General features: G+C 35.6%; 68 protein-coding genes and 1 other annotated feature (2 of these 69 cut by a window edge). Of the genes, 2 read left to right on the top strand and 66 right to left on the bottom strand.

What is annotated here, in order from left to right; genetic code table 11:
• Together AT726_RS06925 and gap are read right to left on the bottom strand one after the other, a co-directional pair.
• A protein-coding gene (locus tag AT726_RS06925; protein WP_068759279.1) for a competence/damage-inducible protein A crosses the window boundary here: on the bottom strand, positions 1 to 128 show its start. The gene continues 1,096 nt to the left of window position 1, outside the view; 128 of the gene's 1,224 nt are visible here — the first part of the coding sequence; the start codon lies at positions 126 to 128; its stop codon lies beyond the left edge, outside the window.
• A gap of 143 nt (positions 129 to 271) precedes the next feature.
• Entirely contained in the window at positions 272 to 1,279 is a 1,008-nt protein-coding gene (gene gap, locus AT726_RS06920) for a type I glyceraldehyde-3-phosphate dehydrogenase (protein WP_055243360.1), read from the bottom strand.
• A gap of 312 nt (positions 1,280 to 1,591) precedes the next feature.
• On the opposite strand from gap, the gene clpP reads away from it, so the two are divergent.
• Complete coding sequence (gene clpP, locus AT726_RS06915; protein WP_055243359.1) at positions 1,592 to 2,203, top strand: ATP-dependent Clp endopeptidase proteolytic subunit ClpP; 612 nt, start codon at positions 1,592 to 1,594, stop codon at positions 2,201 to 2,203.
• A gap of 187 nt (positions 2,204 to 2,390) precedes the next feature.
• Here the strand turns inward: clpP and AT726_RS13595 are convergent, their stop codons facing one another.
• From AT726_RS13595 to AT726_RS06885, 7 genes are all read right to left on the bottom strand, one after another.
• Complete coding sequence (locus tag AT726_RS13595) at positions 2,391 to 2,495, bottom strand: hypothetical protein (protein WP_370456864.1); 105 nt, start codon at positions 2,493 to 2,495, stop codon at positions 2,391 to 2,393.
• Positions 2,496 to 2,921: 426 nt separating this feature from the next.
• Positions 2,922 to 4,133 carry a D-alanine--D-alanine ligase family protein gene (locus tag AT726_RS06910; RefSeq protein WP_068759278.1) on the bottom strand — a complete coding sequence of 404 codons (1,212 nt, stop codon included), beginning with the start codon at positions 4,131 to 4,133 and terminating at the stop codon, positions 2,922 to 2,924.
• Between the two features lie 119 nt (positions 4,134 to 4,252).
• Positions 4,253 to 4,855: an NUDIX hydrolase gene (locus AT726_RS06905; RefSeq protein ID WP_068759277.1), complete on the bottom strand. Its 603-nt coding sequence runs from the start codon at positions 4,853 to 4,855 to the stop codon at positions 4,253 to 4,255.
• A gap of 42 nt (positions 4,856 to 4,897) precedes the next feature.
• A complete protein-coding gene (locus AT726_RS06900; RefSeq protein ID WP_068759276.1) occupies positions 4,898 to 6,532 on the bottom strand; it encodes a UDP-N-acetylmuramoyl-tripeptide--D-alanyl-D-alanine ligase in 1,635 nt (544 codons plus the stop codon).
• Position 6,533: 1 nt separating this feature from the next.
• On the bottom strand, positions 6,534 to 7,292 hold the full coding sequence (locus AT726_RS06895) for an alpha/beta fold hydrolase (RefSeq protein WP_055243355.1): 759 nt from the start codon (positions 7,290 to 7,292) through the stop codon (positions 6,534 to 6,536).
• 209 nt (positions 7,293 to 7,501) lie between these two features.
• Complete coding sequence (locus AT726_RS06890; RefSeq protein ID WP_055243354.1) at positions 7,502 to 8,158, bottom strand: hypothetical protein; 657 nt, start codon at positions 8,156 to 8,158, stop codon at positions 7,502 to 7,504.
• Positions 8,159 to 8,224: 66 nt separating this feature from the next.
• Positions 8,225 to 10,603: a YfhO family protein gene (locus AT726_RS06885; protein WP_237297012.1), complete on the bottom strand. Its 2,379-nt coding sequence runs from the start codon at positions 10,601 to 10,603 to the stop codon at positions 8,225 to 8,227.
• Between the two features lie 134 nt (positions 10,604 to 10,737).
• Between AT726_RS06885 and AT726_RS06880 the strand changes: the two genes are divergently transcribed.
• Entirely contained in the window at positions 10,738 to 11,427 is a 690-nt protein-coding gene (locus tag AT726_RS06880; RefSeq protein WP_055243351.1) for a hypothetical protein, read from the top strand.
• Positions 11,428 to 12,052: 625 nt separating this feature from the next.
• Here the strand turns inward: AT726_RS06880 and AT726_RS06875 are convergent.
• The 57 genes from AT726_RS06875 to cysS form a co-directional block, all read right to left on the bottom strand.
• Positions 12,053 to 12,634, bottom strand: a complete 582-nt coding sequence (locus tag AT726_RS06875) for a DUF2087 domain-containing protein (protein ID WP_068759274.1) — start codon at positions 12,632 to 12,634, stop codon at positions 12,053 to 12,055.
• A 65-nt stretch (positions 12,635 to 12,699) separates the two neighbouring features.
• Entirely contained in the window at positions 12,700 to 13,386 is a 687-nt protein-coding gene (locus tag AT726_RS06870) for a queuosine precursor transporter (protein ID WP_055275591.1), read from the bottom strand.
• 755 nt (positions 13,387 to 14,141) lie between these two features.
• Positions 14,142 to 14,351 carry a heavy-metal-associated domain-containing protein gene (locus AT726_RS06865; protein ID WP_055275545.1) on the bottom strand — a complete coding sequence of 70 codons (210 nt, stop codon included), beginning with the start codon at positions 14,349 to 14,351 and terminating at the stop codon, positions 14,142 to 14,144.
• Between the two features lie 40 nt (positions 14,352 to 14,391).
• On the bottom strand, positions 14,392 to 15,801 hold the full coding sequence (locus AT726_RS06860) for an MATE family efflux transporter (RefSeq protein WP_068759273.1): 1,410 nt from the start codon (positions 15,799 to 15,801) through the stop codon (positions 14,392 to 14,394).
• A gap of 70 nt (positions 15,802 to 15,871) precedes the next feature.
• On the bottom strand, positions 15,872 to 16,315 hold the full coding sequence (locus AT726_RS06855; protein ID WP_055305355.1) for a MarR family winged helix-turn-helix transcriptional regulator: 444 nt from the start codon (positions 16,313 to 16,315) through the stop codon (positions 15,872 to 15,874).
• Between the two features lie 116 nt (positions 16,316 to 16,431).
• Positions 16,432 to 18,240 carry a glutamine--fructose-6-phosphate transaminase (isomerizing) gene (gene glmS, locus AT726_RS06850; protein ID WP_237297009.1) on the bottom strand — a complete coding sequence of 603 codons (1,809 nt, stop codon included), beginning with the start codon at positions 18,238 to 18,240 and terminating at the stop codon, positions 16,432 to 16,434.
• A gap of 351 nt (positions 18,241 to 18,591) precedes the next feature.
• Positions 18,592 to 19,929, bottom strand: coding sequence for a phosphoglucosamine mutase (gene glmM / locus AT726_RS06845; RefSeq protein WP_055242979.1), 1,338 nt, complete (start codon positions 19,927 to 19,929; stop codon positions 18,592 to 18,594).
• Between the two features lie 17 nt (positions 19,930 to 19,946).
• Entirely contained in the window at positions 19,947 to 21,308 is a 1,362-nt protein-coding gene (locus AT726_RS06840) for a CdaR family protein (protein ID WP_237297007.1), read from the bottom strand.
• Positions 21,309 to 21,384: 76 nt separating this feature from the next.
• Positions 21,385 to 22,164: a diadenylate cyclase CdaA gene (cdaA, locus tag AT726_RS06835; RefSeq protein WP_237252509.1), complete on the bottom strand. Its 780-nt coding sequence runs from the start codon at positions 22,162 to 22,164 to the stop codon at positions 21,385 to 21,387.
• A gap of 486 nt (positions 22,165 to 22,650) precedes the next feature.
• Positions 22,651 to 22,968: a 50S ribosomal protein L17 gene (gene rplQ, locus AT726_RS06830; protein ID WP_237252517.1), complete on the bottom strand. Its 318-nt coding sequence runs from the start codon at positions 22,966 to 22,968 to the stop codon at positions 22,651 to 22,653.
• A 99-nt stretch (positions 22,969 to 23,067) separates the two neighbouring features.
• Positions 23,068 to 24,012, bottom strand: coding sequence for a DNA-directed RNA polymerase subunit alpha (locus AT726_RS06825; RefSeq protein ID WP_055242984.1), 945 nt, complete (start codon positions 24,010 to 24,012; stop codon positions 23,068 to 23,070).
• A gap of 58 nt (positions 24,013 to 24,070) precedes the next feature.
• The gene (gene rpsK / locus AT726_RS06820; RefSeq protein ID WP_055242986.1) at positions 24,071 to 24,460 is read right to left on the bottom strand and encodes a 30S ribosomal protein S11; all 390 of its coding nucleotides are present in this window, start codon (positions 24,458 to 24,460) and stop codon (positions 24,071 to 24,073) included.
• Between the two features lie 16 nt (positions 24,461 to 24,476).
• On the bottom strand, positions 24,477 to 24,842 hold the full coding sequence (gene rpsM, locus AT726_RS06815) for a 30S ribosomal protein S13 (protein ID WP_055242988.1): 366 nt from the start codon (positions 24,840 to 24,842) through the stop codon (positions 24,477 to 24,479).
• 19 nt (positions 24,843 to 24,861) lie between these two features.
• Positions 24,862 to 24,975 carry a 50S ribosomal protein L36 gene (gene rpmJ / locus AT726_RS06810; RefSeq protein WP_006784454.1) on the bottom strand — a complete coding sequence of 38 codons (114 nt, stop codon included), beginning with the start codon at positions 24,973 to 24,975 and terminating at the stop codon, positions 24,862 to 24,864.
• Positions 24,976 to 25,011: 36 nt separating this feature from the next.
• Positions 25,012 to 25,230 (bottom strand): translation initiation factor IF-1, encoded by a 219-nt coding sequence (gene infA, locus AT726_RS06805; RefSeq protein WP_006784453.1) that lies wholly within the window; start codon positions 25,228 to 25,230, stop codon positions 25,012 to 25,014.
• A 19-nt stretch (positions 25,231 to 25,249) separates the two neighbouring features.
• Positions 25,250 to 25,996: a type I methionyl aminopeptidase gene (gene map / locus AT726_RS06800; RefSeq protein ID WP_055242990.1), complete on the bottom strand. Its 747-nt coding sequence runs from the start codon at positions 25,994 to 25,996 to the stop codon at positions 25,250 to 25,252.
• Positions 25,996 to 26,646: an adenylate kinase gene (locus AT726_RS06795; protein WP_055242991.1), complete on the bottom strand. Its 651-nt coding sequence runs from the start codon at positions 26,644 to 26,646 to the stop codon at positions 25,996 to 25,998. The genes map and AT726_RS06795 overlap by 1 nt, the downstream gene beginning before the upstream one ends.
• A 13-nt stretch (positions 26,647 to 26,659) precedes the next feature.
• Positions 26,660 to 27,940, bottom strand: coding sequence for a preprotein translocase subunit SecY (secY, locus tag AT726_RS06790; protein WP_055275540.1), 1,281 nt, complete (start codon positions 27,938 to 27,940; stop codon positions 26,660 to 26,662).
• Positions 27,940 to 28,380, bottom strand: coding sequence for a 50S ribosomal protein L15 (rplO, locus tag AT726_RS06785; protein WP_055242995.1), 441 nt, complete (start codon positions 28,378 to 28,380; stop codon positions 27,940 to 27,942). Before rplO ends, secY begins: the two co-directional genes overlap by 1 nt.
• A 21-nt stretch (positions 28,381 to 28,401) precedes the next feature.
• Positions 28,402 to 28,584: a 50S ribosomal protein L30 gene (rpmD, locus tag AT726_RS06780; RefSeq protein WP_055242997.1), complete on the bottom strand. Its 183-nt coding sequence runs from the start codon at positions 28,582 to 28,584 to the stop codon at positions 28,402 to 28,404.
• Positions 28,585 to 28,597: 13 nt separating this feature from the next.
• Positions 28,598 to 29,101, bottom strand: coding sequence for a 30S ribosomal protein S5 (gene rpsE / locus AT726_RS06775; protein ID WP_055242999.1), 504 nt, complete (start codon positions 29,099 to 29,101; stop codon positions 28,598 to 28,600).
• Between the two features lie 20 nt (positions 29,102 to 29,121).
• Positions 29,122 to 29,484, bottom strand: coding sequence for a 50S ribosomal protein L18 (rplR, locus tag AT726_RS06770; protein WP_055243001.1), 363 nt, complete (start codon positions 29,482 to 29,484; stop codon positions 29,122 to 29,124).
• Positions 29,485 to 29,503: 19 nt separating this feature from the next.
• Complete coding sequence (gene rplF / locus AT726_RS06765) at positions 29,504 to 30,046, bottom strand: 50S ribosomal protein L6 (protein WP_055243003.1); 543 nt, start codon at positions 30,044 to 30,046, stop codon at positions 29,504 to 29,506.
• 27 nt (positions 30,047 to 30,073) lie between these two features.
• Entirely contained in the window at positions 30,074 to 30,472 is a 399-nt protein-coding gene (gene rpsH / locus AT726_RS06760; RefSeq protein WP_055243004.1) for a 30S ribosomal protein S8, read from the bottom strand.
• A gap of 39 nt (positions 30,473 to 30,511) precedes the next feature.
• Complete coding sequence (locus AT726_RS06755) at positions 30,512 to 30,697, bottom strand: type Z 30S ribosomal protein S14 (protein WP_055243006.1); 186 nt, start codon at positions 30,695 to 30,697, stop codon at positions 30,512 to 30,514.
• Positions 30,698 to 30,719: 22 nt separating this feature from the next.
• Positions 30,720 to 31,259, bottom strand: a complete 540-nt coding sequence (rplE, locus tag AT726_RS06750) for a 50S ribosomal protein L5 (RefSeq protein ID WP_055243008.1) — start codon at positions 31,257 to 31,259, stop codon at positions 30,720 to 30,722.
• 32 nt (positions 31,260 to 31,291) lie between these two features.
• The gene (gene rplX / locus AT726_RS06745; RefSeq protein ID WP_055243010.1) at positions 31,292 to 31,597 is read right to left on the bottom strand and encodes a 50S ribosomal protein L24; all 306 of its coding nucleotides are present in this window, start codon (positions 31,595 to 31,597) and stop codon (positions 31,292 to 31,294) included.
• Positions 31,598 to 31,633: 36 nt separating this feature from the next.
• Positions 31,634 to 32,002 (bottom strand): 50S ribosomal protein L14, encoded by a 369-nt coding sequence (gene rplN, locus AT726_RS06740; RefSeq protein WP_055243011.1) that lies wholly within the window; start codon positions 32,000 to 32,002, stop codon positions 31,634 to 31,636.
• Between the two features lie 43 nt (positions 32,003 to 32,045).
• A complete protein-coding gene (rpsQ, locus tag AT726_RS06735; protein WP_068759272.1) occupies positions 32,046 to 32,303 on the bottom strand; it encodes a 30S ribosomal protein S17 in 258 nt (85 codons plus the stop codon).
• 23 nt (positions 32,304 to 32,326) lie between these two features.
• On the bottom strand, positions 32,327 to 32,521 hold the full coding sequence (gene rpmC, locus AT726_RS06730) for a 50S ribosomal protein L29 (protein ID WP_055243015.1): 195 nt from the start codon (positions 32,519 to 32,521) through the stop codon (positions 32,327 to 32,329).
• Positions 32,511 to 32,942 (bottom strand): 50S ribosomal protein L16, encoded by a 432-nt coding sequence (gene rplP, locus AT726_RS06725; RefSeq protein ID WP_055243016.1) that lies wholly within the window; start codon positions 32,940 to 32,942, stop codon positions 32,511 to 32,513. Before rplP ends, rpmC begins: the two co-directional genes overlap by 11 nt.
• Position 32,943: 1 nt before the next feature.
• Positions 32,944 to 33,606 carry a 30S ribosomal protein S3 gene (gene rpsC, locus AT726_RS06720; RefSeq protein ID WP_055243018.1) on the bottom strand — a complete coding sequence of 221 codons (663 nt, stop codon included), beginning with the start codon at positions 33,604 to 33,606 and terminating at the stop codon, positions 32,944 to 32,946.
• A gap of 18 nt (positions 33,607 to 33,624) precedes the next feature.
• Positions 33,625 to 33,960 carry a 50S ribosomal protein L22 gene (rplV, locus tag AT726_RS06715; RefSeq protein ID WP_055243020.1) on the bottom strand — a complete coding sequence of 112 codons (336 nt, stop codon included), beginning with the start codon at positions 33,958 to 33,960 and terminating at the stop codon, positions 33,625 to 33,627.
• Between the two features lie 21 nt (positions 33,961 to 33,981).
• Positions 33,982 to 34,260: a 30S ribosomal protein S19 gene (rpsS, locus tag AT726_RS06710; protein WP_055243022.1), complete on the bottom strand. Its 279-nt coding sequence runs from the start codon at positions 34,258 to 34,260 to the stop codon at positions 33,982 to 33,984.
• Between the two features lie 46 nt (positions 34,261 to 34,306).
• Entirely contained in the window at positions 34,307 to 35,137 is an 831-nt protein-coding gene (rplB, locus tag AT726_RS06705; RefSeq protein WP_055275534.1) for a 50S ribosomal protein L2, read from the bottom strand.
• 28 nt (positions 35,138 to 35,165) lie between these two features.
• The gene (gene rplW, locus AT726_RS06700; protein ID WP_006784432.1) at positions 35,166 to 35,450 is read right to left on the bottom strand and encodes a 50S ribosomal protein L23; all 285 of its coding nucleotides are present in this window, start codon (positions 35,448 to 35,450) and stop codon (positions 35,166 to 35,168) included.
• A complete protein-coding gene (gene rplD, locus AT726_RS06695) occupies positions 35,450 to 36,073 on the bottom strand; it encodes a 50S ribosomal protein L4 (RefSeq protein ID WP_055243025.1) in 624 nt (207 codons plus the stop codon). Before rplD ends, rplW begins: the two co-directional genes overlap by 1 nt.
• 29 nt (positions 36,074 to 36,102) lie before the next feature.
• Complete coding sequence (gene rplC, locus AT726_RS06690; protein WP_055243027.1) at positions 36,103 to 36,732, bottom strand: 50S ribosomal protein L3; 630 nt, start codon at positions 36,730 to 36,732, stop codon at positions 36,103 to 36,105.
• Positions 36,733 to 36,758: 26 nt separating this feature from the next.
• Positions 36,759 to 37,067, bottom strand: a complete 309-nt coding sequence (gene rpsJ / locus AT726_RS06685; RefSeq protein ID WP_055243029.1) for a 30S ribosomal protein S10 — start codon at positions 37,065 to 37,067, stop codon at positions 36,759 to 36,761.
• Between the two features lie 1,353 nt (positions 37,068 to 38,420).
• A complete protein-coding gene (tuf, locus tag AT726_RS06680; protein WP_055275531.1) occupies positions 38,421 to 39,605 on the bottom strand; it encodes an elongation factor Tu in 1,185 nt (394 codons plus the stop codon).
• A 125-nt stretch (positions 39,606 to 39,730) separates the two neighbouring features.
• The gene (gene fusA / locus AT726_RS06675) at positions 39,731 to 41,803 is read right to left on the bottom strand and encodes an elongation factor G (RefSeq protein WP_068759271.1); all 2,073 of its coding nucleotides are present in this window, start codon (positions 41,801 to 41,803) and stop codon (positions 39,731 to 39,733) included.
• Between the two features lie 80 nt (positions 41,804 to 41,883).
• Positions 41,884 to 42,354 carry a 30S ribosomal protein S7 gene (gene rpsG / locus AT726_RS06670; RefSeq protein ID WP_006784426.1) on the bottom strand — a complete coding sequence of 157 codons (471 nt, stop codon included), beginning with the start codon at positions 42,352 to 42,354 and terminating at the stop codon, positions 41,884 to 41,886.
• 38 nt (positions 42,355 to 42,392) lie between these two features.
• Positions 42,393 to 42,815, bottom strand: a complete 423-nt coding sequence (gene rpsL / locus AT726_RS06665; protein ID WP_055243034.1) for a 30S ribosomal protein S12 — start codon at positions 42,813 to 42,815, stop codon at positions 42,393 to 42,395.
• Between the two features lie 198 nt (positions 42,816 to 43,013).
• Positions 43,014 to 46,739 carry a DNA-directed RNA polymerase subunit beta' gene (rpoC, locus tag AT726_RS06660; protein ID WP_055243036.1) on the bottom strand — a complete coding sequence of 1,242 codons (3,726 nt, stop codon included), beginning with the start codon at positions 46,737 to 46,739 and terminating at the stop codon, positions 43,014 to 43,016.
• A gap of 23 nt (positions 46,740 to 46,762) precedes the next feature.
• On the bottom strand, positions 46,763 to 50,296 hold the full coding sequence (gene rpoB / locus AT726_RS06655; protein WP_055275528.1) for a DNA-directed RNA polymerase subunit beta: 3,534 nt from the start codon (positions 50,294 to 50,296) through the stop codon (positions 46,763 to 46,765).
• 135 nt (positions 50,297 to 50,431) lie between these two features.
• Positions 50,432 to 51,025 (bottom strand): class I SAM-dependent methyltransferase, encoded by a 594-nt coding sequence (locus tag AT726_RS06650; RefSeq protein ID WP_055275527.1) that lies wholly within the window; start codon positions 51,023 to 51,025, stop codon positions 50,432 to 50,434.
• A 176-nt stretch (positions 51,026 to 51,201) separates the two neighbouring features.
• A complete protein-coding gene (rplL, locus tag AT726_RS06645) occupies positions 51,202 to 51,567 on the bottom strand; it encodes a 50S ribosomal protein L7/L12 (RefSeq protein WP_055243042.1) in 366 nt (121 codons plus the stop codon).
• A gap of 63 nt (positions 51,568 to 51,630) precedes the next feature.
• Positions 51,631 to 52,194 (bottom strand): 50S ribosomal protein L10, encoded by a 564-nt coding sequence (gene rplJ, locus AT726_RS06640; protein WP_055305253.1) that lies wholly within the window; start codon positions 52,192 to 52,194, stop codon positions 51,631 to 51,633.
• 24 nt (positions 52,195 to 52,218) lie between these two features.
• Positions 52,219 to 52,370, bottom strand: a sequence feature (ribosomal protein L10 leader region).
• An 11-nt stretch (positions 52,371 to 52,381) separates the two neighbouring features.
• Positions 52,382 to 53,077: a 50S ribosomal protein L1 gene (rplA, locus tag AT726_RS06635; protein ID WP_055243046.1), complete on the bottom strand. Its 696-nt coding sequence runs from the start codon at positions 53,075 to 53,077 to the stop codon at positions 52,382 to 52,384.
• Between the two features lie 79 nt (positions 53,078 to 53,156).
• Positions 53,157 to 53,582, bottom strand: coding sequence for a 50S ribosomal protein L11 (rplK, locus tag AT726_RS06630; protein ID WP_055243048.1), 426 nt, complete (start codon positions 53,580 to 53,582; stop codon positions 53,157 to 53,159).
• Positions 53,583 to 53,704: 122 nt separating this feature from the next.
• Complete coding sequence (nusG, locus tag AT726_RS06625) at positions 53,705 to 54,241, bottom strand: transcription termination/antitermination protein NusG (RefSeq protein WP_055243049.1); 537 nt, start codon at positions 54,239 to 54,241, stop codon at positions 53,705 to 53,707.
• A gap of 12 nt (positions 54,242 to 54,253) precedes the next feature.
• Positions 54,254 to 54,433 carry a preprotein translocase subunit SecE gene (gene secE, locus AT726_RS06620; RefSeq protein WP_055243051.1) on the bottom strand — a complete coding sequence of 60 codons (180 nt, stop codon included), beginning with the start codon at positions 54,431 to 54,433 and terminating at the stop codon, positions 54,254 to 54,256.
• 22 nt (positions 54,434 to 54,455) lie between these two features.
• Positions 54,456 to 54,605, bottom strand: coding sequence for a 50S ribosomal protein L33 (gene rpmG, locus AT726_RS12560; protein ID WP_081448230.1), 150 nt, complete (start codon positions 54,603 to 54,605; stop codon positions 54,456 to 54,458).
• A 71-nt stretch (positions 54,606 to 54,676) separates the two neighbouring features.
• Entirely contained in the window at positions 54,677 to 55,279 is a 603-nt protein-coding gene (locus AT726_RS06615; RefSeq protein ID WP_055243052.1) for a sigma-70 family RNA polymerase sigma factor, read from the bottom strand.
• 18 nt (positions 55,280 to 55,297) lie between these two features.
• Positions 55,298 to 56,152: a 23S rRNA (guanosine(2251)-2'-O)-methyltransferase RlmB gene (gene rlmB / locus AT726_RS06610; protein ID WP_082417956.1), complete on the bottom strand. Its 855-nt coding sequence runs from the start codon at positions 56,150 to 56,152 to the stop codon at positions 55,298 to 55,300.
• Complete coding sequence (locus tag AT726_RS06605) at positions 56,152 to 56,574, bottom strand: Mini-ribonuclease 3 (protein WP_237297005.1); 423 nt, start codon at positions 56,572 to 56,574, stop codon at positions 56,152 to 56,154. Before AT726_RS06605 ends, rlmB begins: the two co-directional genes overlap by 1 nt.
• Positions 56,575 to 56,765: 191 nt before the next feature.
• Positions 56,766 to 57,671 carry the 3' portion of a cysteine--tRNA ligase gene (gene cysS, locus AT726_RS06600; RefSeq protein WP_055275524.1) on the bottom strand. Its footprint extends 435 nt past the window's final position, so 906 of the gene's 1,341 nt are visible here — the last part of the coding sequence; its start codon lies beyond the right edge, outside the window; it ends in the stop codon at positions 56,766 to 56,768.

Below are 57,671 nucleotides of genomic sequence, written 5' to 3'. Positions count from 1 at the left end.
GGAACTACTTGTTGATGAGTTACTTTTCCACCTAACTGTTCTACTTGTTTTGCAATAAAAGCACTATTCGTATTAATCGTTTTACCAGACAGCACTTCATTACCAATCGCTAAAATCGCAACATTCACACCGCTCACCTCTTGTTTAACATGACCTATTTCAGTTTTTTTATTCTAACTTAGAAAAATCCATCTAACTCTATTCTAATGAAAATAATAAAAAAAGCTATCCCGAAATGGGATAGCTTTCCAAAAATATCGCTTAACTAAAATTATTTAATTAAAGAAGCGAAGTATCCTAAAGTACGGATTAATTGGTTAGTGTAAGACATTTCGTTGTCATACCAAGCAGCAACTTTAACTAATTGCTCTCCGTTAACTTCCATAACTTTAGTTTGAGTAGCATCGAATAATGATCCGTAAGAAATTCCGATTACGTCAGCTGAAACGATTTCATCTTCAGTGTATCCGAATGATTCGTTAGCAGCAGCTTTCATTGCTTCGTTGATTTCAGCAGCAGTTACTTTAGTGTTTAAAGTACATACTAACTCAGTTAATGAACCAGTGATTACTGGAACACGTTGAGCTCCACCGTCTAATTTTCCGTTTAATTCAGGAATTACTAAACCGATAGCTTTAGCAGCTCCTGTTGAGTTTGGAACGATTGATGCAGCAGCTGCACGTCCACGACGTAAGTCACCTTTTCCGTGAGGAGCATCTAATGTATTTTGGTCATTAGTGTAAGCATGGATTGTAGTCATGAATCCTTTTTGTACACCATATTTGTCGTTTAATACTTTAGCCATTGGAGCTAAACAGTTAGTTGTACAAGAAGCTCCTGAGATAACTGTTTCAGTTCCGTCTAAGATATCTTGGTTTACATTGTAAACTACAGTTTTGATATCTCCTGTAGCTGGTGCAGAGATAACTACTTTTTTAGCTCCTGCTTCTAAGTGTAATCCAGCTTTTTCTTGAGAAGTGAAGAATCCAGTACATTCTAATACTACGTCTACTCCTAATTCTCCCCAAGGTAAGTCTGCAGGGTTACGCTCAGCAGTTACTTTGATTTCTTTACCGTTAACAACGAAAGCACCTTCTTTAACTTCGATTTCTCCGTTGAAACGTCCTTGAGCTGAATCATATTTGAATAAATGAGCTAATGTTTTAGCATCAGTTAAGTCGTTGATTGCAACTACTTCGAAGTCATTGTTTTCGATCATTAAACGTAAAGCTAAGCGTCCGATACGCCCGAATCCATTAATCGCTACTTTAACAGCCATGTGAAGATTCCTCCTAAGATATTATAAAATTGGTCATTTTTCACATTACGTGTATTTTAACACACATAATATATTGTGAAAAATTACTACATTTTTATTCTAACAATTTGTACCATGATAATCAAGTTATAAACTAATGTAAGCGTTTATAATAACAAATGCTTAACAAAAATGTTTAAGAATTTTTACTTAAAAATGAATATATTACCACTCACAACATTAAAATAGAGTATGGCCGACGCAATGCTATATTTTTTTGTCCAGTTGTGGTAAAATGTGCTATAGAAATTTTTATAAAAAGAGGGGTGCCTTATGAGTAGTTATTTAGTACCGACAGTCATTGAACAAACAGCTCACGGTGAGCGTGCATATGATATTTATTCTCGCTTATTAAAAGATCGTATCATCATGTTAAGTGGTGAAATTAACGATTATACAGCAAACATCGTTGTTGCTCAACTTTTATTCTTAGCTGCAGAAGATCCAGATAAAGATATCAACCTTTATATTAATAGTCCTGGTGGATCAGTTACAGCAGGATTTGCTATCTTTGATACAATGAACTACATCAAATGTGATGTATCAACAATCTGCGTTGGGATGGCAGCGTCAATGGGTGCTTTCTTACTTTCAGCGGGTGCTAAAGGTAAACGCTATGCTTTACCTAACAGCGAAGTCATGATTCATCAACCACTTGGTGGAGCACAAGGACAAGCCACTGAAATTGCCATTGCTGCAAAACACATTTTAAAAACTCGTGATAAATTAAATAACATCTTATCTGCTCAAACAGGTCAACCACTTGAAAAAATCGAGCAAGATACTGAACGAGATAACTTCATGTCAGCTGAAGAAGCTGTAGCTTACGGTTTAGTTGACCAAGTTGTTGTTCGTCCAGTGGACATTTCAGCAGATAATAAATAATTCAAAAAGTAGAGATTAAATTCTCTACTTTTTTTGCTAGAAAGCTAAAATATAGACTCTAAACAAGATAAAATAAATCTAAGTAATAATAACCCAATCATAACATCAAAAAATATACTAAACATATCTATTTTCTTCAATTTTTTCATTCTATCTCTTAACTGATTAAAGTTGACTTTAAGCAATTTTAAAGATGAGATATTACAATTTGTTCTCCTTTCATGAATCCATCTAATGAAACATTAAAGAAATCACTGAAAAGAATTAAACGATGAAAATCAGGATAAGAAATGCTATTTTCCCACTTAGAAATAGTTTGTCTCGATGTATTTAAAAGTTCCCCTAATTCATCCTACGATAATCCTCTTCACTTCGTTAAATCCAATAACCTATCATTAAACTTCAATAGGAATCCCTCATTTCTAAAAATTGTTGATACAGCAATAACATTCATCTTAGCTCCCCCTCCATCAATAGTTATTTACAATCTTTCAATTTTTTAACCATTATATATTTTCCATCTAAAAAAAGAGATTTCATAAGTGAAATCTCTTTTTTCATGGCTATATTTTAAGAAGTATTGTCATTAAACAAGGAAATCCAAACGTTAACTAGCGTAAGGATTTCTTAATCTATTAAGTTGTTTAAACAACCTCTGTCTCCAAATCAACATTTGTCTAAAACATAGCTTTTTCATTTTTAATAGTTAAGTTACCGCTTAGGCTTTTGTTCCTTTCGCTCCTTTTGTTCCTGCACCCTGTAAAGCAAGAACGTTAGATTCGAATGAGAATGTTAAGCTTTCACGTTCACGTTGACGTTTTAATGCTAATTCCACTAAGCTAGTCATTAATTCTGTGAAGTTACGGTCTGTTTTTTCCCATAAGTAGAATGATAATGATCCTGGAATTGTATTAATTTCGTTAACATATACTTCATTATTTTCAGCATTGATTAAGAAGTCGATACGAGCAACCCCTGCACTTCCTAACACGCGGAATGTTTGTACCGCAAGATCTTGAACGTATTTTGTTCCTTCATCCGTTAAACGAGCAGGGATAATACGATTTGTACTTGCCATCCCTTGAGATTTAGTTCCTCCAGTTTTAGCACCTTTAGAACCTCCTCCCCCCTCATATTTATCACGGAAGCTTAAAAATTCATCAGAACCCATAACTTCTTCTAAAACAGAAGGTTTAGCAGAAGAGAAATCTCCGATAACCGAACAGTTAACCTCAACTAATTGAGTAACCATTTCTTCAACGATGAATTTTTTATCATAGCTAATTGCTTCTGTAATTCCTTCTTCTAATGACGCACGGTCATTTGCTTTAGAAATTCCAACACTTGAACCTAAGCTAGCAGGTTTAATCATAACTGGATATGTTAATTTTTCTTCAATAGCATCTAAACAAGCTTCTTGGTCAGCAAACCAATCTGATGAATAATACCACACATAGTTTGTAATCGGTAATCCTGAATCACGTAAAATGTTTTTCATAAACACTTTATCTTGACCAACAGCAGCGGCAGCTACCTCACATCCCGAATAAGGAATTCCGTTTAATTCAAAGAATCCTTGTAAGGCTCCATCCTCACCATTTGTTCCGTGAATAACTGGAATCGCAACATCGATTGTATTTACAACATTGCTTCCGAATTTTTTAGCAGGATAACGTTCAATTTGAATTTTACCATTATTAGGAACAATGACAATACGTTGACATTTTTTTAATAATGCATCCAAATTTTTATATTCTTTCACATCAAATAATGCTTCACCTGTGTACCATTCGCGTTTTTTAGATAAATAAACTGGTACGACATCATATTTTGTTTTATCGATGGCATGCATTGCTTGGTTAGCAGAAATAATTGAAATTTCGTGCTCTACCGATTCACCACCGAAAAATACACCAACTTTTAACTTCATGAGGAAGCCCCCTTTAATCTAAGTTTAGTATCTTCTTCAAGTATACCGTATCTGAACGCAAATACATACGTCTATTTTATCAAGAAATCACTGTCATAAGAAACAATTTTTTGCTTTAATTACTCAAAATATGTTTCTAAATCTTCCGTATAAACTTTATACGCCTTTTCAATCTCTTCGATTGAATTCTTTCGAGACAATGGCGGTAGTTCTGAAATATCAAACCATCCAATATCCTCCGTCTCATGATTACATTTTGCCTCTCCCGCTACGACATTCCCCAGGAAATATAGACAATATACATCATATAATGATTTTTTAATATAATGTCGTCTGTCAAACACCGCTAACAGTTTCGTACAATCAATTACATAACCAGATTCCTCGAACGTTTCCTTAATAGCTGTTTCCTTCGGTGTGCAATCAATATCACACCATCCACCTGGTAGTGACCAAAGACCACTATCTTTCTCTTTAACGAGTAATAGCTGATGATTTTTAATAACCATTGAACGAACGGCAGGTTGTGGGGTTGGATATATGAAATCTTTATATAAGTCGCATTCATTCATTGGTAATGATGTATAATCGTGTAACATCTTCACACTAATCTTCTTTAACTCTTCATAATTATCCACTGCATACGGATCTGTTGAAAATGATAATCCAATTTGTGCAATTGACTGAACTTTTTTAATAAACTCTAAAAATTGATTATCCATCCCGCTTCCCTACTTTCTATATGAAAATAAATAACGAACTGACTATTCAGCGAATAATTCAGGCAAATCATTTTCAATTAAGACAAACGCTCCTGGTTCAACGACTTCATACATTACTTTGAATGCTTCTGTTAAATTCTCAGCTACTGTTACACGCTCTTCTGGGAATCCAACTTCTTTTAAACCTTCTTGAATTGGTTCTGTTTGTTTTTTACCAACTAGAATAACATGATCACATGTATCTTTCATATATGTTCCAAAAGCTTTATTTAACTCATATTGTGCTGTTCCTAAATCGACCATCCCTGGTGTTAGCACAATGCGTTTACCATTCATTTGTCCTAACACTTCAAGTGCCATCTTAGATCCAACTGGATTTGAATTAAAAGCATCATCAATAATCGTAAAGTTCCCATTACGACGTAACTCTAAACGATGAGTCACAGGTTTCATTTTACGAACAGCGACTTTCATTTTTTCAACTGGAATTCCCAACTCATTCCCTAAAGCAATACTCGCTACCGTATTATAAATATTATGACGACCTAATAATTTCGTTTGGAACTGATGAACACTTCCATCACGGAATGTCACATTAAACGTGGTTCCTTTTTCACTAACAACAATATCACCTGCTCGATAATCTGCTTCACGTTCGATTCCATAAGTGTAGACCGTACATTTTCCCGAAAACTTATTCTCATAGTAATCACGGATATTTTCATCATCAATATTAATAAATCCAATTCCGTCCTCAGGTAAGTACTCAATTAACTCAAACTTAGTTTGTTTCACATTATCAATTGTTTTAAATGTTTCTAAGTGTTGTGGACCTACTGATGTTAAAACTCCATACTTAGGATATGCGATTTCACATAACTCGTTAATCTCTCCGACTTTGTAAGCACCCATTTCGGCAATGAACTTACTATGAATTGGTTTTAAATAATTACGAATTGTAATCGTAATTCCCATTGGAGTATTATAACTTTCAGGCGTCATTAACGTATTAAATTGCTCTGATAAAATCGCATTTAATGCATGTTTTGTACTTGTTTTACCATAGCTTCCTGTTACACCAATCACATCTAATGAAGGAGACTCTTTCACAATACGACGCGCATCATTAATAAATCCTAAACGGATACTATTCTCCATTGGCTTATTAATCTCATTCGCAAGTAGCATTACTACATAAGCGAATAAATTAAACGTTAATAACCAGCCAGCGATTTGTGAAAGTAGCATTAAGCCATTCGCTCCAAGGAAGAATGAACCTAAGCCAGCGATTAATAACATTAAAATAGATCCCGTTGCAATAATACGCCAAACACGAGCTGTAATTTTCAACGGTTTTTTTGATTCTTTTGAAACACCACTACTAATCTTAATAATTCCAAGACCTAAGACTCCAATCACAACTGTGCCAATTGTTAAAATAGAACCTGGCATTGGGAATAAAAAGCTCACCACTACTAAAACCCAATATGCAATAACTAACACAGATAACGGGACAGGTAACGCCACTAAACGATGCCCGGCAATCCAAGTTGTAAAGCGATCATTCATATAATGACATTGTTGTAACATCTGAAGGGCATGAGCCATACGCCCCCATAACGTCCAAAGTAAAAATAAACTTAAAACTCCTAATAAAACTGCCATAATAATACCCATCTTATTCACCTCTCTCTTTCTCTAAGAAGACATCAATCACACGTAAAAATTGTCCTAAACAATCTAAATAAGAGTAGTGTCCCGCTCCAGGGAAAACAACAAGTCCCGCTCCAGGAATCTTTTTCTCCATAATCTTCGCATCACTTAATGGCGTTGCATCGTCTAAATCGCCCCAAACAAGTAATGTTTCTACTTGGATTGAAGGCATTAAATGTTGTAAATCTTCATTAACTACCTTACTCATGATTTGACGCATCATAGGGGTTGCATTCTTATAATCCGATGATCCCGCATTCTCCATCATTTTCTCTTTATAAGCACGTAATCCCGGTAAGCTTAAAACCTTTTTACCTAACTTATACGTATAAACACGAGCATAATAGTCGAATCCACGCTTTGGTTTAATTCCAGCACTATCAACTAAAACTAACTTATTTAAATCATTTTGGCGCCCAGCATAAATAATCCCAACACGTCCACCAAAAGAATGTCCGAAAATTGTTGGACTCTTAATCTCAAGCTGTTTTATAAATTTCTCTACCATATCGGCATAATCATAGACAGACCATACAGTTTTTGGTTCATCACTTTGACCAAAACCAGGAAAATCTAAACTATATACCTGAAAATTTTGTTTCAAATAATCAAATACTGGCTTAAATGCAGCAACACTTTGCCCCCATCCATGTAATAACAAAATCGGGTGGCCTTGCCCCTCTACTTCATAATAAATATTTAAATCATCTATCTTAATGAACATGGTTCATCACTCCTCAACTATAGTCTTTACTATTATATGACAATCGTCCATAAAATTTAAGGGTATATCAAAAAAACTAAGATTTACATTTATTAATAAGATCTTACAAGATTTGTGCTAATACTAGACACTTTTTTTGCTAAATTTAACTTAATTTCCTCAAAGTTATCATACGCAATTAAAAAGGAAGAATCGTACCATTCTTCCTTTTATTCAGTATCTTTATCTGATTCATTAATTGAATTCAAAATAACGGTTAAAAACAATGTCTGCTCAACGGGTAAAACATTTGGATTATAAACCGTAATTTCATAAGTTGTTCTAAATAATGAGAACTTTTTCTTTACCTTATACAACTTTTCACCCGTCAAATCCTCAATCACATACTCAGGGAAAATATGAAAAATTTTCTGCTTTGATACTGCAATCTCTCCACGATTAACATCATAAAAATGAAACGTCTTTCCAAAGCGAAAGAAGTCACGAACAACCTGTTCCCCTATAAAGCCAACCGTTTCATCCGCTCCATTATAGACTTGCGCCAAGCGATTCAACCTGACATTCCACCGCTTAATCTGTTGTTCTGACGCATACACCTCACCATCAAGGTCTTTAAGTATGAGTCGCTCACCTAAAATATTGAAATAAAGCCCCTGAATTTCGCCTACTTTTTCACCATCGATATAAACCTGATAATTTTTATTAAATGAAAACCAACTCTTTTTCACCATAATGGTTGATGCCTCGTTTAACTGGACGAGTAAATCTGTAGAGATATCACTACTTTCGGCTCGACAGTTTAAAATACTTCCACAAAACAGAAGTACCATGATTAAACAACTAATCCACTTACGACTTAATTTCATAATATTCACCCTTATTTTTCAAACTACTTTTAGTATACACACTCTTTTATAAAAAATTGCCTCAAATTACTTTGAGGCAACTTTGCGACGAACTTCATAACTACGATAAAAACTTGATACAATAATTAAACTTGTAATAGCTGAAACCGAGAATCCAAGATCAAAGCCTGGCGAACGATACGTTAATTCAATCTCATACTTACCAGCTGTTTCAATCCCCACACCAATAAAACCATCATTCACTTCATAAATTGGAACTTCTTTGCCATTAGCATAGGCCCTCCACCCTTTATTATAAGGAATGGCATACGTAATCAATTGTGGTGAGCTAGTCACGTATTGGTGTGTAATCGTATTCTGAGCATATTCAACCGCTTCAACACCAAAACTTTGACGTAACTGAGCGGCTTCAAAATATTGAATTTCACCCGGTTGCTCAGGAAGCTCTGTTGTATTAAACGGCTGCAGATGATAAATATCCGCCAAACTTTCGTTCTCTAAAACAATACATTTTAAAAACACGTAATGTTGCTGTGCTCGATTAAGTTTTTTAAAATCTGACTCAAGTATATAATACGGACTACTCGTTCCAACAGGAACAAAATAATTATTCTTAAAAATCGTGATTCCCTCAATTCGATCATAATATTGATAGCCTGGAAGCGGCACCTCATAATCCGGTGTAAAATAATACTTTGCAGATAATGCTGTCGTTAACATATAATCAGTGGTTGCAATAGATAAACTATTCTCAACCTGTTCATTCAGCATCCATGATACATCTTGCGAAGATAAAACGAGATATGGATTCGCAATTGAGAATCCATTATAACCTTGATACAATGGCTCATTGTATTGAATTTCATAACTATTAATAATTCGATAAAACTCTGGATCCATCGTTTGCAAATAATCCGCCACTGCACCAGTGTTATTACTAATCGATTCTTGATCTATCATATAGTTTTCCACTAAGATAGAGCGTTCACTATTCGTTGCAAAATAGATGTAAGACACTATCATGCACTCTAACATTAAGATGAAAAAAATTGTCTTTGAACTAAGTGATTCATCTTCTTTAGCTATTCGAATTAAAAGAAAGCGATAAAAAGATATCGTCAAAATCATTATTAAATAAAGCATCAAATAAGGCGATAAGATAATCAGCTCATCCACTACTTTCGCTACGGTCCATTGCGAAATTTCCCCATATTTCATATGTAACTCAAAAAGTAATACGAAGCCTAATACCGAAAATAATAAACATTTAAACGTGATACAAGTTTGTTTTAATAACTTCGTATCCATTAAGCGGACATCATTTAAGGAATAAGCCGTCATTAACGCATTAAATAAAATTAATAAGATGGAAATAACATTCGTATTTAATGGTGCTAGTGAGGTAATATTGACAAGTTCAAGTGACTGAGTGATAAACACAGTAAACAGGATGACACTATAAGAAAAAATGATTAATTTTCTTTCCCTCTTACCTATCAATTTCACAAACTGTGGAAGCATTAATACAACTAGTACTGATTGATAAAGCGCCACAACATTCACATTCTTTGGAAATAACTGTAGTGATCCTAGAAAATTTTCATGAAGAGGTGGGAATAATCCTTTAAGACAAAGGGCTAATAAAGAGGATAGCGTCATTCCCTCCTGCAGTTCAATCGACATAGCATTTGACGCGAATAAAAGCGGTAAAATGAAGACCATATTAATGCCGATAATCAATACAATTGAAACTAAAAACTTCTTTGTATCATCGATAAAGCACGCTCGATTCTCCTGTCGAACTCTATAAAGTCGAATCATAATATAAGCCACCAAAAAGCCTAAGAATAACACGGTAAACGTAAAATGCGAAATAAGCAGCAATGAAAAAGTTGCTACAAAGTATCGTTTCCGTCCTGATGAAAGAAGCTTCTCGACGCCATAAAGTACAAGAGGAACAAAAAATAGAAGCTCAATCGTGACAAACTCACTGAGGTTACTCAGATACCATCCATTAAAGAGATATAAAATACTTGCGATAATAAGAGTATGAGATTTAAACCACTTCGTCTCTTTCATATAGAGATAGAGTGCCCCAGTCGCTAACATTGTCTTTAAAAATAGGAGGGGAAAGTATAATTTAGGAAGCAAACTACTTGGAAACAATAACGTTAATAAAAAAAATGGATTATATAAAGAGTAAGCATTTTGTGCTCCTAAAAAGTTGCCTCCTAAGAAGAAGTTAAAAGACCACATGGGGATTTCTTTTTGTAACAACAAATCATGAGCATTTGCATAAATGGACAAATAATTCTCAAAGTACTGCCCTGTCACAGAATAAATAAAGTTACCTGAAAAAATAAAGCCAAAGAACACAATGATAAAAATTAAAGCTATATATTGAAACGTTTTCCGTCTATATTCTGAATGATTTAACACTAACATCCCACCTCACTATCAATGAATAGTTTCATTTTACCATAAAAATAAATAGTACTTGCCAAAAAATAACTATAAAATTAAGACACATTACAAGCCAGTATTCCCTATATTTGATATACTAAGGACAGGTGATAGTAATGGAAAGATATAATATTATAACAGAAAAATTTCCTCGCGAAATCGTTCTTTTAAAAAGTCGTCCATGTGCATATGGTAAATGCACATTCTGTGATTACATTGGTGACAACTCAACAAATATTGCAGAAATGAATCAATTAAATAAAGAAGTCTTATCAAATGTTAAAGGATTATATGACACATTTGAAGTCATCAACTCTGGAAACATCTTTGATTTACCAAAAGAAACATTAGAAATGATCAAATTAAAACTTAGTGAACATGAGTTTAAAAAACTATTTGCCGAAGCTCATTGGATCTTCCGTGACCACCTAGATAAGATGCGTCAACGTCTAGACATTGATATTATGTTCAAAACAGGGGTAGAATCATTCGATTATGACTTCCGTGAAAAAGTTTTAAAAAAGGGGGCGCCGTTCCAAAGTGTTGAAGAATTAAAAAAATACTTTGATTCACCATGTATCATGGTTGGAATTAAGGGACAAACAAAAGATATGATCAGACGTGACATCGATATCGTCCTTAATCAATTCAATCATGCCACAGTCAATGTCTACTGTGAAAATACAACCATCATCAAACCAGATGGACAGCTAAAAGAATGGTTCTACGATGAATACAAATGGCTAGACGATGTCAAGCATTTAGAAGTCTTATGGAATAAAACTGACTTTGGAGTCGGAGATTAAAAAAGCAAGAACTGAACCAGTTCTTGCTTTTTCTATGTCAGTAATAAAACTAATTTGGTAAAAATGAGAAGGTTAACTTAGCTATTTCAAAAAAATTAAAAATAAAGGTATCTATTGATTTAATATTCTTTCTTTAACTTCGTCTGTACACCCTATTTTATATCTGATTGTTATTTTACTAAGTTTCACTAATGAGTCCGACACATTAATTCCTCTTTTTTCGTCTGTATAGGCTAATGTATATCTAAACTTACACTAGCCCGCTAATTTACTCGTTTTAAGTCGATAACCTCTCTCTCCCCATTCCACTCAATTGTTAGTTGTACCTTTTTATCCTCCATTTGCTCAAATACTTCAGCACTAAATCGAGTCGTTATATGAAAAGACCCATCGCCTTGTAAATTTTAAGGGAACGAGCTAAAAATTGTAAATAATCGACCTTCCAAACGATAATCTAATATTGGAAACTCATGACCATATAAATATTAAATCATAAACCCTATCTTCAATTAATGAAGGTGAATAAGTAGCTAACCATGATTCATCGTAACCCGTATACACAATAATATCCTCTCTTTTAGAGCATCTTCCCAACGCAAAAACGATTAAAACACTACTAAAAAGCTTACATTATTTTCTCATAAGTGCCTCCGTCTAAGCTTCGTGTTAAATAATTAAAATCAAATAAATCACGACGAAGCGTCACATAATCTTGAAAACTAATATGAGCTTTTAAAACCTCATTTACTTCACGCTCACTATAAAAACGTCCCGCTTCAAAAAACTGAGACAAATAGTTTAAAACAATCTGTTTCTCACTCACTTTAATTGGATATCGCTCAACTAAGCCTGATTCATCTAAAAACGAATCCTCTAAATGCTCACTTCGTACATATCCCCCCTCTACAAAACCAAATCCCCGCAAATCAATTCCATCGACCTCACAAATAAGATCTTTATTTTTATACTTCTGCTTCACTAAACGAATAACGATTGGTAATAAATTTTCATCTTTAATGGCTAACGCCTTAATCACAACAACTTTTGTAATATCTAAAACAACCATGGCTTTCAACGTATCTTCTTTCACCTGTGCAAAAATGATATGCTTCCCTAAACAAGTACTAATGGCTTTAAGAACCTCCTCATAATCCTTTTCATCTGAAAACCAATGCTTTTGAATCTCTTCTGCTTTTATAAATTTCATCCCTATCATCTCCTTTTATTTTCTATTATAGCAAAAAAGACCAACTTGTATAGCCGGTCTATATTCTATAAATCCATTGGATTGACTTTCTTTAATAAATAAACAAATGGTGTATCTGAAATACTTAAAATGACTTTAAATAAATAAGTTACGAAGAAAATGTCTACTGCAATCTCCATCTCCCATAATCCAAACATCACAACAACTGCCGTGAAGATGAACGTATCAACAAATTGGCTAATTAATGTACTTCCATTATTACGCAACCATAACCACTTATCTTCTGGAAATCTCTTTTTAATGAAGTGGAAAACAAACACGTCAATATTTTGTGACACCATGAACGAGATTAACCCCGCAATCGTGAACACAGGTAAAGCTAGACTAAATAAACCTTCCATATGTGGTTGTGCCCAATCTGATGCATCTGGTTTAAACCATAATGAAAATTGAGTCACAATTAAAAAAGATAACTGCGTAAAGAAGCCGATAAATACTGCTGTCATCGCAGCCTTCTTCCCATACTTTTCACTTAATAAATCGGTCGCTAAGAAGATTCCACTAAACATCGTATTCCCAAGCGTTGTAACAATACCGAAAATCGTCGTTGTTTTAGCAACTTGGATATTCGCTGCGATTACACTCATCGTGATGTATGCGTATAATCCCTTTCGACCAAATAATTTATAACTTAAGACAACTAATCCAAAGTTAACAATAATGAATAATACTGCAATTAATTCATTTGCCACAATAATCACCCTTATCTTCTAATTTATAACAATAAAAAAACTCCTAATAAAAACAGGAGCAGATAAGATCATGATTAAACAAACGCATAACAAAATAAGCCTACGTTTGCTAAACTAGACCTCCTATTTTTGATAACGCTGGATTCTGCCAACAGCATGAGGATTTTATTCATGTTATAATACAGTATTATATCATGAAAATATGCGAAAAAATACCCTATTTTTCTCAGTGGTTATAGCAAAAAAACTCCTTAATCTTGAATTGATAAACTATGGGATGTTTTTATAACCAAGAGGTTTAATAACTTTATTTAGCAAAATTCTATCTTGAAAACAAAAGCTATAAATAGTGCCTTGAGATTACATGGAAAGGACTAGAACTATCTCATTATAAATTTATTTATATATATGCCCGTGACTTACATGCAACAAAAAAGGGAACAGGCCTTTATCATCTAGGCAATGAAAATGAGGTAACCTTCCATTTCAAACACGCCTATGAATTTTACTGTCTTCTTCGTTGTCTGCGCACTACAAAAGCATTAGATGAACACATAATCAGACTGAGTATCAATCTTCATACAATTACCTCCGATGTGAATTAAACGTAATTTTAGAAAAAGAAAAAACATCTTTAAAAAGAAAGATGTTTTTTCAGTCCCTGTTCTATAAGATAAGTCATCCCAAATAACCTTATCCTCACTTAAATTATAGATAATTTTGAAAAAAATAAAAGTGTGCTTATGCACACTTTTTTATAATTGAACATCAAATCCTTGATCTTCAATACATTCTACTATTAATAATTCATTCGTAAATGATTGGTCATATTCAACTTCAACTAATTTTGATTTTAAATCAACCTTAACTTGCTTAACCCCAACAATTTGGGCCACTGCATCATGAATTGAATTTACACAATGTTGACAGCTCATCCCATTAACTTTTAATACAACAGATTTCATTTCATCTTCGCCCCTTTCAATCCTATCGTAGCACACGAGATTAGACTTTTAAAGGACTTTCTTGATGAAGAGAAGCCATTTCTTTATCACAATCATTAACCTTATTTTCTTTTAATTTTCGAAGTGAACCAAAGAAAACTACTCCAGTAATAATTGAAGCTAATCCATCAGCAACTGGCCCTGCTAACCAAACTCCCATTAATCCCAGTCCACCGACACGCGGTAAAACAATTAAACAAGGAATTAATAAAATGACTTGACGTAATAAACTTAAGAACATTGAGACTTTAGCTTGTCCAATTGATTGGAAGTAGTTAGAACTAATTGTTTGGAAACCAAGAACAGGTAACATAAATAAGAATGTACGTAATCCTGTTTTAGCCATTTCAAGTAATGACTCATCACTACTAAATGCTCGAATTAAAAGCTCTGGTGCAAATTGAATTAATAACCATCCTACTGAAACAATAAGTGTTGCGACAATAACAGGGATTTTAACCGCATCTTTAACACGATGATACTTTTTAGCTCCATAATTATAACCAATGATTGGCTGTGATCCTTGGTTTAGACCAAACAGTGGCATCATAAAAATCATCGAAATACTACTGATAATTGTCATTGCGCCAATCGCTAAATCTCCGCCATATTCTTTTAAAGCATTATTCGCTAATACTTGTACGAGACTTTGAGCAATCTGCATAGCAAAGGGGCTCATCCCGATAGAGAAAATACTGATGATGACTGCTTTTTTTAATTTAACATTATGACGTGAAATCTTAATTGAACCCTTACCTTTTGTAAAGTAATATAAAATCCAAATGGTCGATGCAATTTGAGAAATTACGGTAGCAATCGCTGCCCCTCGAACCCCAAGACCTAGCGCAAAAATAAAGATTGGGTCTAAAAGAATATTTGTTCCTGCACCAATTAACATAGAGAACATCGCAATTTTAGGATTTCCATCACTACGTATAGAATGATTCAATCCAAAGCTAAGCATATTAAAGATTGTCCCAATAAAGATAATCTGCATATATTGAGAAGCATAAATCTCTGTGTCCTGACTAGCCCCAAAGATTTCAAGAAGTGGCTTCATAAATGTTAATCCAAGTACTGTAATTAAAATACTAATTAATAAAATAAGTGTAAATGCATTACCAAGATGCTGCTCTGCTTCATCTCGTTTATGCTCACCAAGTTTCAAGGAAATACGCGCACTTGTTCCGATTCCGACTAACATCCCAAATGCTAAAATTATAGTCATAATCGGCATCGTAATTCCAACACCCGTTAACGCTAATCCCCCTACTTCAGGAATATTTCCAATATACATACGGTCAACAATGTTATATAACGTATTAACCATCATCCCGATAATAGCAGGAACTGAAAACTGTATTAATAATTTTGAGATTTTCTCTTCTCCTAAAAGCTTCTGTCTATTCATTCACTTTATCCTCCTTATATGATGTATTTGCAACTATTTTAACTCAAATAGTTATTAACTTCATAAGTGGTCATTTCTCATTTCTTAACTTTTCAACAGCTTTAATTGAATTATTCAACATAGTATCTAAACATTTTAAGAAATGATCCTTCTCTTCCTCTATTAACCCTTCAATAAGATCATCTGTAATTTCTACTAAAATTGACATAATAATAGGCATCATTTCATGACCTTTTTCTGTTAAAAAAAGTTGATTATATCGACGATCTCCTTCATCACATTGACGATAGATATAGCCATTCTCTTCTAATTTTTTTAAGGCTTTTGCTGTCGTTGCCTTATCGATTTTCACTAAATTCGTTAAATCTTTTTGATTAATCCCCTCATGTCTAGCAATATTAATTAAAAAGATATGCTGGCCACTCCCAAGCCCATAAGGTCTTAGTTTATGATTTATAATAATCTGGCGATATCGATATAAAATTGACATTGTTTTTCCAATTACTTCATTCATGAAACCACCACTTACTATTAGATTTAATAACAAGCATATATTACTGTAAATAGAATGTATTTGCAACTATTTTAACTCAAATAAAAACACTCTCATAAAATGAGAGTGTTTTTATTTTATTCTACTGTAACTGACTTCGCTAAGTTACGTGGTTTATCAATATCGAATCCACGTTGTAAGGCTGCATAGTAAGAAATTAATTGAGTTGGAACTACTGTTACTAATGGTGTTAATAATGGGTGAACATCATCAATCACAATTTGATCCGTTTCAGAACTTAATGAACGTAATGAAATAATCACAGTATTAGCTCCACGCGCTTTAACTTCTTTTACATTTGAACGCGTATTTAAATTCACTGATTCTTGAGAAACAATGGCGATGACTGGTGTTCCTTTTTCAATTAAGGCAATCGTTCCATGTTTTAACTCACCAGCTGCGAATCCTTCTGTTTGAATATAAGAAATTTCTTTTAATTTTAAAGCCGCTTCTAAGGCCACATAATAATCAACATGGCGTCCGATATAGAAACAGTTACGTTGTGTTAAATAATCTTTCGCAATGGCTTCGTATTGCTCTTTATGGTCTGTAATACTTTCCATCACATTGGCAACGATCGCTAATTCACGAGATAAATCTAAATCTGTTTTTCCAGCCACTTTAGCTGCTAAAACGGCTTGAACCGCAACTTGAGCTGTGTAAGCTTTTGTTGAAGCTACTGCAATCTCAGGTCCCGCATATAATAATAACGTGTGATCAGCTTCACGAGATAACGTTGAACCTGGTACGTTCGTAATCGTTAATGATGGATATCCTAATTGTTTAATTTTAACTAATACGGCACGGCTATCTGCTGTTTCTCCTGATTGAGAAATGAAGATGAATAATGGTTTTTTACTAATCACTGGTGTATTGTAAACGAACTCAGATGAAATATGAACTTCAGTTGGAATTCCAGCTAATTGTTCAAACATTTGCTTTCCAACGAATCCAGCATGCATACTCGTTCCTGCAGCAATGATATATAAACGATCCGCTTCCTTCACAGCCTTCACGATCTCTTGATCGATTTTAATGTCTCCATCTTCGAAGTATTGCTCCACGATACGGCGAATCACGTATGGTTGCTCATCAATTTCTTTTAACATGTAGTGAGGATATGTTCCTTTTTCGATATCAGAAGCATCTAACTCAGCTGTGAATGGATCACGTTTAACTGTCACTCCTAATAAGTTATAGATCGTTACCCCTTCACGTGTTAACTTAATGAACTCTTCATCTTCGATTTCAACGAATTGATTTGTACATTGTAACATGGCCATCGCATCAGATCCAATCATATTGAATCCTTCACCTAAACCAATTAACATGGGTGATTTATTTTTAGCTGCATATAGCACTTCAGGATTATTAGCATCAATAACTCCCAATGCATACGATCCGTGTAATAAACTCATCACATGACGAATCGCTAATTCCACATCTTCTTTTTCTAACACAAAGTGCTCAATTAATGCTGCAATAACTTCTGTATCTGTATCTGAAATGAAGTTGTAATTTGGCAAAAATTCTTGACGTAACTCTAATTCATTTTCAATAACCCCATTATGAACAATCGTAAAACGACCTGTACTTGATTGATGAGGATGTGAGTTACGTTGATTAGGTGCCCCATGAGTCGCCCAACGTGTATGTCCAATCCCTACTGTTGATAAAACTGTTTCATCAACAACAGTACGTAAGTGAGCAATACGCCCTTTATCTTTAAAAATATGAACTCCCGCTTCATTGACTACTGCAATCCCTGCTGAATCATATCCACGGTACTCTAATTTTTCTAATCCATTTAATAAAATATCTTTAACATCTTGTTGTCCAATATATCCAACGATTCCACACATACGTGTAACAACTCCTTTTTTCAATAAACTAATTACTAAAATAGAGCTGCTTTCCTATTTACCTTTTCTCCAATTTTGTCGTAAGAGTTACCTCTTAGTTTTGTTTGAAGACTACGACTGAGGTATACAGCCGGAAGGCATCCGCCGAATAATCGATTAACCTTCACCTCGTCAGCTGTCATCTTTAGTTAACAGCTCTGGCGCTTATACTTGAATAGAAATAACTTATCTACTCTACTATCCTCCTTTCCCCCTTTAGAAAGCAACACATTCATTATATCATATGCAGAGAAAATTAAAATGATGTTTTTAAGTTGTGAGTCAAAAATAACCATTTTAATCAAAAAAAGAGGTGAACGTCACCTCTTTTAATTCTTATTTTAACTCTTGTTCAACAACTGCTAAAATACGATTAACATATTCTTCACATAATTCTTCAGTTTTAGCTTCTACCATGACACGAACTAAAGGTTCTGTTCCCGAAGGACGAACTAACACACGTCCCTCTCCATTCATTTCGGCTTCAACCTCAGCAATTGATGCTAAAATATTTTCATTTGTCATCATTGCATTTTTGTCTTCAACACGAAGGTTTTTTAATAATTGTGGATATTTAGGCATTTCTTTTGCTAAATCGGCTAAAGATTGTTCCTTCTCAACAACAATCTTAGCTAATTGAACGGCACTTAACATTCCATCTCCAGTTGTTCCATAATCTAAGAAGATTAAATGACCTGATTGTTCTCCCCCAAAGTTATAATCATTCTTTAACATTTCTTCTAAAACATAACGATCTCCAACTTTTGTTTGAACACTACGTAAACCATTTGCTTCAACTGCATTATAGAAACCTAAGTTACTCATAACTGTTGAAACAACAGTTCCTTGTTTTAGTAATCCTTTTTCATTTAAGTAACGTCCAACGATGAACATAATATAATCTCCATCGATAATAGCTCCCGTATGATCTACTGCAATTAAACGATCACAATCACCATCAAATGCAAACCCTAAATCAGCCTCATGTTTAACAACTTCTTTGGCTAATGCTTCTGGATGAGTTGATCCACAGTTATGGTTAATATTAACTCCATCTGGATTTGATGAAACAGTCACAATATCTGCATCTAAATCAGCAAATAATTGAGGGGCTAATGCTGAACTTGCTCCATTTGCACAATCTAATACGATTTTTAATCCCGTTAATTTTTGTCCTACTGTTCCTTTAATAAAGTTCACATATTTTTGTGATCCCATTTGGAAGTCTTCCACGCGCCCAATCTCACCAGCGATTGGGCGTGGTAATTCATCAGCTGTATCGATTAAACTTTCAATTTCCTCTTCTTCTTGATCACTTAATTTGTAACCACTATGGCTAAAGATTTTAATTCCATTATCTTGAACTGGGTTATGAGACGCTGAAATCATAATTCCTGCATCTACATCTAAGCTTTTAGTTAAATAAGCAACACCTGGAGTTGTAATGACTCCAAGGGTTAATACATCGGCACCCGATGAGATTAATCCAGCAATTAATGCACTTTCTAATAACTCACCTGAAATACGAGTGTCGCGTCCAATTAATACTTTAGGACGTGTATTTTTAGACTTTAAATGATGACCTAAAATACGTCCTAATTTTAATGTAAATTCTGGAGTTAGCTCAGTATTTGCGACTCCTCTAATTCCATCCGTTCCAAAGTATTTTCCCATATATACTAACCTCACTTTTATTCTGTAATAATAACATTTACTTTTGCTCGACTCGGATCAATCAACACACCAGTAATAGATTCCACCGTAATCGGAACTTGATATTCACCAGGAGTATATCCTAATAAATCAATCCAAACCTTCACATCATCTGCAGAAATTGAGTTTAACTTTGTAGTTGATCCCTTCAATGTTAAATTAATGACTGCATCACTCAGAGACTTAGCCTTAACACTATACTTCGCATCTAAGTTTTTGAAATCAACAGAAATATTTTCTAAAACTTTTGTTTGGGTTTCTTCAAATGTTACTTTTACTTTGATTGTGTCTGTATCCATTTTATGAATATTTTCTGGTTTATCTAATTTTACAATAAGTTCATTATTATCGTCTAGTTGATATAAATCAACTTGGACTTGTAACTTATCATAGGACTCTAATGCAGTTGTTTCACCGTATAACTTGACTTCAGATGGGGTTAAGGTTAGATTACCTACACTATGCCCTTCTGGAGCATTTCCAGTTACAACAGCCTCTACTGGTACAACCTTACTTGGAGTAGTTACCTGAGTAGAAGTAATCAACTTATCTGGTTTAATTTCAACATCTAATTTATTACCAAGCTTATCATACGCAAACACTGGTGCCTCATAATCAGAAAGCTTAGATAAATCAGATACATCAATAATTGCCTTTACACTTGCTACTTGATTAACTACTGTTTGTGGACCTTTAATTTTAACAGTATTTAAGGCCAACTGCGGCTCACTCAACACATACATCTCATCAATTTGATCTAAGTTTACAAAATCAGCTTGTACTGGCTTATCAATTTCAGTCAATGCCATAATTGTCACAACAATTGTACTGGGATCAATCTTAACATCTAACTTATTACCAAGTTTACTATACTCTAGATTAACCTTATGTGTTCCAGGTGGCAAATCCTTTAAATCTGCATAAATCTCAAAGTTAGCTTTAGCTTTAGCAATATCTACTTGACTCTTATCTCCAACTAATGTGACATCTACTGTATCTGGTAACCCTTCAACTACTATTCGTTCTTTATTATAATAAGAAGTTAAAGGGTAACTATTAATATCCACAGAATAACGCTCTTTTACACTGGGAGCATATCTTATATTAAACGCAAATCCAATAGCTACTACCAACGCTAGTATCTTCATCAACTTTTCATTTCGAAGAAAACTTTCGTAAACGTGGTCCAATTTTTGAAACTTGAAAATTCCTAAAATCATACCTGGTGTCGTTAAAAACTTCCAGATACCTTTAAAGAAATTTGCAATTCTTTGAAAAAACTTTTCTGTATCTTTAATTGTCTCAATTGCTATTTGTCTTGCTATTTCATTTGAGTCCACATTATTATTGTTTTTTTGAGTCTTATTTTGTTTAGATTTTTTCATACGACACCACCTTCATCATCAGTCAATTCAATCAACTAAGATATTGCTGTAAGTCAGTTTTAAATGAATCAATGACATCATAAACTTTTAACTCACCTTTGTAGGCAATTGAATAACGACCTGTTTCTTCAGATACCACAAGTGTTATACTATCAGAAATTTCACTGATTCCAATAGCAGCACGGTGACGTGTACCAAAAGCCTTATTGATATCTTCTCGTCTTGTTGAAGGAAGATATGCGCCAGCACAATATAATTTTCCTTCTCGAATCATTACTGCTCCATCATGTAAAGGCGTCGTCGGAACAAAAATTGTAGTTAATAACTCCTGTGAAATTTCACCCGAAATAATAGTAGACGGGGTAATAAACTCATCAAGCTTAACCCCACGTTCAATAACTATTAATGCTCCTATACGTCGTTTAGCTAGAAATTCAACGGAATTAGCTAAAATACTAATCACATCATGTTCTGCAAGAACATTACGTTCACGATTCATTGTACTATTTCGTCCAATCTGTTCAAGTCCGCTACGGATTTCAGGTTGGAAAATGATAATAACAGCAAGTAACCCCCAATCGATAACATTCCCAATCAAGGCATTCAGCGTATATAGATCAAAAATTTGACTTACAATGTCAATGAGATAAATCAAAATGACACCTTTTAAAATTTGAACGGCACGGACATTTGATTTAATCAGTTTTAAAATATAATAAATAATCAACCATACAAAGTATACATCTAAACATACTAATAACAGATCAAAAAATGAAATGTTTTCTACTGCATTAATTACTGTATTAATCAAACTGTCGGCCTCCTTTTTATAACATTTTTATTATATCATAACTCACTAAAATATAAATAAATGGATAAGAAATTAAGTAATTATAAAACATTTTTTACCAAATAGATTAAATCTAAAATTGCTTAATGCAGGTAATACAATTAAATAAATTAATAGCGATAATAATCAAGATAACTTATTGATAAATATTTTTCAGAAAATAATAGTAACACTTTTTAGTATATACTAGACCATTCATTATATCATCGTGTTTATTATTTTATGACGTATTTCAAAAAATCACCTAAACCTTTGTGAGATTTGAAAATAAAAGGGTGTATTAGACAATCTTGTTGATAAGCAATTGTTTGATATCAACGACTGTTGACTGTCGATTTTAAAGATTTGATCCCTTTTAAATAGACAAACACCCAATAACAACATTTTCGTCTAACAGATTCAAATAAAAAAAACCATAGAAGATAAAATCTTCTATGGTTTGAAAAATTATACTAACTCGATAACTACCATATCAGCTGCATCCCCACGGCGAGGTCCAACTTTTAAGATACGAGTGTATCCACCATTACGCTCAGCGTAACGAGGTGCGATATCAGAGAATAATTTTTGAACAGCTGTTGCTCCAGTTTCATCGTTAGCAACCTCTGCACGTACATATGCAGCTGCTTGACGACGAGCGTGTAAGTCTCCACGTTTACCTAAAGTAATTAATTTCTCAACTACTGAACGTAATTCTTTTGCACGAGCTTCAGTTGTTACAATGCGTTCGTTGATGATTAAATCTGTTGATAAATCACGTAACATTGCTTTACGTTGATGACTAAGACGTCCTAATTTTCTGTAAGCCACTTAAAATTCCTCCTTCCATATGAAAATGGAATTATAACATTATATATAAATCAATTATTTAGTGCAACCTAAGCTTAATCCTAATTCGTCAAGTTTATCCTTAACTTCTTTTAATGATTTTTTACCTAAGTTACGAACTTTCATCATATCTTCTTCAGAATGACGAGCTAATTCTTCAACTGTATTGATTCCAGCACGACGTAAACAGTTGTAAGAACGAACAGATAAGTCTAACTCTTCAATTGGCATTTCTAATACTTTGTTTTTCTCTTCATCTTCACGTTCAACGATGAATGATGCAAGTTGCCCTGCTTCATTTAAGTTAACTAGAATGCTGAAGTGTTCAACTAAGATTTTAGATGCTAAAGAGATAGCTTCTTGTGGGTTAACACTTCCGTTTGTCCAAACTTCTAATGTTAATTTATCGTATGATGCATCTTGACCAACACGAGTCTTTTCAACATCATAAGATACGCGAGTTACTGGTGTGTAGATAGAGTCGATAGCGATCTCTCCTGCACTCTCAAGTAATTTTTTATTATCATCCGCACCAACATAACCATTACCACGACGAGCTTTCATAGTCATTCGTAAACGACCTGTAGCTGATAAAGTAGCAATGTGTAAGTCAGGATTGATAATTTCTACTTGTTCGTCACATTCGATATCTGCAGCCGTAACTGCACCTTCTCTAGCAACATCAATACGTAATTCCTTAACCTCTTCTGAATCAATAGATAAGATTAAGTTTTTTAAATTTAAAATAATTTGTGTTACATCTTCAACTACACCATCGATAGAAGTGAATTCATGTTGAACTCCCTCTATAGAGATAGATGTTACTGCAGCTCCAGGAAGTGATGATAGTAATACTCGACGTAAGGAATTCCCTAACGTAGTACCATATCCACGTTTTAGAGGCTCAATAACAAATTTCCCATAGAATTCATCTTTGATGTATTCTTCAACTTCAATTCTTGGTTTTTCGATTTCTAACATCGATTTCCCTCCTCAGGATCGCTTAATAGTAGGGTACTACTTTCAAATAACTTCCTGATTAACCACGTGGGTGTTTTGGTGGACGGCATCCGTTATGAGGAACTGGAGTAACGTCTTTGATAGCTGTTACATCTAATCCTGCAGCTTGTAAAGCACGAATAGCTGCTTCACGACCAGGACCAGGACCTTTAACTGATACGTCTACACTTTTCATTCCGTGATCCATTGCAGCTTTAGCAGCAGCTTCTGATGCCATTTGAGCAGCGAATGGAGTTGATTTACGAGATCCTTTGAATCCTAATGCACCTGCACTTGACCATGAGATTGCATTACCATGAGGATCAGTAATCGTAACAATTGTATTATTGAAAGTCGAGTGGATATGTGCTACACCTGTAGCAATATTCTTTTTAACACGACGTTTACGACTAACTTGTTTACGTGCCATATGATGACCCTCCTAACTATTTTTTCTTATTAGCAACTGTTTTACGTGGACCTTTACGAGTACGGGCATTGTTTTTAGTGTTTTGTCCGCGTACTGGTAAACTTCTACGGTGACGGATACCACGGAATGAAGCGATCTCCATTAAACGTTTGATGTTTAATGAAACTTCACGACGTAAGTCTCCTTCTACTTTTAATTTATCTACTTCTGCACGGATACGGTTTAACTCATCTTCAGTTAAATCACGTACACGTGTATCTTCTGATACACCAGCAGCAGCTAAGATTTGTTGAGCTGTTGGTTTACCAATTCCATAGATATATGTTAATGAAATTACAACGCGTTTGTCGCGAGGAATATCTACACCAGCAATACGTGCCATACATTGCACCTCCTAAAGCTTATCCTTGTTTTTGTTTATGTTTTGGATTTTCACAAATTACCATTACTTTCCCTTTACGGCGAATAACTTTACATTTATCGCAGATAGGTTTTACAGATGGTCTTACTTTCATGAATTAAAACCTCCTCATTTTTCAGTATATCGGAGTCTATTTGTGACGATATGTAATACGCCCACGTGTTAAATCATAAGGAGATAATTCTACTGTTACTTTATCACCTGGTAAAATACGAATGAAGTTCATACGGATTTTACCAGAAACGTGAGCAATTAATTGATGACCATTTTCTAATTCTACTTTAAACATAGCGTTTGGCAAATTATCGATAACGGTAGCTTCTACTTCAATAACGTCTTGCTTAGCCATTGATTATGCCTCCTTATCTTTATAACTTAGTTAATATTTCATATCCATTGTCAGTGATGACAACAGTATGTTCGAAATGAGCACAGAGAGCTTTATCACGAGTAACTACAGTCCAATTATCAGCTAAAGTACGAACGTATCTCTCACCATAATTAACCATAGGTTCGATTGCTAAAGTCATACCTGTTTTCAATCTTGGTCCTCGTCCAGGAGGTCCATAGTGTGGAATTGAAGGATCTTCATGTAGATCTTGACCGACACCATGCCCAGCGTACTCACGGACAATCGAGAAATTATGAGATTCTACATACACTTGAATAGCGTGTGAGATATCTGATAAACGATTTCCCGCTTTAGCCTGTTCTAAACCGACAAATAATGATTGTTTAGTTACATCAAGTAATCGTTGAGCTTCATCTGAGATTTTCCCTACTGGGTAAGTCCAAGCTGAATCACCATGATATCCATTATATTTCGCGCCGATATCGATTGAGATAATATCTCCATCTTTTAAGACACGATTTCCTGGAATACCGTGAACAAGTTCATCGTTTACTGATGCACAAATACTTGCAGGGAATCCATGATAACCTTTAAAAGAAGGTATTGCGCCTTGACTACGAATTACATCTTCTACAATTTTATCTAACTGCTTCGTTGTAACGCCAGGTTTAATGTGCTTTTGAACCTCTTGATGAGCTAAAGCAACAATACGACCGGCTTCTCGCATAATATCAATTTCGCGTGGAGTCTTACAAATAATCATTATTTATTGCCTCCAAGTACATCTTGGATTTCTGCAAATACAAGATCAATTGATTGTTGACCATTAATATTAACAAGATTTCCTGCTAAAGAGTAATAATCTAATAAAGGCTTAGTTTGACTAACGTAAACATCTAAGCGATTACCAACCGTTTCTTCATTATCATCTTTACGTTGATATAATTCTCCACCACACTTGTCACAAGTACCAGCAACTGCAGGAGGATTGAAGATCATGTGATAAGTTGCCCCACATGAACGACAAATACGACGTCCAGTTAAGCGCTCTTTAAGAATGTCTAAATCAACATCAATATTAATTACATAATCAATCTTCGAATCAAGAGAAGTCAGTATTTCATCTAAGGCTTTTGCCTGATCTACTGTTCGTGGAAAACCATCTAACAGGAATCCCGACTTGCAATCTGATTCAGACAAGCGATCCTTTACAATACCAATTGTAACATGGTCAGGTACTAATGCACCTTGATCCATGTAACGCTTAGCTTCCATACCTAATTCAGTTTGGTCTTTTATCGCCTTCCTAAACATATCTCCAGTTGAGATATGTGGAATTTGATAGTTTTCAATAATTTTTTCAGCCTGAGTACCTTTACCAGCACCCGGAGGCCCCATAAATACGATTTTCATCATATCACCTCAATTATTTGATGAATCCTTTATATTTTTGATCCATTGTTTTTGTTTGGATTTGCTTAGCAGTTTCGATTGCTACACCTACAACAATTAATAAGCTTGTACCACCAATTTCAACACTACTTGGTAAATCAGTGATTGCGCCAAATACAATTGGTAAGCCCGCAATGACTACTAAATAAATAGCTCCAATAAAAGTGATACGAGATAAAACTTTTGATAAATATTCTTCAGTATCAACACCCGGTCTTACACCTGGAATGTATGATCCTTGTTTTTTAAGGTTTTCTGCTACTTTTTCTGGACTTACTTGTACGAAAGCATAGAAGTAAGTGAAAGCAACGATTAATACAACATATAAAATAAACCCAATTGGTTGTTGGTAATTAAAGATAGCTTTAATTACATTAGTTACACCTGATTCAGGCAAGAAATTTACTACAGTTAACGGTAAGCTCACAAGTGAAGCTGCAAAGATTACTGGAATTACCCCAGCTGAATTTAACTTCAGCGGAATAAATGAATCTTTACGTCCCGATAACTGAGCAGAATTATGTCTATTGGCATATTGAATTGGTAATTTTCTAGTTGCGCTTTGTAAATAGATAACAGCAATAATTGTCAGAGCTAACAATGCTAACACTGAAATAAATGCTAACACGTTAGATACTGTTATATTTACCAAGTATTTCGTGTATAAATCGTTTAGCATATATGGAACACGAGATAAAATACCTGCTACGATAATCATTGATGTACCATTACCAATTCCCTTGCTAGTAATTTGATCAGCAAGGAAAATCATAACAGCCGTACCTGCTGTCATAGTTAATGCAATATAAAGATAAGTGATTACTGAATGACTTTCCAGTAAAATCCCTTGATATCCTAAATCGAAACCAATTGACATTGCAATGGCTTGAACAAATGCAAGAACTAAAGTGACATAACGAGTTAATTGATTTAACTTACGTTTACCAGTTTCACCTTCTTTTGCCCATTCAGACAAAATCGGTACAACATCCATTTGAAGCAACTGGATAACAATTGATGCAGTAATATAAGGAGAGATAGACATCGCAAACAATGAAAATCGTTTCAATGCCCCTCCACTTAATGTATCAAAGAATCCAAGCATCGGAGTTTGCGCGGAAGCTTCTAAAACAGATGTATTGATGGTTGGCACAGGAATATAAGATCCAATACGATAGACAACAAAGATCATCAACGTGAATAGGATCTTTTTACGTAAATCAGCGTTCTTCCATATCTTACTGAAAGTAGCCATTATACCACCTCGATTGATCCACCTTGAGCCGCAATTTGTTCTTCTGCTGTTTTTGAGAATTTAGCTGCTTTAACAGTTAATTTCTTCTCTAGTTGTCCTTGTCCTAAAACTTTAAGCCCAGAGTGTAATTTTTTAATTACTCCAGTTTCTAATAAAAGTTCTGCAGTAACAACTGTTCCATCTTCGAATTTATTTAATTGATCTAAATTAACGATAGCGTATTCTTTACGGTTGATGTTAGTAAATCCACGTTTTGGTAAACGACGGAATAAAGGAGTTTGACCACCTTCGAATCCTAAACGAACTCCACCACCTGAACGAGCGTTTTGTCCTTTGTGTCCTTTACCTGCAGTTTTACCTTGACCTGAACCGTGTCCACGACCGATACGTTTTCTATCTTTACGAGACCCTTCAGTATATGTTAACTCATGTAATTTCACCGAAAGTCACCTCCTCTTTGATTATTTCTCTACTACAGTCAATAAATGAGATACTTTATTAATCATACCGCGAACAGCTACATTGTCAGCTTTAACAACTGTTTGGTTTAATTTTTTTAAACCTAATGCTTGAACTGTTGCACGTTGAGATTCATTTTGACCGATTACACTACGTGTTAAAGTAATGTGTAATTCTTTAGCCATTGGAGTTCCCTCCTTATCCTAAGATTTCTTCAACAGTTTTCCCACGTAATTCAGCTACGCGCTCAACTGTTTTTAAATTTTCTAAACCATTGATTGTTGCACGAACCATGTTAATTGGTGTGTTTGATCCTAAAGATTTTGATAAGATATCTTGTACTCCAGCTAACTCTAATACGGCACGTACTGGTCCACCTGCGATAACTCCTGTACCGGCAGAAGCAGGTTTTAATAATACGCTACCTGAACCGAATTCTCCAACGATTTGGTGAGGAATTGTAGTTCCAACTGTAGGTACATAGATTAAGTTCTTTTTAGCACTTTCAACTGCTTTTTTGATTGCTTCAGGTACCTCTTGAGCTTTACCAGTACCGAAACCAACGTGACCATTTTTGTCACCGACAACAACTAATGCAGCAAAACGGAAACGACGTCCACCTTTTACTACCTTCGTTACACGATTAATAGTAACTACACGTTCTTCAAGTGTTAAGTTACTAGGGTCAATGATTTGACGCATCTTTGTCCCTCCTTCTTTAATTAGAATTGTAATCCATTTTCACGAGCTGCTTCAGCTAATGCTGCAACACGTCCGTGATAGATATATCCTCCACGGTCGAAAACAACTGATGTGATATTTTTTTCTAAAGCGCGTTTAGCAACTGCTGCACCTACTGCTTTAGCTGCTTCAACGTTACCTGTAGAAGCGATGTTTAAATCTTTATCTAAAGTTGATGCACTAACTAATGTAGTACCAGTTACATCATCAATGATTTGCGCATAAATGTGTTTGCTAGAGCGGAATACATTTAAGCGTGGGCGCTCTGCAGTTCCTGTAACTTTAGCACGTACACGGTAATGTCTTTGTTTACGTAACTCATTACGTGATACTTTTTTAATCATTCAGGCCACCCCTTTCGAATTATTTTTTAGCTTTTTTACCTTCTTTACGACGAACATGTTCACCTTTGTAACGGATTCCTTTTCCTTTGTATGGTTCAGGAGCACGTACAGCGCGAATGTTAGCAGCGAATTCTCCAACTACTTGTTTGTCGATCCCTTTTACTACTACAGTAGTATTGTTAGGTACTTCGATAGTTACACCTGCAGGTGCATCCATCTCAACTGGGTGAGAGTATCCAGCGTTTAATACAAGTTTTTCTCCTTGTTTTTGTGCACGGTATCCAACCCCGATGATTTCTAACTCACGAGTAAACCCTTCAGATACACCAACAACCATGTTGTTTAATAAAGCACGTGTTGTTCCGTGTAACATTTTGTTTTCCTTGTTATCGTTAGGACGAACTACAGTTAATTCGTTTCCTTCAACTGTAATTTGCATATTTGCATTAAATGTACGAGAAAGTTCCCCTTTAGGTCCCTTCACAGTAACTAAGTTATTTTCAGCAACAATCACTTCAACACCAGAAGGTAATGCTACTGGTTTATTACCAATACGAGACATTTATGTGACACCTCCTGTCTTTATTTATTACCAAACGTAAGCTAATACTTCTCCACCAACTTGTTGTTGACGAGCTTCTTTATCAGCCATAATTCCTTTAGAAGTAGATAAGATAGCGATACCTAATCCGTTTAATACTTTAGGAACTTCTGTATTTTTAACGTATACACGTAAACCTGGTTTAGAGATACGTTTTAAACCTGTGATAACACGTTCGTTGTTTTTACCGTATTTTAAAGCAACACGTAAAACACCTTGTTTGTTATCTTCAATATATTCTACATCGCGAATGAAACCTTCACGTTTTAATAATTCTAATACTTCACGTTTCATTTTAGAAGCTGGCATTTCAACCACTTCATGACGCATTTGGTTTGCGTTACGAATACGTGTTAACATATCTGCAATAGGATCTGTCATTACCATTTATTTTTCCTCCTTCCCGTTTAAAGAGAATTAAGTTTATTACCAGCTTGCTTTTTTAACACCTGGGATTTGTCCTTTATATGCTAATTCACGGAAGCAAATACGGCATAATTTGAATTTGCGTAAGACAGAGTGTGGACGACCACAACGCTCGCAACGTGTATATTCACGAACTGCGAATTTTTGTTTACGCTGTTGTTTGATAATCATAGATTTTTTAGCCATGAGTGACGCCTCCTTTCATCAATTATTTTTGAAATGGCATCCCTAATTGAGTTAACAACTCACGAGCTTCTTCATCTGTGTTAGCAGTTGTAACTACAACGATATCCATTCCTCGAACTTTATTTACTTTATCGAAGTCGATTTCTGGGAAAATTAATTGTTCTTTAACACCTAATGTGTAGTTTCCACGTCCATCGAATGATTTTTTAGAAACTCCGCGGAAGTCGCGTACACGTGGTAAAGAAACTGATACTAATTTATCTAAGAAATCATACATACGCTCACCACGTAATGTAACTTTACATCCGATTGGCATTCCTTCACGAAGACGGAAACCAGCGATAGATTTCTTAGCACGTGTGATAACTGGTTTTTGACCAGTGATTAAAGCTAATTCAGCTACAGCCTCATCTAAAACTTTAGAGTTGCTTACAGCATCTCCGATACCCATGTTGATAACGATTTTATCAATTGTTGGGATTTGCATTACAGATTTATATCCGAATTTTTCAACCATTTGGTTTTTTACTTCATTTTCGTATTTTTGACGTAAACGATTCATGCAGGTTTACCTCCCTTCGTTGTTAAACTATATTATAATACTTCACCTGATTTTTTAGCGAAGCGTACTTTTTTACCGTCAACGAATTTATATCCTACGCGTGTTGGTTTACCACTCTTTGGATCTACAATCATAACGTTAGATGCATGGATCGGTGCTTCAAATTCAACGATTCCACCATCTGGATTCATTTGAGAAGGGCGTACGTGTTTTTTAACAACATTTACACCTTCAACAACCACCTTGTTTTTAGATGGGTTTGCTGAAAGAACAACACCTTCTTTACCTTTATCTTTACCTGAAATGATAACTACTTTATCTCCAGTTTTAATTTGCATATCGTGCACCTCCTAATCTTAAGGATTAAGTGTTAATTAAAGTACTTCTGGAGCTAATGAAACAATACGCATAAAATCTTTATCGCGTAATTCACGAGCTACTGGTCCGAAGATACGAGTACCACGTGGAGATTTATCGTCTTTAATAATAACTGCTGCGTTTTCATCAAATTTAATGTATGATCCATCAGCACGACGAGCTCCAGTTTTCGTACGGACGATTACTGCTTTAACAACATCACCTTTTTTAACAACTCCACCTGGCGCTGCTGACTTAACTGTAGCAACAATAACATCACCGATGTTACCAGTTTTTTTGTGAGAACCACCTAAAATTTTAATTGCTAATAATTCTTTTGCACCAGAGTTATCAGCAACTCTTAAACGTGTTTCTTGTTGAATCATGATTGGACCTCCTTTCAAGACTCCAGTATTTCAATAAAATTAATTAAATAATAACTGCTTTTTCAACAATTTCAACTAAACGGAATTTTTTTGTTTTTGACATAGGACGGCATTCTTCAATGCGAACTAAATCTCCAACTTTTGCTTCATTTAACTCATCGTGAGCTGCATATTTTTTTGAATATTTAACTCGTTTACCGTATAGAGGATGTACTTTGTAAGATTCGATAAGTACTGTAATTGTTTTATCTGTTTTATCTGAAACTACACGTCCAGTAAAAGTTTTTTTAGTACGTTCCATAAGTGAACCTCCTCTCAAGCTCATTATTTATTGTTTTCGCGTTCGCTAATGATCGTTTTCATACGTGCAATACCTTTACGTACTTCACGAATACGACCAGTGTTTTCTAATTGTCCTGTAGCTAATTGGAAACGAAGGTTGAATAACTCATCTTTTAATTCGTTAATTTTAGCTTCGATTTCTGTAGTGGTTAAATTACGGATTTCATTAGCTTTCATTACTATCACCACCGTCTACACGTTTTACAAACTTAGTTTGAACTGGTAATTTGTGAGAAGCTAAACGTAATGCTTCACGAGCGATCTCTTCAGATACACCACCAATTTCAAACATAACTTTTCCAGGTTTTACTACCGCAACCCATCCGTCTGGAGCCCCTTTACCTGATCCCATGCGGACTTCTAAAGGTTTAGCAGTTTTAGCTTGATGAGGGAAGATTTTAATCCATACACGTCCGCTACGTTTCATATAACGAGTCATAGCAATACGAGCTGCTTCAATTTGACGGTTAGTTACCCAAGCACCAGTTGTTGCTTGTAAACCATACTCACCAAATACTACAGTTGTTCCACCTTTTGCACGTCCTTCATAAGACAAGCGGTGAGGGCGACGATATTTTGTACGTTTAGGTACTAACATATTATTTACCCTCCTTTGCTACTTGACGGTTTTTTGTAGGTAATACTTCACCTTTGTAGATCCATACTTTAATACCTAATTTACCGTAAGTTGTATCTGCTTCTGCTGTAGCGTAGTCGATATCAGCACGTAATGTATGTAAAGGTACATTTCCTTCACTATATCCTTCAGCACGAGCCATATCTGCTCCACCTAAACGTCCTGATACTTGAGTTTTAATCCCTTTAGCACCAAATTTAATAGCACGTTGGATTGCAACTTTTTGTACACGACGGAAAGAAGCACGATTTTCTAATTGTTCTGCGATTGAGTTTGCAACTAATTGAGCATCAACTTCAGGACGTTTGATTTCAACGATACGGATGAAAACACGTTTACCTGTCATTTTTTCTAATTGAGCAACAGCTGCATCTTTTTCTGATCCACCACGACCGATTACCATACCTGGTTTAGCCGTATGAACGATAATATTAACACGGTTTTTTGCACGTTCGATTTCAACGCGTGATACCGAAGCTCTTTTGAATTTGTTATTAATGTAATCACGGATTTTTAAGTCTTCGTGTAATAAAGTAGCGAAGTCTTTATCGTTTGCATACCAACGAGCATCCCAATCACGGATTACACCAACACGTAAACCAATTGGACTAACTTTTTGACCCACTTCGTATCCCTCCTTTAATTATTTTTTCTCAGCTACCACGATAGTGATGTGAGATGTTCTTTTGTTGATTTGTGATGCACGACCTTGTGCACGTGGACGGAATCGTTTTAATGTTGTACCTTCATTCACATATGCTTCCTTAACATATAGTGAATTGATATCTAAGTTTAAGTTGTGTTCAGCATTTGCGATAGCTGATTTTAAAACTTTCTCAACAATCGGAGATGCCGCTTTAGGAGTGTGTTTTAAAATTGCGTATGCTTCGCCTACTTGTTTTCCTCGAATTAAGTCAATCACTAAGCGTGCTTTACGAGGAGCAATGCGAACTGTTCTAGCCATAGCTTTAGCTTCCATAGCCATGTCCTCCTCTCAATATTAACGTCTAGTTTTTTTGTCTTCTTTGATGTGTCCTTTATAAGTACGAGTTGGCGCGAATTCACCTAATTTGTGTCCTACCATATCTTCAGTAACATATACAGGAACATGCTTGCGTCCATCATAAACAGCAATTGTATGTCCTACAAACTGTGGGAAAATTGTTGAACGACGTGACCAAGTTTGAATGATTTTTTTGTCTCCGCTTTCGTTAGCAGCTACAACTTTTTTCATTAAATGATCGTCACAGAAAGGTCCCTTTTTTAAACTACGTCCCATTCTAAATTTCCTCCTTTCGAACATTTACATTTAGCATATATCTTTATTATTTGTTGCGTCCGCGAACAATTAATTTACTTGATGCTTTTTTCTTGTTACGAGTTTTTAAACCAAGAGCTGGTTTACCCCATGGTGTAACTGGAGATTTACGTCCGATTGGAGTACGTCCTTCCCCACCACCGTGTGGATGGTCATTAGGGTTCATTACAGAACCGCGAACAGTTGGACGAGTACCTAACCAACGTGTACGACCTGCTTTACCGATGTTTACTAATTCGTGGTCAGCATTACCAACTTCACCGATTGTTGCACGGCAAGTTCCTAATACTTTACGAACTTCACCTGAAGCTAAACGAACTAATACGTAACGCTCTTCACGCCCTAAGATTTGAGCAGAAGTTCCTGCTGAACGTACTAATTGTCCACCTTTACCAGGTTTTAACTCGATGTTGTGGATTAATGTACCAACTGGGATGTTCATGATTGGTAATGCATTACCAATTTTGATATCCGCATTAGCACCTGATTCAATTTGCATTCCAACTTTTAATCCTTTAGGAGCGATAATATATCGTTTTTCTCCATCAGCGTAGTTGATTAATGCGATGTTTGCTGAACGGTTTGGATCGTATTCGATTGTAGCAACACGTCCTGGAATACCGTCTTTTGTACGTTTAAAGTCGATGATACGGTATTTACGTTTGTGTCCACCACCGTGATGACGTACTGTGATTTGACCATGATTATTACGCCCTGCTTTTTTGCTTAAAGGAGCTAATAATGATTTCTCTGGTTTATTAGTCGTAATTTCGTCAAATGTTAAAACTGACATGTTACGACGACCATTCGTGGTAGGTTTATACTTTTTAATAGCCATCTTGTTCCCTCCTTTTACGACTTATTAATTATACTTCAAACTTTTCGATTGTTTGTCCTTCAGCTAATGTTACGATAGCTTTTTTCATTGAAGGCTTGAATCCTTCATAACGTCCAACACGACGTTTTTTAGGACGAACGTTAACGATGTTTACTTTCTCAACTTTTACATTGAATAAAGCTTCACAAGCTTGTTTAACTTCGATTTTGTTTGCTTTTTTATCAACTTCGAAAGTGAATTTACCTTCGTTCATTAAATCATAAGATTTTTCAGTGATAATTGGGCGCTTAACGATATCTCTAGCATCTTTCATTATGCAAGCACCTCCTCAATCTTTTTAACTGCATCTTGAGTAATAACTAACTTAGTTGCATCTAAAAGATCTAATACATTTAATTGAGCTACTGATAATACTTTAACACCTGGGATGTTACGAGTTGATAATTCAACTGTTGTATTTTCTTCAGCAGTTACAACTAATGCTTTAGATGTGATGTTTAAAGCACCTAAAACAGAGATCATTTCTTTTGTTTTTGGAGCTTCGAATGCTAATGCATCTAAAACTACGATTTCATTTTCAACAACTTTAGTTGATAACGCAGATTTTAAAGCTAAGCGACGAACTTTTTTGTTTAATTTGTATGCATAGCTACGTGGAACTGGTCCGAATACGATTCCTCCACCACGCCATTGAGGTGCACGAATAGATCCTTGACGAGCACGTCCAGTACCTTTTTGTTTCCAAGGTTTACGTCCACCACCACGTACCTCAGTACGAGTTTTAGTTTTGTGCGTTCCTTGACGCATTGATGCACGTTGCATAATTACAGCATCGAACATTGCTTGTTTATGAGGCTCAATACCGAAGATTGTTTCGTTTAACACGATTTCTCCAACTTGAGCACCTTGTTGGTTATATAATGCTACTTGTGGCATTATGAATCCTCCTTTCCTACTGTACTAAACTATTTTGCTTTAACAGCAGAACGAACCATAACTAAAGATTTTTTAGCTCCTGGTACATTTCCTTTGATTAATAAAACGTTACGTTCTGTATCAACTTTAACTACTTCAAGGTTTTGAACAGTTACGATGTTTCCACCAGTTTGTCCAGGTAATTTTTTACCTTTTAAAACGCGGTTAGCAGCAATCGATCCCATTGAACCTGGACGACGATGGTAACGAGAACCGTGAGCCATAGGTCCACGAGATTGTCCATGACGTTTAATAACACCTTGGAATCCTTTACCTTTAGTCTTACCAGTTACGTCAACAACTTCTCCTTCAGCAAAAGTGTCAACTTTGATCTCTTGACCAACTTGATATTCCGCTACATTTACGTTACGGAATTCACGAACGAAGCGCTTAGGCGCTGTTTCAGCTTTAGCAACGTGTCCCATTTCAGGTTTGTTAGCTAATTTTTCGCGTTTATTTTCAAATCCAACTTGGATAGCTTCGTATCCATCAGTTTCGTTTGTTTTAACTTGTAAAACAACGTTAGGTGTTGCTTGCACAACAGTTACAGGAATTAATTTCCCTTCTTCAGTGAAAATTTGAGTCATACCAATTTTTCTACCTAAGATTCCTTTGGCCATGAGTTACACCTCCTATTTCGTATATATTATAATTTGATTTCGATGTCTACACCAGATGGTAAATCTAAGCGCATTAATGAATCAACAGTTTGAGCAGTTGGTTCAACAATGTCAATCAGACGTTTGTGAGTGCGCATTTCGAATTGCTCACGAGAATCTTTGTATTTATGTACCGCACGTAAGATCGTGTAAACTTGCTTTTCAGTTGGAAGTGGGATTGGTCCTGCCACTTTAGCTCCTGTTTTCTTAGCACTTTCAACGATTTTTTCTGCAGATTGATCTAAAATTCTGTGATCATAAGCTTTTAAACGGATTCTGATTTTTTGTTTTGCCATTTTATTTCCTCCCTTCGCCTATTTTTAGGAATAGACTAGCTCCACGAAAATTACCTGCCACATTGCCATGGCAAATCGGCCGGGTGTGTCAGCAACCTTTCGCTTCAACGCTCAAGTCAACATATCTATTATACATGAAAAAACTAAATAAATCAAATATTTTTTTATTTTTTATTCATTGATGTATATTTCGACAGTGACTCATCTCTTCGCAGTTTTCGGACTAATTTACATAAACAAATTTAACATATCTTAACCGAACAATCAAACATTTATGACAAGTAAATATTGTATTTTATTTAAAAATAAAATTTAACACTAGACTACTATCCAACTAAATTTTTAGAAATGTAGCTATTATTGATTTTAAAATAATTAATTATTGAATATTTATGAATAACATTTTAGTTATATTTAATACATTTATTATCCTAAAGATAATATTATTATCTAAAACATTTTTTAATGTCGTCCTTAAGTCATTAAAGTCTTGTATATTCTAAATCATTGTGGAGCCATAGCTCTTCTTTGGATTTTGAGATACTAAGTATTATTTAAGACTTTACTTAATAATACGTATTTCTAGGAATACATAAAATCTCACAACACTATTCAGTCTTATATTCTTAAAGATAAAATGATTGATAAACTCGCATCATTAGAATGACTTTGTTTCTGATGAATACATTATCTATAGGAGTTATTCCCTCCTTAGTGATAGACATATCTCCTGATAGTAGTCAAAAATAATGTACTCCATCACTAATTATAAAAAACGATCATAATCTTTCCCTAAAGAAGAAGTGAACCTATAGGTTTTAGATTGTTAAATTCTCTAATAAAGTTTGATTTTACTCTTATAGATATATTATTTATTTCTACATATATTTAACTTCCTCTATTGTAATATTAGCCTCATTAACTGAAGCAATAAGAAAATCGTTTAACTCATTGCCAATTAGTGTTCACAAACCGTTATTGCAAAATAGGAAATAATTACTTCATATTTAGTATATTTATAATTAATTTGTTTTACATTACACCTAAACATTTAAAATCCAGGAGTGAATAATTTAAATATATAATTATTTTTTATATCAATAAATCTATTTATCGTTAATTGATTATACCAACCAACTACATAAAAATACTAAAACTATATCTTATTAATATTTTTTATAACTCCACTAATGTCTTCCATATACAATATTAATAACATTATTATGGTTAACTTATATAATGATTTTATTCTATTAAGCACTACAGAGAGCAAGGATAACATATATTTAAAAATAAAAAAAGTCCTAGAGAATATATCTCTAGGACAAAAAGATTCAAATATTAGAATATCGATTATTCGATGATGTCTACTACTGAACCAGCACCTACTGTACGTCCACCTTCACGGATAGAGAACTTAGTTCCTTTTTCAACAGCGATTGGCGCGATTAATTCTACAGTCATAGCAACGTTGTCACCTGGCATAACCATTTCTACACCTTCTGGTAATTGAATAACTCCAGTTACGTCAGTTGTACGGAAGTAGAATTGAGGACGGTAGTTTCCGAAGAATGGAGTATGACGTCCACCTTCTTCTTTAGATAATACGTAAACCTCAGCAGTGAATTTTGTATGAGGTTTTACTGATCCTGGTTTAGCTAATACTTGTCCACGTTGGATTTCTTCACGAGAAATACCACGTAATAAAGCTCCGATGTTATCTCCAGCTTCAGCTTGGTCTAATAATTTACGGAACATTTCAACACCTGTTACAGTAGTTGATTTTGTTTCATGGTAACCGATGATTTCAACAACGTCACCAACTTTAACAACCCCACGCTCAACGCGTCCAGTTGCTACAGTACCACGTCCAGTGATTGAGAATACGTCCTCTACTGGCATTAAGAATGGTAAATCAGTTTGACGAGCTGGAGTTGGGATGTACTCATCTACAGCAGCCATTAATTCGTTGATTTTTGCTTCCCATTCAGGTTGTCCTTGTAATGCTAATAATGCAGATCCGTGGATTACTGGAACTTCATCACCTGGGAAATCGTACTCAGATAATAAGTCACGAACTTCCATTTCAACTAATTCTAATAATTCTTCGTCGTCTACCATGTCACATTTGTTTAAGAAAACAACTAAACGAGGTACACCAACTTGGCGAGATAATAAGATGTGCTCACGAGTTTGTGGCATTGGTCCATCAGCAGCAGATACTACTAAGATACCACCGTCCATTTGAGCAGCACCAGTGATCATGTTTTTAACGTAGTCAGCATGTCCTGGGCAGTCAACGTGTGCGTAGTGACGGTTGTCAGTTTCGTACTCAACGTGTGCAGTTGAGATAGTGATTCCACGTTCACGCTCTTCTGGAGCACCATCGATTTGGTCGTAAGCGCGAGCTTCTGCTTTACCTGATTTAGATAATACAGTTGTGATAGCAGCTGTTAATGTAGTTTTTCCGTGGTCAACGTGACCGATTGTACCGATGTTAACATGCGGTTTAGTACGTTCGAATTTAGCTTTTGCCATGCTAATATCCTCCTCTAAGTTACATTTTTTGTATTCAACATTTTTATTTTACAATACCGCTAATAAGAATGCAAGTATTACATTCTTATTAGCAGCGGATATATGAACACATCAATTAACAACGATTATCCACGATGTTTTTTGATGACTTCATCAGCGATTGATTTTGGAACTTGCTCATAGTGATCCATTTCCATTGAGTAGTTTCCGCGTCCTTGTGTGTTAGAACGTAATGCAGTTGCATATCCGAACATTTCAGATAATGGAACATATGCACGGATAACTTGCGCGTTACCACGAGCTTCCATTCCGTCTAAGCGTCCACGACGTGAAGTGATATCTCCCATTACGTCTCCTAAGTACTCATCTGGGATAACAACTTCTACTTTCATAACTGGTTCTAAAAGAACTGGTTTACATTTGTCATAAGCATTTTTTAATGCCATAGAAGCTGCGATTTTGTATGCCATCTCACTTGAATCGACATCATGGTAAGAACCATCGAATAATGTAGCTTTAACGTCAACTACAGGGAATCCTGATAATTGTCCATTTTGTAATGCATCTTTTAATCCTGCATCTACAGATCCGATGTATTCACGAGGTACAACCCCACCAACTACAGCGTCCACGAACTCGTATCCAGCACCTGGTTCTTGTGGTTCAAATTTGATCCATACGTGTCCGTATTGTCCACGTCCACCAGACTGACGTACGAATTTACCTTCAACGTCTGCAGCTTGAGTGAATGTTTCACGGTAAGCTACTTGAGGAGCACCAATGTTAGCTTCAACTTTGAATTCACGACGCATACGGTCAACGATGATGTCTAAGTGTAACTCACCCATACCTGAGATGATAGTTTCACCAGTTTCTTCGTCTGTATGAGTACGGAAAGTTGGATCCTCTTCAGCTAATTTTTGTAAAGCGATACCCATTTTATCTTGGTCTGCTTTTGATTTTGGCTCAACTGATAAAGAGATAACTGGTTCAGGGAATACCATTGATTCTAAGATAACTTCGTGATCTGGATCACATAAAGTATCTCCTGTTGTAGTATCTTTTAAACCTACAGCTGCAGCGATATCTCCTGCGTATACTTCAGAGATTTCTTGACGGCTGTTAGCGTGCATTTGTAATAAACGTCCAACACGCTCACGTTTACCTTTAGTTGAGTTTAATACGTAAGTTCCTGATTGGATTGTTCCTGAGTAAACACGGAAGAATGTTAACTTACCTACGAATGGGTCAGTCATAACTTTGAATGCTAATGCTGCGAATGGTTCTTCATCAGAAGCATGACGCTCAACTTCAGTTCCATCTTCTAATGTTCCTTTGATTGCAGGAATATCAGTTGGAGCTGGTAAGTAGTCAATTACAGCATCTAACATTAACTGAACACCTTTGTTTTTGAAGGCTGATCCACATAATACTGGGAATAATTCAACGTTGATTGTAGCACGACGGATCGCAGTTTTTAATTCTTCGATTGAAATTTCTTCACCTTCTAAGTATTTCATCATTAACTCTTCATCTAAGTTAGATACTGCTTCGATTAATTGATCACGATACATTTCTGCATCTTCTAAGTGAGCTGCATCGATTTCTCCAACTTGGATGTCAGTTCCTAAGTCATTTGTATACATGTATTGTTTCATTTCAACTAAGTCAATGATACCTTCGAAATCATCTTCAGCACCGATTGGTAATTGAATTGGAAGAGCGTTAGCTCCTAAACGATCATGTAATGTTTTTACAGAGTATAAGAAATCTGCACCTGTTTTATCCATTTTATTTACGAATACAATACGTGGAACTCCGTAAGTAGTAGCTTGGCGCCAAACTGTTTCAGTTTGAGGCTCAACTCCTGATTGCGCATCTAATACTGCTACTGCACCATCTAATACACGTAATGAACGTTCAACTTCTACTGTGAAGTCTACGTGACCTGGTGTATCGATGATGTTTACACGGTGACCATTCCAAGCAGCTGTTGTTGCAGCTGAAGTGATTGTGATACCACGCTCTTGCTCTTGAGCCATCCAGTCCATTTGAGAAGCACCATCGTGAGTTTCTCCGATTTTGTGGATACGACCAGTGTAGTATAAGATACGTTCTGTAGTTGTCGTTTTACCAGCATCGATGTGTGCCATGATACCGATGTTACGAGTGTGATTTAAAGAGAATTCTCTTGCCATGTTCCGTTACTCCTCTCATAGTGAAATACTAAACTTTTAGGATTACTAGAAATCCAGTAATCCTAAAGTTATTTAAAATATTACCAACGGTAATGAGCGAATGCTTTGTTAGCTTCAGCCATTTTGTGAGTATCCTCACGTTTCTTAACAGATGCACCTGTGTTGTTAGCTGCATCGATAATTTCGTTAGCTAAGCGTTGCTCCATAGTTTTTTCTCCGCGAGAGCGAGAGTATTGAACTAACCAGCGTAATCCTAAAGTGATTCGGCGCTCAGGACGAACCTCTACTGGTACTTGGTAGTTTGCCCCACCGATACGGCGAGCTTTAACCTCTAATACAGGCATGATGTTTTCGATAGCTTCTTCGAATACTTCCATTGGTTCACGACCAGTTTTCTCAGCAATGATATCGAATGCATTATATAAAATAGTTTGTGCAGTACCTTTTTTACCATCTTGCATGATGTTGTTGATTAAACGAGATACTAATTTAGAGTTATAAATTGGATCTGGCAAAACGTCGCGTTTTGCTACATGTCCTTTACGTGGCATAATTTAGCCTCCCTTCCATTTTATCGAAAAAAGTTAGATTATTTTTTAGCTGCTTTTGGTTTTTTTGTTCCGTATTTAGAACGACCTTGCATACGTCCATCTACACCTGTAGCATCTAAAGTACCACGAACGATATGATAACGTACCCCTGGTAAGTCTTTTACACGTCCACCGCGAATTAAAACAACGCTGTGCTCTTGTAATTTGTGTCCAATACCAGGAATGTATGCTGTTACTTCTAAACCATTTGTTAAACGTACACGGGCATATTTACGTAAAGCCGAGTTTGGTTTTTTAGGTGTCATTGTAGCAACACGAGTACATACCCCACGTTTTTGTGGAGAGTATAAGTTAGTTTGTTCTTTCTTTAAACTATTGTACCCTACATTTAAATGACGAGATTTAGATTTTGTTTCTTTACTTTGACGTCCTTTACGAACTAATTGGTTAATAGTTGGCATATTAGTCCTCCTCTCATAAACTTAGTCCACTTATCCAGGTGGTTCATTTTAGTTAGAAAAAGTAAGCTTTGCCCGAAAGCAAAACTCACTTTGTTTTTTTAAAAGCCTTTATTAATCTAACATTTTTTTAGAATAATGTCAACAGTTCAAAAAAGTTTTTAATATTTTTCAACAGTATTATTGGCTTTTTTTGATATCTTATTCATCTTCAGCGTCTAAAAAATCAGTTTCATCGAAATCTAATTCGATATCTAATTCATCTAAATCGTCTTCTAATGAAAGATTTACTAAATCATTTGATACTTTTGAATCTGAAGTTAAATCGAATGGTAAAATATCCTCTTCAACTTCATCTTCAATCTTATGTACCGGTTGAATATGATCTTCTCTTAAAACACCTGTTCCGGCTGGGATTAACTTACCAATGATAACATTTTCTTTTAATCCGATTAATTCATCCACTTTACCTTTGATTGCAGCATCTGTAAGAACGCGAGTTGTTTCCTGGAATGATGCAGCAGATAAGAATGATTCTGTTTCAAGAGATGCTTTTGTGATACCTAAGATTGTTGGAATACCTACTGCAGGGCGTTTCCCACGCATGATTGCAGCAGCATTTACACGCGTATAATGAGTCATATCAATTAATGATCCTGGTAAAATGTCAGTATCTCCACCGTCGATAACTTTAACTTTTTTCATCATTTGATGAACCATGATCTCAATATGCTTATCTGATAATTCTACCCCTTGTGCACGGTATACATTTTGCACTTCTTTTAAGATGTATGCTTGTACAGCGGCAACATCTTTAACACGTAATAATTCTTTAGGATCGATTGACCCTTCAGTTAACATGTCTCCAGCTAATACTTCATCACCTTCAGCTACTAATGGTTGTACCCCGTAAGGTAATAAGTAGTTACGGCTTTCTAATTTATTTGTTAATGTAATTTCATAACGGTTTTTAGTATTTGCCTTAATTGTAGTAATTACACCATCGATTTCAGCAATGATTGCACGTCCTTTTGGATTACGCGCTTCGAATAACTCTTGGATACGAGGTAAACCTTGTGTAATATCGGCTCCGGCTACCCCACCTGTATGGAATGTACGCATCGTTAACTGAGTACCTGGCTCACCGATTGATTGAGCAGCCATGATACCAACAGCTTCCCCAACTTCAACCTCTTTACCAGTTGCTAAGTTTTGACCATAACATTTTTTACATACACCTTTTTGAGCATTACATGAGTAAATAGTACGGATATCTACTCCTTCAATACCAGCATCGATGATAGCTTTACCTAATTCATCTGTAATATATACATTGCGTTCTGCAATCTTTTCTTTCGTTACCGGATGATAGATAGGTTTTGCTGTATAACGTCCAACGATACGATCAAATAATGTTTCCACTGTTTGACCACGTTGTTTTAATTCAGTGATATATTGTCCTTTATCTGTACCACAGTCATCTTCACGAACGATCACATCTTGTGCTACGTCTACTAAACGACGAGTTAAGTAACCTGAATCGGCTGTTTTTAAGGCTGTATCCGCTAACCCTTTACGAGCACCATGGGTAGAGATGAAGAACTCAGTTACTGTTAAACCTTCACGGAATGAAGATTTGATTGGTAACTCGATTGTTTTACCAGATGGGTTGGCCATTAATCCACGCATACCGGCTAACTGCGTAAAGTTCGATGCGTTACCACGGGCTCCAGAATCACTCATCATGTAAATGTGGTTATCAGCAGGTAACTCATTCATTAATACATGTTGAATTTCATCTTTTACTTTCGCCCAAACATCAATAACTAAACGATAACGTTCATCATCAGTTAATAAACCACGGTTATAGAACTCTTGAATTTGAGCAACTTTATCGTCACCTTGTTTTAATAAATCTTTTTTCTTAGAAGATACGACTACGTCAGCAACCCCTACAGAAATTCCGGCAACAGTAGAATACTTAAATCCTAAGTCTTTTAAGCGGTCTAACATACGTGATGTTTCAGTTGTTTTATAAATACGGAATACTTCAGAAATGATATCCCCTAAGAATTTTTTCTTGAATGGAGAAACAATTTTAACATCCGCTAAGTGTGCTTTAATATCTGTTCCCTTTTCAACGAAGTACTTAGTTGGTGTAGCACCTTGTAAGTTCGTCATTGTTGGCTCATTTAAGTAAGGGAATGTTTTAGGTAAAATACCATTGAAGATAACTTTTCCTAAAGTTGTGATGATATATTTGCTATTTTGCTCTTCAGTGAAAGTCATGTTATTTAATGCTTTAGCATCTAATGCAATACGAGAGTGTAATGTTACATATCCGTTTGCATAAGCCATCATTAACTCATTTGTATCTTTATAGATATTACCTTCACCAATTGCTCCTGCTTCTTCCATCGTTAAGTAGTAGTTTCCTAATACCATATCCTGAGATGGAGTAACGACTGGTTTACCATCTTTCGGGTTTAAGATGTTATTTGCAGCAAGCATTAATAAACGAGCTTCAGCTTGTGCTTCTTGAGATAAAGGAACGTGAACCGCCATCTGGTCACCATCGAAGTCGGCATTAAATGCTGTCGTTACAAGAGGGTGAAGACGAATTGCGCGTCCTTCTACAATTTTAGGTTCGAACGCTTGGATACCTAAACGGTGTAATGTTGGGGCACGGTTTAATAATACTGGATGCTCACGAATTACGTCTTCTACAACGTCCCATAATGCATCATCCATGCGCTCAATCATTTTCTTAGCACTCTTAATATTTTGTGCTAAATCACGTTCCACTAATTCTTTCATAACGAATGGTTTGAATAACTCAAGAGCCATTTCTTTTGGTAATCCACATTGATACATCTTTAAGTCTGGTCCTACTACGATTACAGAACGTCCAGAGTAGTCAACACGTTTACCTAATAAGTTTTGACGGAAACGACCTTGTTTACCTTTTAACATGTGAGAAAGTGATTTTAATGGACGGTTTCCTGGGCCAGTAACTGGACGTCCGCGACGACCATTATCAATTAAAGCATCTACTGCTTCTTGAATCATACGTTTCTCATTGTTTATGATAATATTAGGCGCACCGATTTCTAAATAACGAATTAAACGGTTATTACGGTTAATAACACGACGATATAAATCATTTAAGTCAGATGTTGCAAAACGTCCACCATCTAATTGAACCATTGGACGTAATTCTGGTGGAATTACCGGTAATACGTCTAAGATCATCCAATCAGGACGGTTTCCTGAATTACGGAATGATTCCACAACTTCTAAACGTTTGATAACTTTCCCACGTTTTTGACCTTGTGCAATTTTTAATTCAGAACGTAATTCTTTCGCTAATTTATCTAAATCTAATGATTCTAATAACTTTTTAATGGCTTCAGCACCCATACCTACTTGGAATGCATTCCCCCATTTTTCATATGCTTCACGATATTCTTTTTCAGTTAATACTTTTTGTTTAATTAAATCAGTTTTACCTGGGTCAATTACAACATAGTTTACAAAGTAGATAACTTCTTCAAGCTCACGAGGAGACATATTTAATAATAGTCCCATGCGGCTTGGAATACCTTTTACATACCAAATATGTGCAACAGGTGCAGCAAGTTCGATGTGACCCATACGTTCACGACGAACTTTTGCTACTGTTACTTCTACACCACAGCGATCACAAACGATCCCTTCGTGGCGAATACGTTTATATTTACCACAAGCACACTCACAGTCTTTTTGTGGACCGAAGATACGCTCACAGAATAATCCATCTTTTTCAGGTTTTAATGTACGATAGTTGATTGTCTCAGATTTTTTAACTTCACCATAAGACCATTTACGGATTGTATCTGAAGATGCTAAACCGATCTTCATATACTTAAACTTGTTAACATCTACCAAGGCGATTCCCTCCTTGCGTCTAATTATTCTTCAACTGTTTCTGGAACAACGATTTGATGAGTTTTTACATTCTCAAGATCGCGGATTTCAATTTCATCTTTGTCATCAGATAAGATTTTAACATCCATACCTAATGATTGTAACTCTTTAACTAATACTCGGAATGATTCAGGGATACCTGGTTCAGGAACATTTTCTCCACGTACGATAGCTTCGTATGTTTTAACACGTCCTGTGATATCATCTGACTTAACTGTTAAGATTTCTTGTAATGTGTATGCCGCACCGTATGCTTCAAGTGCCCATACCTCCATCTCACCGAAACGTTGTCCACCGAATTGAGCTTTACCTCCAAGCGGCTGTTGAGTTACTAATGAGTAAGGTCCAATTGAACGGGCATGTAATTTATCATCAACCATGTGGGCAAGTTTGATCATATACATAACCCCAACTGAAATTCGGTTATCGAATTTTTCACCTGTACGTCCATCATATAATACAGTCTTCGCATCTGGGTCCATACCAGCTTCTGCGATGATTGCTTCTAAGTCTTCAGTTTTAACACCATCGAATACTGGAGTTGCAACGTGAATTCCTAATTTTTTAGCAGCCATACCTAAGTGAATTTCTAAGATCTGACCGATGTTCATACGTGATGGTACCCCTAATGGGTTTAACATGATATCCACTGGTGTTCCATCTGGCATATATGGCATATCTTCTTGAGGTAAGATTTTAGAGATAACCCCTTTATTACCATGGCGTCCGGCCATTTTATCTCCCTCAGAGATTTTACGTTTTTGAACAATGTAAATACGAATTACTTCGTTTACACCTGGTGATAAGTCATCACCGTTACGACGAGAGAAGTATTTAACGTCATGTACAATTCCGTCTCCACCGTGTGGTACACGTAATGATGTATCACGAACTTCACGTGCTTTCTCACCGAAGATAGCATGTAATAAACGTTCTTCTGCAGTTAATTCAGTCTGACCTTTAGCAGTTACTTTACCTACTAAGATGTCATCTTCTTTAACTTCAGCACCGATACGGATAATTCCACGCTCATCTAAGTTTTTAAGAGCGTCTTCCCCAACACCTGGGATATCACGTGTAATTTCTTCTGGCCCTAACTTAGTGTCACGAGCTTCTAATTCATATTCTTCAATGTGAATTGATGTATACACATCATCTTTTACTAAGCGTTCACTCATGATGATGGCATCCTCATAGTTATATCCGTTCCATGTCATGAATGCTACAACGACGTTACGTCCTAAAGCTAATTCTCCGCTTTCCATTGATGAACTATCTGCTAATACTTCACCAGCATTAATATGATCACCTAGGCGAACGATTGGACGTTGGTTTAATACAGTACTTGAGTTTGAACGAACAAACTTAATTAATGGATAACGATCTAATCCTCCATCAGCATCACGACGAACACGGATTTGTTTTGAATCAACGTATTCTACTGTTCCGCTGTTGTGAGCAACTACTGCTTGCCCTGAGTCTTTTGCCGCTACATATTCCATACCTGTACCAACGAATGGTGCTTCAGGAATTAATAAAGGAATGGCCTGACGTTGCATGTTGGCTCCCATTAACGCACGGTTGGCATCATCGTGCTCTAAGAACGGGATACATGCTGTGGCAACAGATACAATCTGTTTTGGTGATACGTCCACGAAGTCAACACGTTCAGCAGGAACGATTAAGTTTTCACCACGATGACGAACAATTACTTTTTCAGGTAAGCAATCATTTGCATCTAAATCTAATCCAGCTTGTGCTACTACATAACGATCTTCTTCGTCAGCAGTTAAATAACGGATTTCTCCGGTTACTTGCATTTTTGTTTCTCCAGTTGCTTCATCAATAACTGGGATAACTTTACGATATGGAGTCTCAATAAATCCAAATTCGTTAACTTTTGCATAAGATGATAAAGAGTTGATTAACCCGATGTTTGGTCCCTCAGGCGTTTCGATAGGACACATACGACCGTAATGAGAGTAGTGAACGTCACGTACTTCCATTCCAGCACGTTCACGTGTTAAACCACCTGGCCCTAAAGCAGATAAACGACGTTTGTGCGTTAACTCTGATAATGGGTTAGTTTGATCCATGAATTGTGATAACTGTGAGCTACCGAAGAACTCTTTAATTGCAGCTGTTACAGGACGAATGTTAATTAAGCTTGAAGGTGTGATTCCTTCACTTTCTTGAATTGACATTCTTTCTTTAACAACACGCTCCATACGAGATAACCCGATACGGAATTGGTTTTGTAATAATTCACCTACTAGACGCAAACGACGGTTTCCTAAGTGATCGATATCATCTAAGTAACCTACTGAATCTAATAAATTGAAGAAGTAACTTACAGATGCAAAGATATCTGAAGTAGTAATGTGTTTACACTCATCTTCTACATTTCCGATAATTTTTACAACTTGATCCCCTTCATTTACTCGTGGTGAATAAACTTCGAATTCTTGAACATAAGTTTGTGTTTCTTCTAAAGGATTCACTAATTCGACTTTTTTAATATTTAAACGATCAATTTTATCAGCTAATACTTCTTCAAAGATACGACGAGTAATTACTGTACCTTCTTCTACTAGTACTTCACCTGTCTCTGAATCAAAGATATCGCTAGCTAATTTTTGATTTAATAAACGTTCTTGTGCACTTAATTTTTTGTTGAATTTATAACGTCCAACATGAGCTAAGTCGTATCGTTTAGGATCAAAGAAACGAGAAACGAATAAAGTTCGAGCACCATCGATCGTAGCATGCTCACCTTGACGAAGTTTTTGGAAGATTTCCATTAATGCTTCATCAGAGTTAACAGTTTGGTCTTTTTCTAACGTATTTAAGATATACTGATTTTCACCAAACATTTCGATGATTTGTTCTTTTGTTGAAAGTCCTAATGCACGTAATAAAACTGTAATTGGAATTTTACGCGTTCTATCGACACGAACATAAACAATGTCTTTTGCATCAAGTTCATACTCTAACCATGCACCACGGTTAGGAATTACTTGTGCAGCATATTTTTCTTTACCGCTCTTTTTATCAGTCTCTTTATTGTAGTAAACACCTGATGAACGGACTAATTGTGATACGATTACACGTTCAGAACCATTGATAACAAATGTTCCTGTTGGGGTCATTAAAGGGAAGTCCCCCATGTATACTTCGCTTTCCTTCACTTCCTTAATTGCGTGTGTTTCTTCGTCTTTAATGTGTAAACGAACCTTAACACGTAAAGGGGCAGCATAGTTAGCATCGCGTTCTTTAGCTTCTAAAACAGAATATTTTGGTTCTCCTAAGCTATATCCAACGAATTCAAGCGCTAAATTACCGTTATTGTCTTCAATTGGAGAAATGTCTTTGAACATTTCACTAATACCTTCATCAAGGAACCACTGATAAGAAGCAGTTTGAATTTCAATTAAGTTAGGGAGTTCGAGTGCAACATCAATTCTTGAGTAATTACGACGTTGTCTCTTTTTACCATATTGAACAATTTTCCCTGCCACGCGTTTCACCTCTTTGTTTGTTTATGTAAACTTTTGTTGTTTTTTTTATTCAACACCTAATGTATTTGACTTAGCACATGTAAAATACAAGCAGTATTAGGCATTTTATAATAATATCAAATTTTTTCAATAGTGTCAACGTCTGATAGACTTTAATATAAAATATCCTTTATCTTTGTCGACAACTTCACAATTCCCATAGACTTCTTCCATTTTCGCTTTAGCAGATGGAGCGCCTTGTTTTTTCTGTATCACTATCCAAAGTTCACCATTCTCAACCAAATATTCTTTAGCTTCTTCAATAATGGCGTGAACAACTTTTTTCCCTGCACGGATTGGAGGATTCGATAAAATAGCCGCGAATTCACCTTCTACACCATCATAGCAGAAGCTTTCATACATAGTTGCATTTAAAATCCCATTATCTTGTGCATTCTTTTTTGATAGTTCTAACGCTCGTTGATTGACATCTACCATATGAATATTTCGATTTACATAACTTTTAGCTAAACTCAAACCGATAGGTCCGTAACCACAGCCAACATCTAAAATATTCCCATCTACTTCTGGAACAGTAAAGCTTTCTACTAAAAGTCTAGAACCAAAGTCAACATCTCTCTTCGAAAAGACCCCAATATCTGTTGTGAATTTGAGTTTATGCCCTCTAAGTGTGTAAGCAAAGTCCTTTTCGTCCGAACGAGCATTAACATTGTTAGTATAATAATGCATGATCACAACCCCTTTTGATTTTACCTAAAAATTAGAGAATATGAACATTTTTACATGCTCTATTATTGCCATGTTAAAGTAAATTATTACATTATATGTTTATGAAATAAAAACCTGAGGCGATAAACACACTCAGGTTTTTATTTATATTTCAGCGAAACTTATATTAAAGTTAATTATTTAACTTCAACAGTAGCTCCAGCTTCTTCTAATTTAGCTTTTAATTCTTCAGCTTCTTCTGGAGAAACTTTTTCTTTGATTGGAGCAGGAGTTCCGTCTACTAATTCTTTAGCTTCTTTTAATCCTAATCCAGTGATTTCACGAACTACTTTGATAACACCGATTTTTTTAGCTCCAGCGTTTGTTAAGATTACATCTACTTCAGATGGTCCAGCAGCAGCTTCAGCTCCACCAACAACAGCTACAGGAGCAGCAGCAGTTACACCAAATTCTTCTTCGATAGCTTTAACTAATTCGTTTAATTCTAAAACTGACATTTCTTTGATCGCTTCGATCATTTCAGCAGCAGTTAATTTTGCCATTTTATTTTCCTCCTTCAAATTAGGGATTTTTCCCTTTTAGGTTAATTGTTTAAATTTCAAAAATTATTCAGCAGCAGCTTCTTCAGCCACTTCAGTTGTTTCAGCAGCAGCCTCAGCTACAGGTGCTTCAACACCAGCTTCTTTTTGTTCAGAAACAGCTTTAACAACACATGCCATATTGCGCATTGGAGCTTGTAATACAGAAAGTAACATAGATAATAAACCTTCGCGGTTTGGTAATTTAGCTAATTCCATAACTTGCTCTAATGAAGCAACAGATCCTTCGATTAAACCAGCTTTTAATTCTAAAGCTTGGTGTTCTTTAGCGAAGTTGTATAATACGCGTGCAGGTGCAACAACGTCTTCTTTAGAGAATGCAACAGCAGTTGGACCAACGAATGCTTCACCTAAACCTTCGAATCCAGCTTCAGTCACAGCACGACGAGAGATATTGTTTTTTAATACTTTAAATTCAACACCTTCAGCACGTAATTGTTGACGTAATTCAGTTACTTCAGCAACAGTTAATCCGCGGTAATCAACAACTACTAAAGAAGCTGATTCTTTGAATTGCGCTGCATACTCAGCAACTAATTGAGATTTCATTTCGATTGCAGTAGCGCTCATTATTCACACCTCCTATGTTCGTCTAAGTCCGTAGAAAAACCCTTTTACCCACTAAAATGTGGACAGAAGGGTGTAACTAAGGCATGAAAATAAATAATATATATATATATCCAAAACCTCGGTAGGATCATTAAGCCAAAGGCCCCTACTGTCTACGGTAATTCTATTCAATTATCAATAAGAAAAATTATTTTTCTAATGATTCAGATGCAACTTTGATACCAGGTCCCATAGTTGAAGAAACAGCGATGTTTTTCACGTAAGTTCCTTTAGCTGCAGATGGTTTAGCTTTTAAAATAGTATCGAAGATAGCTTTGAAGTTTTCAACTAATTTTTGGTCTTCGAAAGATACTTTTCCGATTGGAACATGTACGTTACCAGCTTTATCAACGCGGTATTCTACTTTACCAGCTTTGATTTCATTAACAGCTTTAGTAACATCCATTGTTACAGTACCAGTTTTAGGGTTTGGCATTAAACCACGTGGTCCTAAAACGCGTCCTAATTTACCAACTTCAGCCATCATATCTGGAGTAGCTACAACTACATCGAACTCCATCCAACCTTGTTGGATTTTGTTGATCATATCGCTATCTCCTACGAAATCTGCTCCAGCCGCTTCAGCTTCTTTAGCTTTTTCACCTTTAGCGAATACTAATACTGAACGAACTTTCCCAGTTCCGTGAGGTAATACCATAGCTCCACGAATTTGTTGATCCGCTTTACGTGGGTCAACTCCTAAACGGAAAGCTACATCTACAGTTGCATCAAATTTAGCAACATTAGTTTTCTTAACTAATTCCACAGCTTCTTCTACAGAGTATAAAGTAGTAGAATCAACTAATTTTTTGGCTTCGATGAATTTTTTACCTTTTTTAGCCATTCTAAGTACCTCCTAAATTGTGGTTAACGGAATCTCCTCCCACAGATTTAGGTTGTAATCTACAACCTAAAACGGTAGATTAGTCTTCTACAACGATTCCCATTTGTCTTGCAGAACCTTCAATAATACGCATTGCAGCTTCTACTGTATTCGCGTTTAAGTCTGGCATTTTTTGCTCAGCGATAGCACGAATTTGATCTTTAGTTAAAGTAGCAACTTTTTCCTTGTGAGGTAAAGATGATCCACTTTGAATTCCAGCAGCTTTCTTTAATAAGTCTGATGCTGGTGGAGTTTTTGTAATGAATGTAAATGAACGATCTTCATAAACTGTGATTACTACTGGGATAATACTTCCCATTTGTTCACGTGTACGTTCATTGAATTCTTGACAGAATCCTTGAATGTTCGCACCTGCTTGTCCTAATGCTGGACCTACTGGTGGAGCTGGATTTGCTTTTCCTGCAGGAATTTGTAATTTAACAATACTTTTTACTGCTTTTGCCACGCGACACACCTCCTCTAAGTCCGTGATGTGGTTATTTGGGTGTTTCACCCTCCCACTTGATATGAATCTCATATCAACTACGATAGTTTATCACCTTTTTTTATATTAGGCAAGATTTTTTTTTATTCGACTTCACAAATTTGTCCGAAATCTAATTCGACTGGTGTTTCGCGTCCAAATAAATCCACTAACACACTAACTTTACCATGTTCTTTGTCGATTGATTCGATTTTTCCAACTTGTCCTGAGAATGGACCAGCTGCAACTAATACTTGTTGTCCAACTTCGATATCTAATGATACTTCGACACTTGTAACACCCATCTTCTTAAGAATTGGCATAATTTCTTCTGTTGGAAGCGGAACTGGACGAGTTCCTTTACCACTTGATCCTAAGAATCCAGTTACACCTGGTGTATTACGAACCATGTACCAAGAATCATCTGTATCGATCATTTCTACTAAGACGTAACCAGGGAAAGTTTTCTTTAACTTTTCTTTACGTACACCGTCTTTGATTGTTACTTCTTTTTCTTCCGGAATCAATACTCGGAAGATTTTGTCTTGCATATTCATTGTTTCAATACGTTTTAATAAGTTAGTCATTACTTTATTTTCATAACCAGCATACGTTTGAACAACATACCAACGTTTTTCCACTATCATGACCTCCTACCCTAGTAAACTCATTACTTGGGAAATCACTAAGTCAACAGCAAAGAAGAAGATTGATAATACAACTACGAAGATTAACACTTGTAATGTATATGTTTTCATCTCTTTTTCTGTTGGCCAAGCAATCTTCTTTAATTCAGCAGACACACCTTTAAAAAACCCTTTTACCTGACTCATCATGTAGCCCCCTATACTATTCTTATTTTGTTTCCTTATGCATTGTATGTTTTCCACAACGCTTGCAGAATTTTTTAACTACAAGACGCTCGCTGTGTGTTTGTTTATTTTTAACCGTTGAATAGTTGCGACTTAAACATTCGTCACAAGCTAAAATTACTTTTGTGCGCATTATTTGACCTCACAATTTTTATATCTTAACTTCATCTACTCTATCAAAAACAACCATCATTGTCAATAAAGCTAGCAACATTGCCCAGAAGATGAGTTTATTTTATTTAAATTCTTTAACTTACTTTTGCATCGACTCAAAGCATTATCTACTTTTTTAGGGGGCACACTCAGAATCGTTGCTATCTCAATATAATTATTATCTAATAAATAGTATTTCAAACACGTTTTTTCAAATTCAGATAAAATCCCCTTTTCTCTTAAAGCAAATTCGAGAAGTAGACGTTCATTCAAGGTGTTATGGTCTCTATCTAAATAATAATAGACTTGTGCCTCAGAAGCTATTGGTAAAACCGGATCACTATAATCAGTTAACAAATCTAAACCAGCGCTTCGTTTAGCTTTACGATATGCAGTCGTAATCGCATTTCGTACACATGTCATCGAATAAGAATAAAAACTAGCAATGGATGTTTCATCAAATGTATAAATCGATTTGATAAATGCCATTCGTCCTTCTTGAAAAAAGTCCTCGTAATCGAATCCAACTCCATAATAAGAAGAGGCGATTTTTCCAATTAGCGGCGAATATTTCTGGATGAGGATATCTAAAGCTGCTTCATTTTGTTCACGAACTAAGTATACCAACTCATAATCATTATATTCAACCTTCACCGTATTCCTCCTAAGACACTATTTAATAGGATTGCGTTTATTATAAATTTCGTACATTAATAAGGCAGCTGCCACTGATGCATTTAACGAAGTAACGTGACCACGCATTGGAAGATAAACTTTGAAATCACACGCTTCACGTACTAAACGACTCATTCCTTTTCCTTCACTCCCGATGACTAAACCTAACGGTAAACTAGCATCTAGTGTGCGGTAATCTTGTGCTTCACTCGCATCAGTTCCAGCAATCCAAAGTCCCGCTTCCTTTAACTGGTTAATTGCTACTGTTAAGTTAGCCACACAAGCCACTGGTACGTGCTCAATAGCACCCGTTGATAATTTAGCAACTGTGCTTGTTAATCCAACTGAACGGTCTTTACGAATAATAATTCCATCTACACCTGATGCATCAGCCGTACGTAAAATCGCTCCTAAGTTATGTGGATCCTCAAGACCATCTAAAATAAGAATGAACGCGGGTTCTTCTTTTTGAGTGGCCTTTTTGATTAAATCATTTAAAGGCATGTATGCATATGGCTCAACGATTGCTAAGACACCTTGATGATTTCCTTTAACATCATATTTATCTTTAGCCATTTGCTCAAACTTTTGCTTAGGTAATACTTTGCAAGAAATGTTTTGTTTCTCCACTAATTCCATTAATCCTGCATCATGTTGAGCAACCGCATCAGTAACAATCACTTCAAAGACTTTACGTTTTGATTCTAATACTTCATTCACCGTATTTTTTCCGTAAATAACTTCACGATTGCTATCTTTTTTAGAAATAGCTTTTCCTTCTTTTTTAGGAGCTTGTTTGTAATCACGTTTTGATGCTTTATCTTTTTTCGCACCTTTTACTGGTTTCGCCATTAGTTTGTCACCCCATCTTTAAATTCGATACTATAAGACACGATTTCATCTAATCGTTGTGCTTGTTCCGTTAAATATAAATACCCAATTAACGCTTCAAACGCTGTTGAATGGGTATAAGTTAACACATCCGTATTTTTAGGAACGGAACGACTTTTCGTATTACGTCCTTTTTTAACCACTTCTAATTCCTTCTCTGTTAAGAGATTTTGTTCTATTAAATAAGCTAAAGTCGTGGCTTGTGCATGAGCAGAAACATATTTGACTGCTAATTGATGCAGACGATTTGGTTTATTAATCCCACGTCTACAAAGCATCTCACGAACTTTTAAGTCATAGTACGAGTCTCCCACAAAGGCTAACATCGTACTATTCATTTGATTTACTTCCATCTTCTCACGCGCCTTTTCTAATATCGTCATTATTATACACTAAATCATTATCTTTTAACGAAAAAGCCAATTCAAACCGTGACTTTCACGAATTCGAGTCATTTCTACGAAAAACTCTAATCTTCTCTTCTAATAAATGGCACTAAACATGAACTCTTTTCTTAAATTCAATAAAAAAGACTCCATCCTTTCGAATGGAATCCTTATTATCATATCTCATTTTATAAAACATTTAAAGCCTGTAATTGTGCTCTTAGCTCATCTGCTTTCTTAAAGTCTTTCGCTTTGCGTGCTTCTTCCCAAGCTTTCATTAACTCGCGCTCTTCTAAAGTTAAACGTTTCTTACTTAAATCAAATCCAAAAATATAAGCCATATTTTGAAGTGTCATTAAGGCATATTTACAAGCTGCATCACTTGCTTTTGCACGCGTCATTTTATTAATTTCTTTAATCACACCGTATAAACTTGTAATCGCATTTGATGTATTGAAGTCATCTTCAAGTGCTAATGTAAATTGTTGCATTAAATTTTCAATCTCAGGAACGACCTCTCCTTCCACATCTAATGCTTCGGCTAAATCAAGTTTTAAATGTAATTGTTCAAACGTTGATTTAATTTTTTGCCACTCTTTAACTGCTAACTGAATATTTTCTTCTGTATAGTTAATTGGTTGACGATAATGAACTGATAACATGAATAAACGGAAGGCATTCGCATCAATTGCTTCAATTAAATCTTTAACATTAATGACATTTCCTAAAGACTTACTCATTTTTTCGTTATTTAAACCTAAACGTCCCACATGCATCCAGTAATTTGCTAAGCTATGACCATTCATACAGATGGATTGAGCAATTTCATTTTCATGATGAGGGAATTGAAGGTCTGTTCCACCACCATGAATATCAATCTTACCGCCAAATTCTTTTCCGATCATAACCACACATTCCGTATGCCAACCTGGGCGTCCCGCACCCCAAGGCGAATCCCATGTGATTCCTTTATCAGTTTTTTTCCATAACACAAAGTCTAATGGGTTCTCTTTTTTAGAATCTTCTGCGATACGAGCTCCAACTTCTAACTCTTCAATTTTCTTTCCTGATAATTGACCATACTCACGTACTTT

This window comes from Turicibacter sp. H121 (assembly GCF_001543345.1).
Taxonomy (GTDB): Bacteria; Bacillota_I; Bacilli_A; order MOL361; family Turicibacteraceae; genus Turicibacter; species Turicibacter bilis.
The sequence above is the reverse complement of the archived record's forward strand: the minus strand, read 5'-3'. Positions and strand labels throughout refer to the sequence as shown.

Excerpts from the sequence above, each read along its gene's own strand:
- gap (WP_055243360.1), bottom strand. The coding sequence starts at position 1,279 with ATGGCTGTTAAAGTAGCGATTAATGGATTCGGGCGTATCGGACGCTTA.
- clpP (WP_055243359.1), top strand. The coding sequence starts at position 1,592 with ATGAGTAGTTATTTAGTACCGACAGTCATTGAACAAACAGCTCACGGT.
- AT726_RS06910 (WP_068759278.1), bottom strand. The coding sequence starts at position 4,133 with ATGAAGTTAAAAGTTGGTGTATTTTTCGGTGGTGAATCGGTAGAGCAC.
- AT726_RS06905 (WP_068759277.1), bottom strand. The coding sequence starts at position 4,855 with ATGGATAATCAATTTTTAGAGTTTATTAAAAAAGTTCAGTCAATTGCA.
- AT726_RS06900 (WP_068759276.1), bottom strand. The coding sequence starts at position 6,532 with ATGGGTATTATTATGGCAGTTTTATTAGGAGTTTTAAGTTTATTTTTA.
- AT726_RS06895 (WP_055243355.1), bottom strand. The coding sequence starts at position 7,292 with ATGTTCATTAAGATAGATGATTTAAATATTTATTATGAAGTAGAGGGG.
- AT726_RS06890 (WP_055243354.1), bottom strand. The coding sequence starts at position 8,158 with ATGAAATTAAGTCGTAAGTGGATTAGTTGTTTAATCATGGTACTTCTG.
- AT726_RS06885 (WP_237297012.1), bottom strand. The coding sequence starts at position 10,603 with ATGTTAGTGTTAAATCATTCAGAATATAGACGGAAAACGTTTCAATAT.
- AT726_RS06880 (WP_055243351.1), top strand. The coding sequence starts at position 10,738 with ATGGAAAGATATAATATTATAACAGAAAAATTTCCTCGCGAAATCGTT.
- AT726_RS06875 (WP_068759274.1), bottom strand. The coding sequence starts at position 12,634 with ATGAAATTTATAAAAGCAGAAGAGATTCAAAAGCATTGGTTTTCAGAT.
- AT726_RS06865 (WP_055275545.1), bottom strand. The coding sequence starts at position 14,351 with ATGAAATCTGTTGTATTAAAAGTTAATGGGATGAGCTGTCAACATTGT.
- AT726_RS06860 (WP_068759273.1), bottom strand. The coding sequence starts at position 15,801 with ATGAATAGACAGAAGCTTTTAGGAGAAGAGAAAATCTCAAAATTATTA.
- AT726_RS06855 (WP_055305355.1), bottom strand. The coding sequence starts at position 16,315 with ATGAATGAAGTAATTGGAAAAACAATGTCAATTTTATATCGATATCGC.
- glmM (WP_055242979.1), bottom strand. The coding sequence starts at position 19,929 with ATGGGAAAATACTTTGGAACGGATGGAATTAGAGGAGTCGCAAATACT.
- rplQ (WP_237252517.1), bottom strand. The coding sequence starts at position 22,968 with ATGTTACGTGATTTATCAACAGATTTAATCATCAACGAACGCATTGTA.
- AT726_RS06825 (WP_055242984.1), bottom strand. The coding sequence starts at position 24,012 with ATGTTAGAAATCGAAAAACCAAGAATTGAAGTTGAAGAATACATCAAA.
- rpsK (WP_055242986.1), bottom strand. The coding sequence starts at position 24,460 with ATGGCACGTAAACAAGTTAGTCGTAAACGTCGTGTTAAAAAGAATATT.
- rpsM (WP_055242988.1), bottom strand. The coding sequence starts at position 24,842 with ATGGCACGTATTGCTGGTGTAGATATTCCTCGCGACAAACGCGTTGTA.
- rpmJ (WP_006784454.1), bottom strand. The coding sequence starts at position 24,975 with ATGAAAGTAAGACCATCTGTAAAACCTATCTGCGATAAATGTAAAGTT.
- infA (WP_006784453.1), bottom strand. The coding sequence starts at position 25,230 with ATGGCTAAGCAAGACGTTATTGAAGTAGAAGCTACCGTTATCGATAAT.
- map (WP_055242990.1), bottom strand. The coding sequence starts at position 25,996 with ATGATTATTTGTAAGACTCCACGCGAAATTGATATTATGCGAGAAGCC.
- AT726_RS06795 (WP_055242991.1), bottom strand. The coding sequence starts at position 26,646 with ATGAAAATCGTATTTATGGGGCCTCCGGGTGCTGGTAAAGGTACTCAG.
- secY (WP_055275540.1), bottom strand. The coding sequence starts at position 27,940 with ATGGCTACTTTCAGTAAGATATGGAAGAACGCTGATTTACGTAAAAAG.
- rpmD (WP_055242997.1), bottom strand. The coding sequence starts at position 28,584 with ATGGCTAAAGAATTACACATTACTTTAACACGTAGTGTAATCGGTCAA.
- rpsE (WP_055242999.1), bottom strand. The coding sequence starts at position 29,101 with ATGCGTCAAATCATTGACCCTAGTAACTTAACACTTGAAGAACGTGTA.
- rplR (WP_055243001.1), bottom strand. The coding sequence starts at position 29,484 with ATGATTAAAAAAGTATCACGTAATGAGTTACGTAAACAAAGACATTAC.
- rplF (WP_055243003.1), bottom strand. The coding sequence starts at position 30,046 with ATGTCTCGTATTGGTAATAAACCAGTAGCATTACCTTCTGGTGTTGAA.
- rpsH (WP_055243004.1), bottom strand. The coding sequence starts at position 30,472 with ATGGTAATGACAGATCCTATTGCAGATATGTTAACACGTATTCGTAAC.
- AT726_RS06755 (WP_055243006.1), bottom strand. The coding sequence starts at position 30,697 with ATGGCTAAAAAATCTATGATTATCAAACAACAGCGTAAACAAAAATTC.
- rplE (WP_055243008.1), bottom strand. The coding sequence starts at position 31,259 with ATGAATCGTTTACGTCAAAAATACGAAAATGAAGTAAAAAACCAAATG.
- rplX (WP_055243010.1), bottom strand. The coding sequence starts at position 31,597 with ATGCAAATTAAAACTGGAGATAAAGTAGTTATCATTTCAGGTAAAGAT.
- rplN (WP_055243011.1), bottom strand. The coding sequence starts at position 32,002 with ATGATTCAACAAGAAACACGTTTAAGAGTTGCTGATAACTCTGGTGCA.
- rpsQ (WP_068759272.1), bottom strand. The coding sequence starts at position 32,303 with ATGGAACGTACTAAAAAAACTTTTACTGGACGTGTAGTTTCAGATAAA.
- rpmC (WP_055243015.1), bottom strand. The coding sequence starts at position 32,521 with ATGAAAGCTAATGAAATCCGTAATTTAACCACTACAGAAATCGAAGCT.
- rplP (WP_055243016.1), bottom strand. The coding sequence starts at position 32,942 with ATGTTAGTACCTAAACGTACAAAATATCGTCGCCCTCACCGCTTGTCT.
- rplV (WP_055243020.1), bottom strand. The coding sequence starts at position 33,960 with ATGGAAGCTAAAGCTATGGCTAGAACAGTTCGCATTGCTCCTCGTAAA.
- rpsS (WP_055243022.1), bottom strand. The coding sequence starts at position 34,260 with ATGGGACGTAGTTTAAAAAAGGGACCTTTCTGTGACGATCATTTAATG.
- rplB (WP_055275534.1), bottom strand. The coding sequence starts at position 35,137 with ATGGCTATTAAAAAGTATAAACCTACCACGAATGGTCGTCGTAACATG.
- rplW (WP_006784432.1), bottom strand. The coding sequence starts at position 35,450 with ATGAAAGATGCTAGAGATATCGTTAAGCGCCCAATTATCACTGAAAAA.
- rplD (WP_055243025.1), bottom strand. The coding sequence starts at position 36,073 with ATGCCACAAGTAGCATTATATAACCAACAAGGTGCTCAAGTTGGAGAA.
- rplC (WP_055243027.1), bottom strand. The coding sequence starts at position 36,732 with ATGGCCAAAGGAATCTTAGGTAGAAAAATTGGTATGACTCAAATTTTC.
- rpsJ (WP_055243029.1), bottom strand. The coding sequence starts at position 37,067 with ATGGCAAAACAAAAAATCAGAATCCGTTTAAAAGCTTATGATCACAGA.
- tuf (WP_055275531.1), bottom strand. The coding sequence starts at position 39,605 with ATGGCAAAAGCTAAATTCGAACGTACTAAACCGCATGTTAACATCGGT.
- fusA (WP_068759271.1), bottom strand. The coding sequence starts at position 41,803 with ATGGCAAGAGAATTCTCTTTAAATCACACTCGTAACATCGGTATCATG.
- rpsG (WP_006784426.1), bottom strand. The coding sequence starts at position 42,354 with ATGCCACGTAAAGGACATGTAGCAAAACGCGACGTTTTGCCAGATCCA.
- rpsL (WP_055243034.1), bottom strand. The coding sequence starts at position 42,815 with ATGCCAACTATTAACCAATTAGTTCGTAAAGGACGTCAAAGTAAAGAA.
- AT726_RS06650 (WP_055275527.1), bottom strand. The coding sequence starts at position 51,025 with ATGCATTATTATACTAACAATGTTAATGCTCGTTCGGACGAAAAGGAC.
- rplL (WP_055243042.1), bottom strand. The coding sequence starts at position 51,567 with ATGGCAAAATTAACTGCTGCTGAAATGATCGAAGCGATCAAAGAAATG.
- rplJ (WP_055305253.1), bottom strand. The coding sequence starts at position 52,194 with ATGAGCGCTACTGCAATCGAAATGAAATCTCAATTAGTTGCTGAGTAT.
- rplA (WP_055243046.1), bottom strand. The coding sequence starts at position 53,077 with ATGGCTAAAAAAGGTAAAAAATTCATCGAAGCCAAAAAATTAGTTGAT.
- secE (WP_055243051.1), bottom strand. The coding sequence starts at position 54,433 with ATGAGTCAGGTAAAAGGGTTTTTTAAAGGTGTGTCTGCTGAATTAAAG.
- rpmG (WP_081448230.1), bottom strand. The coding sequence starts at position 54,605 with ATGCGCACAAAAGTAATTTTAGCTTGTGACGAATGTTTAAGTCGCAAC.
- rlmB (WP_082417956.1), bottom strand. The coding sequence starts at position 56,152 with ATGGCGAAACCAGTAAAAGGTGCGAAAAAAGATAAAGCATCAAAACGT.
- AT726_RS06605 (WP_237297005.1), bottom strand. The coding sequence starts at position 56,574 with ATGACGATATTAGAAAAGGCGCGTGAGAAGATGGAAGTAAATCAAATG.